38 protein-coding genes and 1 pseudogene (1 of these 39 running past the window's edge) are annotated in these 57671 nt (G+C 49.7%); 16 read left to right on the forward strand and 23 right to left on the reverse strand.

Annotated elements, in window-relative coordinates; genetic code table 11:
* The 7 genes and pseudogenes from ACAN56_RS24145 to ACAN56_RS24175 form a co-directional block, all read right to left on the reverse strand.
* Positions 1–488: pseudogene (locus ACAN56_RS24145) on the reverse strand (AMP-binding protein); the annotation flags it as partial.
* On the reverse strand, positions 374–2998 hold the full coding sequence (locus tag ACAN56_RS24150) for a non-ribosomal peptide synthetase (protein ID WP_379146028.1): 2625 nt from the start codon (positions 2996–2998) through the stop codon (positions 374–376). The gene ACAN56_RS24150 and the pseudogene ACAN56_RS24145, both read right to left, overlap by 115 nt.
* A gap of 156 nt (positions 2999–3154) precedes the next feature.
* A complete protein-coding gene (locus tag ACAN56_RS24155) occupies positions 3155–3853 on the reverse strand; it encodes a thioesterase II family protein (protein WP_038588501.1) in 699 nt (232 codons plus the stop codon).
* Positions 3854–4100: 247 nt separating this feature from the next.
* A complete protein-coding gene (locus tag ACAN56_RS24160) occupies positions 4101–6212 on the reverse strand; it encodes a methyl-accepting chemotaxis protein (protein ID WP_379146029.1) in 2112 nt (703 codons plus the stop codon).
* Between the two features lie 259 nt (positions 6213–6471).
* Positions 6472–7317, reverse strand: a complete 846-nt coding sequence (locus tag ACAN56_RS24165; protein ID WP_038588495.1) for a sugar ABC transporter permease — start codon at positions 7315–7317, stop codon at positions 6472–6474.
* Positions 7314–8630, reverse strand: a complete 1317-nt coding sequence (locus ACAN56_RS24170; protein ID WP_038588492.1) for a carbohydrate ABC transporter permease — start codon at positions 8628–8630, stop codon at positions 7314–7316. The genes ACAN56_RS24165 and ACAN56_RS24170 overlap by 4 nt, the downstream gene beginning before the upstream one ends.
* Before the next feature lie 106 nt (positions 8631–8736).
* Entirely contained in the window at positions 8737–10074 is a 1338-nt protein-coding gene (locus tag ACAN56_RS24175; RefSeq protein WP_038588489.1) for a sugar ABC transporter substrate-binding protein, read from the reverse strand.
* A 780-nt stretch (positions 10075–10854) separates the two neighbouring features.
* Between ACAN56_RS24175 and ACAN56_RS24180 the strand changes: the two genes are divergently transcribed.
* Positions 10855–12600: an alpha-glycosidase gene (locus ACAN56_RS24180; RefSeq protein WP_379146031.1), complete on the forward strand. Its 1746-nt coding sequence runs from the start codon at positions 10855–10857 to the stop codon at positions 12598–12600.
* Positions 12601–12694: 94 nt separating this feature from the next.
* Here ACAN56_RS24180 and ACAN56_RS24185 read toward each other — a convergent pair whose 3' ends face one another.
* Positions 12695–20287, reverse strand: a complete 7593-nt coding sequence (locus ACAN56_RS24185; RefSeq protein ID WP_379146033.1) for a pullulanase — start codon at positions 20285–20287, stop codon at positions 12695–12697.
* Positions 20288–20947: 660 nt separating this feature from the next.
* Here ACAN56_RS24185 and ACAN56_RS24190 point away from each other — a divergent pair.
* From ACAN56_RS24190 to ACAN56_RS24215, 6 genes are all read left to right on the forward strand, one after another.
* Positions 20948–21985, forward strand: coding sequence for a LacI family DNA-binding transcriptional regulator (locus ACAN56_RS24190; RefSeq protein WP_038588479.1), 1038 nt, complete (start codon positions 20948–20950; stop codon positions 21983–21985).
* Between the two features lie 194 nt (positions 21986–22179).
* Positions 22180–22842 (forward strand): beta-phosphoglucomutase, encoded by a 663-nt coding sequence (gene pgmB, locus ACAN56_RS24195; protein WP_379146035.1) that lies wholly within the window; start codon positions 22180–22182, stop codon positions 22840–22842.
* 295 nt (positions 22843–23137) lie between these two features.
* Positions 23138–25456: a glycoside hydrolase family 65 protein gene (locus tag ACAN56_RS24200; RefSeq protein ID WP_379146037.1), complete on the forward strand. Its 2319-nt coding sequence runs from the start codon at positions 23138–23140 to the stop codon at positions 25454–25456.
* A 316-nt stretch (positions 25457–25772) separates the two neighbouring features.
* Positions 25773–27461 carry a glycoside hydrolase family 13 protein gene (locus ACAN56_RS24205; RefSeq protein WP_038588471.1) on the forward strand — a complete coding sequence of 563 codons (1689 nt, stop codon included), beginning with the start codon at positions 25773–25775 and terminating at the stop codon, positions 27459–27461.
* A 100-nt stretch (positions 27462–27561) separates the two neighbouring features.
* A complete protein-coding gene (locus tag ACAN56_RS24210) occupies positions 27562–28422 on the forward strand; it encodes an AraC family transcriptional regulator (protein WP_379146039.1) in 861 nt (286 codons plus the stop codon).
* A gap of 202 nt (positions 28423–28624) precedes the next feature.
* Positions 28625–29470, forward strand: coding sequence for a DegV family protein (locus ACAN56_RS24215; RefSeq protein ID WP_038588465.1), 846 nt, complete (start codon positions 28625–28627; stop codon positions 29468–29470).
* 208 nt (positions 29471–29678) lie between these two features.
* Here ACAN56_RS24215 and ACAN56_RS24220 read toward each other — a convergent pair whose 3' ends face one another.
* From ACAN56_RS24220 to ACAN56_RS24240, 5 genes are all read right to left on the reverse strand, one after another.
* The gene (locus ACAN56_RS24220) at positions 29679–31358 is read right to left on the reverse strand and encodes an ATP-binding protein (RefSeq protein WP_379146041.1); all 1680 of its coding nucleotides are present in this window, start codon (positions 31356–31358) and stop codon (positions 29679–29681) included.
* A 282-nt stretch (positions 31359–31640) separates the two neighbouring features.
* Positions 31641–32342 (reverse strand): ABC transporter permease, encoded by a 702-nt coding sequence (locus ACAN56_RS24225; RefSeq protein ID WP_379146042.1) that lies wholly within the window; start codon positions 32340–32342, stop codon positions 31641–31643.
* Positions 32335–33252 carry an ABC transporter ATP-binding protein gene (locus ACAN56_RS24230; protein WP_038588459.1) on the reverse strand — a complete coding sequence of 306 codons (918 nt, stop codon included), beginning with the start codon at positions 33250–33252 and terminating at the stop codon, positions 32335–32337. The genes ACAN56_RS24225 and ACAN56_RS24230 overlap by 8 nt, the downstream gene beginning before the upstream one ends.
* Before the next feature lie 143 nt (positions 33253–33395).
* A complete protein-coding gene (locus ACAN56_RS24235) occupies positions 33396–34331 on the reverse strand; it encodes a sensor histidine kinase (protein ID WP_076113081.1) in 936 nt (311 codons plus the stop codon).
* The gene (locus ACAN56_RS24240; protein ID WP_038588453.1) at positions 34328–35056 is read right to left on the reverse strand and encodes a response regulator transcription factor; all 729 of its coding nucleotides are present in this window, start codon (positions 35054–35056) and stop codon (positions 34328–34330) included. The genes ACAN56_RS24235 and ACAN56_RS24240 overlap by 4 nt, the downstream gene beginning before the upstream one ends.
* Before the next feature lie 281 nt (positions 35057–35337).
* On the opposite strand from ACAN56_RS24240, the gene ACAN56_RS24245 reads away from it, so the two are divergent.
* From ACAN56_RS24245 to ACAN56_RS24270, 6 genes are all read left to right on the forward strand, one after another.
* Positions 35338–36309, forward strand: coding sequence for a phosphodiester glycosidase family protein (locus tag ACAN56_RS24245; protein ID WP_038588447.1), 972 nt, complete (start codon positions 35338–35340; stop codon positions 36307–36309).
* Positions 36306–37319 carry a glycosyltransferase gene (locus ACAN56_RS24250; RefSeq protein WP_379146043.1) on the forward strand — a complete coding sequence of 338 codons (1014 nt, stop codon included), beginning with the start codon at positions 36306–36308 and terminating at the stop codon, positions 37317–37319. The genes ACAN56_RS24245 and ACAN56_RS24250 overlap by 4 nt, the downstream gene beginning before the upstream one ends.
* Before the next feature lie 436 nt (positions 37320–37755).
* A complete protein-coding gene (locus ACAN56_RS24255; RefSeq protein WP_379146044.1) occupies positions 37756–38019 on the forward strand; it encodes a hypothetical protein in 264 nt (87 codons plus the stop codon).
* A 340-nt stretch (positions 38020–38359) separates the two neighbouring features.
* Positions 38360–38656, forward strand: coding sequence for a hypothetical protein (locus ACAN56_RS24260; RefSeq protein WP_038588438.1), 297 nt, complete (start codon positions 38360–38362; stop codon positions 38654–38656).
* Positions 38653–38976 carry a hypothetical protein gene (locus tag ACAN56_RS24265; RefSeq protein WP_379146045.1) on the forward strand — a complete coding sequence of 108 codons (324 nt, stop codon included), beginning with the start codon at positions 38653–38655 and terminating at the stop codon, positions 38974–38976. Before ACAN56_RS24260 ends, ACAN56_RS24265 begins: the two co-directional genes overlap by 4 nt.
* Positions 38977–39201: 225 nt before the next feature.
* The gene (locus ACAN56_RS24270) at positions 39202–40596 is read left to right on the forward strand and encodes a SpoVR family protein (RefSeq protein ID WP_038588433.1); all 1395 of its coding nucleotides are present in this window, start codon (positions 39202–39204) and stop codon (positions 40594–40596) included.
* Between the two features lie 344 nt (positions 40597–40940).
* On the opposite strand, the gene ACAN56_RS24275 is transcribed toward ACAN56_RS24270, so the two are convergent.
* The 3 genes from ACAN56_RS24275 to ACAN56_RS24285 form a co-directional block, all read right to left on the reverse strand.
* Entirely contained in the window at positions 40941–41828 is an 888-nt protein-coding gene (locus ACAN56_RS24275) for an AraC family transcriptional regulator (protein ID WP_379146046.1), read from the reverse strand.
* Between the two features lie 256 nt (positions 41829–42084).
* Positions 42085–46638 (reverse strand): S-layer homology domain-containing protein, encoded by a 4554-nt coding sequence (locus ACAN56_RS24280; RefSeq protein WP_379146124.1) that lies wholly within the window; start codon positions 46636–46638, stop codon positions 42085–42087.
* A gap of 445 nt (positions 46639–47083) precedes the next feature.
* Entirely contained in the window at positions 47084–48979 is a 1896-nt protein-coding gene (locus ACAN56_RS24285) for a PrkA family serine protein kinase (RefSeq protein WP_379146047.1), read from the reverse strand.
* A gap of 248 nt (positions 48980–49227) precedes the next feature.
* Here ACAN56_RS24285 and ACAN56_RS24290 point away from each other — a divergent pair, with 248 nt between their 5' ends.
* On the forward strand, positions 49228–50079 hold the full coding sequence (locus ACAN56_RS24290) for a DUF2161 family putative PD-(D/E)XK-type phosphodiesterase (protein WP_379146048.1): 852 nt from the start codon (positions 49228–49230) through the stop codon (positions 50077–50079).
* A gap of 3 nt (positions 50080–50082) precedes the next feature.
* Here the strand turns inward: ACAN56_RS24290 and ACAN56_RS24295 are convergent, their stop codons facing one another.
* The 5 genes from ACAN56_RS24295 to ACAN56_RS24315 all read right to left on the reverse strand — a co-directional run bounded on the left by ACAN56_RS24295 (position 50083) and on the right by ACAN56_RS24315 (position 54926).
* On the reverse strand, positions 50083–50856 hold the full coding sequence (locus tag ACAN56_RS24295) for a hypothetical protein (RefSeq protein ID WP_379146049.1): 774 nt from the start codon (positions 50854–50856) through the stop codon (positions 50083–50085).
* A gap of 24 nt (positions 50857–50880) precedes the next feature.
* Positions 50881–51573: an ABC transporter ATP-binding protein gene (locus tag ACAN56_RS24300; protein WP_379146050.1), complete on the reverse strand. Its 693-nt coding sequence runs from the start codon at positions 51571–51573 to the stop codon at positions 50881–50883.
* 202 nt (positions 51574–51775) lie between these two features.
* Positions 51776–52438, reverse strand: coding sequence for an HAD family hydrolase (locus ACAN56_RS24305; protein WP_379146052.1), 663 nt, complete (start codon positions 52436–52438; stop codon positions 51776–51778).
* A 547-nt stretch (positions 52439–52985) separates the two neighbouring features.
* Positions 52986–54203 carry an aminotransferase-like domain-containing protein gene (locus ACAN56_RS24310; RefSeq protein WP_379146054.1) on the reverse strand — a complete coding sequence of 406 codons (1218 nt, stop codon included), beginning with the start codon at positions 54201–54203 and terminating at the stop codon, positions 52986–52988.
* A 66-nt stretch (positions 54204–54269) separates the two neighbouring features.
* Positions 54270–54926: a response regulator transcription factor gene (locus ACAN56_RS24315; RefSeq protein WP_038588414.1), complete on the reverse strand. Its 657-nt coding sequence runs from the start codon at positions 54924–54926 to the stop codon at positions 54270–54272.
* A gap of 281 nt (positions 54927–55207) precedes the next feature.
* Here ACAN56_RS24315 and ACAN56_RS24320 point away from each other — a divergent pair, with 281 nt between their 5' ends.
* Both ACAN56_RS24320 and ACAN56_RS24325 read left to right on the forward strand, forming a co-directional pair.
* Positions 55208–55615, forward strand: a complete 408-nt coding sequence (locus ACAN56_RS24320) for a hypothetical protein (RefSeq protein ID WP_038588412.1) — start codon at positions 55208–55210, stop codon at positions 55613–55615.
* Positions 55612–56679, forward strand: coding sequence for a phosphodiester glycosidase family protein (locus tag ACAN56_RS24325; RefSeq protein ID WP_379146055.1), 1068 nt, complete (start codon positions 55612–55614; stop codon positions 56677–56679). Before ACAN56_RS24320 ends, ACAN56_RS24325 begins: the two co-directional genes overlap by 4 nt.
* Before the next feature lie 365 nt (positions 56680–57044).
* Here ACAN56_RS24325 and ACAN56_RS24330 read toward each other — a convergent pair whose 3' ends face one another.
* Positions 57045–57299 (reverse strand): AbrB/MazE/SpoVT family DNA-binding domain-containing protein, encoded by a 255-nt coding sequence (locus ACAN56_RS24330; protein ID WP_379146057.1) that lies wholly within the window; start codon positions 57297–57299, stop codon positions 57045–57047.
* Between the two features lie 124 nt (positions 57300–57423).
* On the reverse strand, positions 57424–57671 hold the 3' portion of the coding sequence (trmL, locus tag ACAN56_RS24335; RefSeq protein ID WP_038588402.1) for a tRNA (uridine(34)/cytosine(34)/5-carboxymethylaminomethyluridine(34)-2'-O)-methyltransferase TrmL. It continues 217 nt past the right edge of the window; only the last 248 of its 465 coding nucleotides appear in the window; the start codon falls outside the window, past its right edge; it ends in the stop codon at positions 57424–57426.

Below are 57671 nucleotides of genomic sequence, written 5' to 3' on the forward strand. Positions count from 1 at the left end.
GACGGGATCATGTAATCCGGCAGCTGTGTTGCCAGTTGCGCCCGCAGCTCCGGTACCGGAACCGCTTCTTCACTTACGAGATACGCGCACAAGTACGCCTGTCCTTGCTCATCCTCGCGGGCCATGACCACCGCTTCGCGGATCTGCGCATGCGCCATAAGCTGTGCTTCGATCTCCCCGCACTCGATCCGGTAGCCGCGGATCTTCACTTGGTGGTCGATCCGGCCCAGGTACTCCACGTTGCCGTCCGGCAGCCATCTCGCCAAATCCCCGGTCCGGTACATCCGCGTCCCTGGCTCGAACGGGTTGTCTACGAATTTCTCCGCCGTCAATTCCGGCCGGTTCAGATAGCCCCGGGCCAGACCGTCGCCCGCTATACATAGTTCACCCGCGACGCCCATCGGCTGCAGTTGCTGCCCTTCGCCCAGAATATAGGCCCGCAGCGTCGGGAGCGGCTTGCCGATGTTGCTGATGCCGCTTGTGATCTCCNCGGCTCGAACGGGTTGTCCACGAATTTCTCCGCCGTCAGGTCCGGCCGATTGAAGTAACCCCTCGCCAGACCGTCCCCCGCGATGTACAGCTCACCAGCGGTGCCCATCGGCTTCAGCTGCAAGTCGTCATCTACAATGTACAGCTGCGTATTGGCAAGCGGCTTGCCAATCGGCACCGCCGCTTCCGCGATGAGTGGCATGCAATCAAAATAGGAAACCTCAGCTGCTTCCGTCGGCCCGTACAGGTTGTGAAGCGTGGCTCCGCTCCCTTCCATTAACTTGTAGAACCCGGCCACATGCTGCGGCTTCAACGCTTCTCCGCTGGCAAATACCCGGCGCAAGCTGCCGAGCTTCTCCGGGCTAAATGCTTGCCCGGCCTGCTCCAGGAAGACGCTCAGCATCGACGGCACAAAGTGCATCACCGTGACCCCGTGACGCTCGATGGTTTCGGCCAGCACCGCTGGATCTTTCTCTCCCTGAGGAGAAAGCATGCAGACCCGGGACCCGGTCATTCCCCACCAGAACAGCTCCGACACCGAAACGTCGAACGTTATCGGCGTCTTCTGCAGAATGACATCCTCTTCTCCGATGCGGTACCAATTCTGCATCCACTGCAGGCGGTTAATGACCGCGCGATGCTCCATCATGACCCCTTTGGGGTTGCCTGTGGTCCCCGAGGTATACATCACATACGCCAAATGCCGGGAATCCAGCTCTAGCGGCGGGTTAGCCACGGATTGTGCATGCCTTCTGGAAGTCAACTCGATGACTGCGCCCTCAAATCCGCATGGATCAAGGCCAGCGTCAATCAGCAGCGCTTCCGCGCCGCTGTCCCCGAGCATGTATTGGATGCGCTCTTTCGGGTATGCCGGATCGATCGGCAAGTACGCCCCGCCGGCCTTCAGGATGCCATAGATCCCTACAATCAGTTCCAGCGAGCGTTCCGCCATGATCGCCACAATACGGTCCGGCCCCACACCTTGCCCGCGCAGCGTCCACGCCAGCTGATTCGCCCGCGCATTCAGCTCCGTATAGGTGAGCTGCTGTTCCCCGTAAACAACCGCTACCGCATCCGGCGTCTTCTCCACCTGCTCCTCGAACAGACCGTGGATTGTCGCTTCCCGCGGATACTCCGCCGCCGTGTCGTTGAATCCAACTGTAAGTTGACGGGTCCCCTCTTCATCTAATAGACGGATATCTTGCATCATGAGACTAGGCTCCCCAAGGATATCCTGAAGCATGACATTAAAAGAGTTAAATATCTGTTCTACAATTCCATCCGAATGGTCAGCTTTGTAATCAAAAGCCAATTCGAGTTCACCAGTCAGAGACCAGTCTTTAATCATAAGCTGAAATGGATAAAATTGATGCCCATTGTAAACCTCGTTCGCTTTTACAGTCAGGTTTGCCAAATTCGTCACAAGTCTGGTGCCAAGATTATTTACAACAACAGAAAATAGCTGATCTATTCCCCTTTTGCGCAGTTCTAATTCTTGCACCAGATTATCGTAAGGATATTTTTGATGAAAGTAACATGACATCAATTCCCGCTGTACTTCCCTGCTAAACGAGTCGAAGCTCTGCATAGCATTGATCTGAACCCGAAGCGGCATTGTACTTACAAACATACCTATTGCAAATTTTTCTTTCGCTCCGGAACGATTCAGGACTGGAGTCCCAATTACTAAATCGCTTTGCCCTGTCGTCCGATACAAATAGGCGAGCATTAACGAGACAAACCAGGCGTTTAGTGAAACCCGGTTCTCATCAAGTCTTTCTCTGATCCGGTCAGAGAGCTCTTTGTTCAGCTGGAATGATTTCCGTGTTCCGGCCGAATCGCTGGTGACAACTCTGGAAGTTCCCATAATCGTGGGGGACTCATAGTCCTGATAACGGTTTAACCAAAACTGCTTGTCTTTTATGTACCGGTTAGACGTTAAATAATTTTCTTCATGATCTGCAAAATCAAGAAAATTGCTGGACCTGCCAACCGGATTGTTTTCACCTTTCGCCAGCTTTTCATAAATTGCCAGTGTATCTTGAAGCCATGCTTGCCCTGACCATCCATCAGCAATGATGTGATGTGCCTTGATTAAATATCCGAACTCATCGTCACTGATTTTGAAGAGGGCTACGTAATATAATGGGTTATTCTCGAATTGGAAGGGGATTGCCGCTTGCTGCTGCGTCCAAAGCTCAAGCGCCTCATTAGGGTTATTTGAAGTACTGAAATCGATTAGTGGGAACGGGGTTTTATGATGGGGCACATAATATTGATAGGGCTCACCGTCCTGGTTGCGGGAGATTCGCAATCCAAAGCCTGCGTGGTTGCTAAGATTATAGTGGATGGCTGCTTCAATCCAATCTAAATTCGCTTCTCCTTTAAAAATAAAATACAGCGTTATATTATTGAGCGAAGTGTCAGGATAATGCTGCTCCATCATCCAAATTCTCTTCTGTGCGTGCGTTAATGGAAATGCAGATTTGCTCCCGCTTAACGGTCTCATACAAGTAAGTCCCCCTCATTAATTATGCTGACTCTGAATGAACTGCATGCTTCTGAAGGCAACCGCAAACCAATCTGAGAAAGTGAGGTCGAATTAGGCAGTATGATGATTGGCCTGGATTATAGGTTCTTGTTGTAAAAACACATCTTGCTGCGATTAGCGGAAATTGAGAGCCTTCATAAGAGCCTCTATAACCAATTGCGAATGACTATGAATAAAAAAATGATCTCCATCAAAACCAACATACTTGCAAGCGTTGTCAGAAACTTGGTCCCACTCTTCTATATCTCCTGACAGGGTGTCATCCTTGTAACCGAAGAATATGTAGACGTCACACCCAAGTTTACTGTTTCTTTCTTTGAACATATGAGTCTCTGACAACCGGAAATCCGACCTGATAATAGGCAAAAAAAGATCCATCAATTCCGTATTATCAAAAAACTGCGGCGGCGTTCCGCCTAATTCCATTAAGTGCCGCTTAAACTCTTCATCCGGGAGCGTGTGAACGATGGTTTCATCCTTGTCTGGTATATGCGGAGCAGATCTTCCTGAGAAAAAAACGGCATCAGGCTCCTTATACCCCCTACTTTTCAGTTGATGAATCGTTTCATAGGCAAGAATTGCCCCCAAGCTATGCCCGAAAATCCCATAGGGATCTCCACTTAATTGCGGCACAATAATCGATGTAATATCTTCAACTGCTTCTTCAAAAGATCGATAAAACGGCTCGTGCACTCTCCTGCCTCTGCCAGCTAACTCCACAGGAATAATCTCAGCGATTCCGTTTAAATGGCTTGACCATTGACTGTAGAAGAAGGCCGAACCACCTGCATAAGGTATACAGAATAATTTCATAGTCCATCTCTTTCATGTTTTTTTTAATATTTGAAAGAAAATCCCAATTAACTGATTAGAATAAAATAACCAGGGTAGTTCGAAGTAATACTTACTAAACTTAGAATGAGGATATCCAGACTAGACCCCTCCAGCCCGCATCAGCGGGGTTAGAGGAATCTTGATGTAAGGCAACATGCTGAAATTCTGCTATCCGCTGCCTGCCTGGAAAGATACACAACTAATTTTGAGGTTCTTCGGAACAACTCTACTGCAATTGTTCCGGACTGTCCGCTTCCGGATTTTCAGCTTGCCCGTGAAAAGATATCAGCGATTGCTTCAAGCTCTCTGCCAGTTCCTCCAGCTGCTTGGACAGCGCCACCAGTTCGCTGCTTACCGTCAATTGCCGGGAAGACATCGCCGCCACTTCTTCCGTAGATGCACTGGTCTGCTGCACCACGGAACGGACACTGCCCATCGACTCGCCAAGGCGTGCCTGGAAAATAGTCAACTCAGAAACCGCAGCCGAGGATTGACCCAGGTATTCAATGAAGTCTTCCATTTCCTTGCGTACAGCCGCGAAAATCTGGGACGATTCCCGCACCGAGCCGATCTGCTCGCTGAACAGCGGCACGGCCTCGCCCACCACCTTGACGGTGTCCTCGATACTCCGCCCGATCTCCTCCGTAATTTGCGAGACGGAGGTAATCGATTGGCTGGACTGGCCGGCCAGGGCACGGATCTCGTCGGCGATAACAATAAAGCCTCTGCCGGCCGCTCCGGCACGGACTGCTTCAATGGAAGCATTAAGCGCCAGAATATTGGTCTGCTTGTTCATGGCAATCATTGGCGCCAGAATATTGCGGATCAAATGAGTGCTTTCCTGCAGCTTGGCCGAATTCTCTTCAATCAGCCGCATCATCTCCACCGTCGACTCACTTTGTGCAACCAGTGTCTTCATCAGCGCCGCTCCCTGCTCGCTGACTGCGATCACTTTCTCGGCTGCCGCATCCATTACCCGGTTAATCTGGTCCACCTCATGCATCTTGCCGCCCATCAGCTCCACATCATGGTTGCTGCTCTCGGCTTCCGCCGCCAGACTGGCAGCACCTTGGGCAATTTCATCCGTGGCTACCGCCAGCTCACGGGCGTGGTCCGAGATCGTTGCCGAAGCATGAACCAGCTGTTCGGATGTCGCCAGAACCTCTGTCGCCGAAGCGCCGCTCTGGCCGGCCAGCCGGGAAATCTGCTCCATCATTTGGTTGAAGCTATGTCCAAGCCGGCCGATTTCATCGCGGCCCTTGAAGTTGGTACGAACATTAAGGTTGCCTCGCTCCCCTTCCTCCATCAGCAGGGCCAGCTTACCGAGCGGCCGGCCAATCAGACGGACCAGCACATAGCCGATCAAGAGAGCAATCAGCGCCGCCGCGAATACTACGAGCATTGTAATGTACAACAGGCGGTCGGCCGACTTGGTGAAATCACTGACCGGCGCATAGCCAAGCAGTGTCCAACCACCTGTGGTCAGCGGCTGGTACACCGCCAGTTGCTCTGTTCCGGCTTCATCGTCTGCCATAAAGGAACGATCCAATTCTTGGCCCGGCTGCGGCTCGACCTCTGCCCTCGAGGGCTTGATGAATGAGGTCTGCTCCAGCAGAGCATCATCCTTCGCATACACAACCTCTCGGTCAGCATCAAGGATGCGCAGCTCACCGTCTTCTCCGATGCGCAGATTCGCTAACATGTCGTTGAGAGAGCTTCGCTTGATCTCAATCAGCATATAATATTCCGCTTGCGGATTTTGCATATTACGCAGAAGCCGTCCCATCGTGAGAGAAGCTTCCGAGTATGTATCGAAGAAACCCGTCGGCCGGACCGGGAACCACACTGGATTGCCCTTGGCCTCGTCAATCTGCTTGAATCTCGCCAGGATCCCTTCATCGGTGCGGATCCCCGTAACGCCCGAGGTTTTATAAGATTCAACTTCGGCGAGGCTGCGGGAAACAAGCCGGATGCCCAATAGACGCTCATCGGAGCTTTTGACTGCATCCAGCTTGCTGCTGATACGCCCTTCGGCGGCAACCTTAGCCACGATCCCGATACCGGGATCATTTACCGCCTCCAGATCTGCCTTGAGCGCCTGATCTACGGCAAATTGCCGCGAGAGCGCTTCATACTCGACAAAGAGGAAATCCAGTTTATCAGCGGCCTGGACAATCGCTTGCGATGAAGCAGCAGCTACTTCATCGGTAATAATACCTTTGGCGGCGTAATAAGAAGTCAAACCAAGCACGGAGGACAACAACAGAATGGTACTGAACAGGATTACAAATAATTTGACGCCAACCGATTGCAGATGCAGGCTTCGCTGCCGTTTCATAAGTCTACTCTCCCATAGAATAAAATAACGCCACATTAGTGGGTTTTATCCTTGAAGCCTAATCAGGTGCCCAGCTGAAGGCCCTGAATAACTCCACAAAGTGGTGATTTGCCTGGATGCCGGTTCAGATCCTTTGCAAGGGCCCCGCTATTAAACCCCTAAATTAAATAAAAATACATAAGACAAGGTACACCCTTCGCAGTCAAATGAAGGCTGTACCTTGTTTTCGTTAAATCGTGCAAAGTGGCAAAGGGCCAGATTACCCCTTGCTCGCCCCAGCCGTCAACCCTTCGACGAGCAATTTTTGCAGGAAGCCAAAGAGAATCATGATCGGAATAGAGATCAGTACAGCGCCTGCAGCAAAAGTCGTGAAATTGGAGTTCTGATTCGAGTCCACCATGTCCCACATACCGACGGCAACGGTCCATTTATCCTTGGTCCGCAGAATGAGTCTTGCAAAGATAAAGTCAACCCACGGTCCGACAAATTGGGTAAGCGCCATGTAGGTAATCATCGGTCTCGACAGAGGCAGAATAATTCTCCAGAAGATTCCAAAGTTACTTGTTCCGTCAATGCGGGCAGCTTCGTCCAGCGAACGCGGTATCGTATCGAGGAACCCTTTCGCGATTAGGGTCCCGCCTAGCGGAGCACCGGCTGCATATACGATAATCAGAGCCAGATGTTTATCCAGCAGATCAAACTCTTTCAGCAGCAAATAGATGGCAATCATACTCATGAAGCCTGGAAACATTCCAAGCACCAGCAGTCCGGACATGGTGGTCTTGCGCGCCTTGAATCTGAACCGGGAAACTGCATAGCTTGTAAGCAATGTCAAGAAAACGCCCAGGATCATTGAGAACAAGGCAATCTTAAACGTATTAAGCCACCAGGTAGGGAACAGCAGGGTGTTATCATAGAATAGCGCCCGGTAATGTTCAAGCGTAAACGTTTCAGGAATCAGTGTTTTACTGTAAAGGGATTTGCCCGGCCGCAGCGACGATAACAGAATCCAAATGGCAGGATAGAGTGCTGCAACAGACAGAATCAGCAACATCAAATAACTTAATCCGAGCCGTATTTTTGTTTTAATTTTTGCTCCGCTCATTGGATCATGTCCTCCTCCTGGAATGATTTCGACCGCCGGTAATTGTAAAGCGAGAAGCTGGCTACGATCAAGAAGATAATGATTCCGACCGCAGATGCCATGTTATATTTGTTCTGGTCAAGCGTGAGCTTGTAAAGCCACGTCACGAGCAAGTCGGTGGAACCGGCGTACTGATAATCCCCGTTTGGGGGATTACCGGCTGTTAACAGGAAGATCGCATTAAAGTTATTGATGTTGCCTGCAAACTGGGCAATCAGTGTAGGCGCCGTCGAGAACAGCACCATAGGCAATGTTATGATGCGGAATTTCTGGTAGTTGGTCGCCCCATCCACTTCGGCCGCTTCATACATATCGCGCGGAATCGTTGTCAGAACCCCCATAATCAGCAGCATGGATACCGGAATACCGACCCACAAGTTAACCACGATAACCGTTACTTTGGCCCAGAATGGATCCGTTAACCAAGGAAGGCCACCGAGCCCGAAAAATTTTAGATATTGGTTAATCGGACCAAACTGGCCGTTGAACAGGTTACGCATGAGCAGAAGGGAGATCATCTGCGGAATAGCATATGGAACAATCAGAATGGCTCTCCAGAAGCCCTTGAAACGAATGCCTTGCTGACTGACCAGCATCGCGACCAGCATGCCGCCGAAATAGGTAGTAACCGTGGACAAGATCGCCCAGATAATAGTCCAAGTAAGTACCCCGTAAAAGGTCTGGCTCCATGATTTAAGTACCACCAGATTACGGAATGTTTCAAAGCCAACCCAATCCACCAGCTTGGCCGGAGGCATATGGTTAGGCGCAGCATAGTTCGTAAATGCCAGCATGATCATGAAGATGATCGGCATTACTGTAAATAGCAGAATACCTACAGACGGCAGAATAAGAAATGTCTGCGCAAACTTGTAATCGAGGATATAACGGATGCTCTGTTTAAATGTAGCCGGAGTTTGGCCTGCGTCTCGCGCAGCTCCAGTCTTTCGGGCATCTTTAATGTTCATATACCACGCAAGCAGAAACAGAACAAAGAATATAATTGTAATCAAACTCTGAATTAGAATAAATATAGAATGATCACCTTTGACCAACTTGGCAATCCCTTTGACCTTCTCAAAATGTTGGGAGGTTGTACCCAAGGTAACGATACCCCAGAACGCCCGTCCCAGCTTCTCAATAAAGTAAGTTAAGCTTAATGCCTCTACAATCAAAAAAATAAAACCTTTGATAAATTGGCGGTTATATATTTGTCCCAATCCCATAAACAATGTAGACAGTATCGTTGCTGTTCTAGTATGGTGTCGCTGCATTTCCCTTCCGTTCTCCTCTCCTGGGAAATCAGAGAATCGCCCGCCGCTACCAGGCGGCGGGTGATTTGATTTCATAAATATTCTGTTGGAATAGACCTGCAGATGTTTACTTCGAAGCGCCGTTGTTCAGATCTTTGATCTGTTGGGCTGCTTTGTCCATTGCAGTCTTAGGGTCTACGCCTTTGTCCCAGATTTCCGGCAGGGCTGCATTTACAGGACTCCACACATTGCCCATTTCAGGAATGGAAGGCATTGGCTGGGAGTTGTTAGCCTGTTCAGCAAAAACGGATACATAAGGGTCATCCTTGATTTGCGGGTCTTCCAGAGCCTCCAAGTTGGTTGGAATCGATCCGACCAGTTTGTTCAGCTTAAGCTGGGCATCCTTGCTGGAAGCGAACTCAGCATAGAGCTTGGCGGCATTTGGATATTGCGTATACGCGTTAACCGCGAAGATCTTGAAGCCGGCCAAGGAGATGGCAGTTTTTCCACCGACAGTCGGCAGCGGTGCCAGTCCCAGATTGTCGCCCAGAGCCTTTTTGTATCCGGCCAGTTCCCAAGGTCCGTTGATATCCATTGCGACATCGCCGGAGTTGAAGAGACTGCGCTTAATATCCGGGTTAATATCGCCACTGTTGATTGGCAGAATTTCTTTCAGTTTCTTAAATTCACTCAAGCCTTGGATTGCGCCGTCGGTATTGATCCCGATATCGTCTTTGTTCGTGCCGTTATCCCCGAAGAGATAACCGCCGTTGGAAGCGATGAACGGATAGTCGAAATACATGTTGCCGACTTCCCACATGATTCCATACCGGTTTTTGGATTTGTCGGTGAAGGTTTTGCCGAAGGTGAGTACATCATCAAAGCTCTTAGGCGCTTCAGTAACAAGAGACTTATTGTAGTACAAAGCATAAGTTTCAGCTGCACGCGGGTAGCCGTACAGGAGACCGTCATAGCTGGCACCGGTAATCGAGGATTCTGTATTGTTCTTTACTGTTTCTTGCTCGAACACATCGTTTGGAAGCAAAAGCTGTGCGCTTGCTGCTCTGCCCAGGTTGTCATGCGGAATCAGAATAACGTCGGCAGCCAAACCGGAAGGACCGTCTTGGGACAGCTTGGTAACTTGCTGTACCGGTGACAACTCTTCAATTTTTACCGGAACATTGTATTTTTCAGTGAATTCCTTCGCGATTGCGTCTGTAAAGGCTCTTTCTTCCTTACTTTCCCATACGGTCAGGGTCGCGCCATCTTCTGGGGTGATTTGTGTGGTTTCGGCGCCAGTGTTGTCTGTGCCTGCGTTTCCGGCCGGAGCCGTGCTTTCTGATGGTGCGTTCGTTGCGGTTGAGTTGCTGCCCCCGTTATTTCCGTTGTTGTTAGATCCGCAGGCAGTAACAGAAAGTGCCATAGACGCTGCGGCGGTAAGAACCATAAGCTTTTTCAACTTCATGCTTTAACCCCTCCTAATTTGTGTACGCTTGCCAACAATGATACTGCAGAACTTGCGCAAACGATTTCAGAAGATCCAAAAAAAATGTCTGTTTTATTCTTTCAACCTTCTGTATCCGCTTTAGTCAAGTTCTAGAAAGCGCTTCATTACTTAATTTATAATACAACAGGAATCTTAATTGTTAAAACGTTTGCACATGGTGTATTCGTCCATTTTCGGCTATTTATCCATGATCATAATACAATATATCCCTTATTCGCAAGATTACTCTTATTTTCTTTTGTTTTCTTCAATCTCAAGTCAATCATTTGTTTTTATTAACAATTTATAGCCACACTTATCTCCTCTAATGAATTTCTTGAAAATTGGGTCACCGTAAAAGCGCCTGATCGCAAGTGAATAATTGTGCAATGGTTTGAACAATAGTATTGAACGGCTATTTATTCCGTGCTATAATCCAAACCATTATGAGCAGCTTGATCTGTTGGAAGCAGCAGAAGCATCCGCCCTTTGTTCTTTTATAACTAAAAGGCAATGTTACTTGACACAGGTACAACCTCGGAACTATCTCTTCGGCGGCGGTTGTGCCTCTTTGCTATGGGCGAATGTAAGGGCGATATTGTGCAATCGTGGCACAATGTTTGCGCACTGCGGGCACATGTCCGTATATCACCCCTTAAGTTCCTTATATATCCACTTCATGCAAATTGCGCATAATGCACCGTCTTAGTTCTGCATTGGGATTCCACAACACAAACCAACTTTTTAGGAGGAATTATCATGTTATTGGAAGCTGTATACCACCGTCCGCGCTTGAATTGGTCTTATGCCTATGACCGCCAAACCATCCATCTTCGTCTACGTGCCAAAAAGGGAGATTTGACAGAGGTGTTCGCCTGGGCCGGCGATAAATATGCCTGGGATGCTACTAAAGAATTGATTCCGATGAAGCTTTTCACTTCAGATGCGATGTTTGATTATTGGGAATGCGAGTCGGTTCCCCTGTACCGCAGGCTGAAATACGGTTTCCTGCTGCAAAAAGGTCATGAGCGAATCTGGATGACGGAAAGCGACTTTCAGACAGAACGTCCGGCGAATCCGAACCGGCTGTTTGAATTTCCGTACATAAACCCTGTAGATGTGTTCGCACCACCGGCATGGGTGAAGGACGCTGTCTTCTATCAGATCTTTCCGGAGCGCTTTGCGAACGGTGATCCCAGTCTGAATCCCGAGAATGTGCAGCCTTGGGGCGGTACGCCTACACCGGAAAATTTCTTTGGCGGAGATCTTCAAGGAGTCATTGACCATCTGGATCATTTGACCGAGCTTGGCATTACCGGCATCTATTTCACTCCTATCTTCGCGGCTACTACCAACCATAAGTATGATACAGAGGACTATATGAAGGTTGATCCGCATTTCGGTGATGTGAAGACACTCAAAAAACTCGTCGATGCCTGCCATGAACGCGGCATTCGCGTGCTGCTGGACGCCGTGTTCAATCATTCGGGCAGAACCTTTGCCCCATTCGTTGATGTGCTGGAGAACGGTGAAAACTCCCGCTACAAGGACTGGTTCCATGTCCGTGAATTCCCGCTGCAAGTGGTGGACAACATCCCGAATTATGATTCCTTTGCCTTCGAACCGCTGATGCCAAAGCTGAATACAGAGAATCCTGAAGTTAAAGAATATTTGCTGAATGTAGCTGAATACTGGATTCGTGAGGTAGGCCTTGACGGCTGGCGTCTGGACGTTGCCAATGAGGTCGATCATGAATTCTGGCGCGACTTCCGCAAAGTAGTAAAACGCGCAAATCCCGAAGCTTATATTTTGGGTGAAATCTGGCATGAATCTGCCCCTTGGCTGGAAGGTGATAAATTCGATGCGGTAATGAACTATCCGTTCACCGATGCCGTAATTGATTTCTTCGTCTCCGGCACGCTTGACGCCGAAGGTTTTGCCAATGCCATCGGCAAGCAGCTGTCGCGTTATCCGCTGCAGGCCAGTGAAGTGGCCTTCAATCTGCTGGACAGCCATGATACACCGCGCCTCTTGACCTTGGCCGGAGGAGACAAGAACAAGCTGAAACTGGCCACATTGTTCCAGTTCACCTTTATGGGCACGCCGTGCATCTACTACGGCGCTGAAATTGGCATGGATGGCGAAGGCGATCCGGGATGCCGCAAATGCATGGAGTGGGATCCCGAGAAGCAGGACCGCGAGCTGTTCAGCTTTTTCCGCAAGCTGATTGAGATCCGCAGCAGCCATCCTGCACTCCGCACCGGCGCTCTCACCTTCCTGGAGGCGGCCCCGCAGGGCAGCAAGCTTGCTTATGAACGCAGTCTTGGCGATGATATTATCATCGTACTGATGAACACAGAAGGGACAGGCCAGACTTTCCACATTGGCGTAGAAGAACGTCAATGGGAGAACCTGTTCACCGGCGAATCCTTGCGCGCTGAGCGCGGCAAGCTGTCCGTTAAGCTGCCAGCATACGGCTATACCGTCATTAAGGCGGTAGTATAACAAGCTCCATCAATTCAATCCAGACCTGATATCATTCATAAATAAAAAACGGCACTCTTCGCGATGAAGAGTGCCGTTTTCGTTATGTGGCTATTTATTTGCCAAGCAGATTGTAGATCACTTGTGCGCTTTCAGCGCGGGTCATCAGCTCTTTGGGAGCAAACTTATGATCGGCTTTTCCTTGCACTAACCCCAGCTCTGCAGCGGCATTTACATAAGAGCCCGCCCAGGCACTGATGCCGGAAGCATCTGCAAACCGGGTTGTCCCGGAGGCCACCTCAACCTTCTTACCTTGTTTGACTTCCAACGCACGAATAACCATAACGGCCATTTCCTCGCGGCTGATGGCAGCATTTGGCGCAAAGCTCTCTTGGCTTCGTCCGGTCACAATTCCCCGGCTTACTGCTGTTGCCACGTACGAAGAGTACCAGGCATCAGGCTTCACATCAGTGAATGCAGCCTGACCTTCCGCAGTCACACCAAGCGCACGAACCAGCAGTGCGGTAAATTCCGCGCGGCTGACATTGCTCTTTGGTTTGAATTCGGAAGAGGTAACACCCGTAACGATTTGTTTGGCGCTAAGCGATTTAATTGCCGCTGCCGCCCAATTGGCTGCCGGAACATCCTTAAAGGTCTTGTCGAGCTCAAGTGCCGCATATTTGCTGAAATGCGTAACTTGTGCCGTAATGACATTCCCGTTCAAGGTTCCCCCCGCATATGCCACACTTCCGCTATCGCCCAGAACATAGATACCGAGCAGATCTTTATCCGGATTGCCGGTAATCTTGAAAGCAAGCGTAACCGGCGCTTTAAAGGTCGTAACCGGAATACGGGTGCCGTCTTTTTTGACAATATGCAGTGTAAACTCATATACATCCGATGCAGCGGTCACTCTGGTATCCTGAAGCTTCAGCCCGGCCAGGAAGGTGTCTGCCGCATTGCCTTGAAGCGGACTGGTTGCGAACAGAATGTGCGCACCTTCCCCCTCAGTCCCGGACAAGCTTCCTTGAATCCCGCTCAGCACTGCACTAGGCAGGGTTACAGAAATGCCGCCCATATGAAGCACCAAATCATTTGTTCCGAGGACGCCCGCTGCCTGAATCGGTATGAGCACTGATTGCTTGCCTGCAGCAACCCGCACTTCCACCTTGCCATCCTTGCCGTTTTTCAAACTGTCTACCCCAATGCTTTGCGGATCTGCAGTTGTTGTTGGCGTTGGTGCTGGTGTCGGTGTCGGAGTGGGTGCGGGTCCCGGCGTACCCTCAGATACCACCGCCAGAATAACTGTTCCTCCCTCATCTCTTCCCGGGAGCTCAAGCGTTACTTTCCGGTCGGCCGATACGGCATATGTTCTGCCGCTATACTCATCTTGGACAGAAGCAAATGCTGTGAACGGCACCGGAATACTTACAGTTACAGCCTTGGTGCTGGTGTTGATGAGCGTCACAACATTCTGGGAACCATACTGCTTGTCAAAAGCTAAATATCCCAGTTCATCCGAACCTGCCAGCTTCGTACGTATACCTTTGGAATATACCGCAGAGTATTTGGCACGGATATTCAGCAGCTTCTGATAGTGATCGTGAAGACCCTGCTCTGCAGTAAGCTGATCCCACGGCATATCCGAACGGTTCTCGCTGAATTCTCCCTTCGACATGTCTCCGGCATTTCTGCCCGAACGTCCAAGTTCTTCCCCGTAATAAATGACAGGCTGTCCTTTAGCCGTGATCTGCAGGGCGGCAGCGATCTTAAGCTTGCCTTTGTCCCCGCCTACATAGTCGGACAGGAAGCCGTTCTCATCATGGCTGCTCAGGAACTGAGCCATCATCCGGGTATTGTCAATCTTCGATTCACGGTCCTGCAGGTAAGCATCCACATCACTGATTTTGCCGTTCGTGAAATCTCTTGCCGCATTCTTGAAGCCGAAATCCAGCAAGCCGTCCATTTGCCCGGTTTGCAGCATGCCGCCATCGCTGTCAATGGTGCCTCCGTAGTATTCACCGACCAGTTTGAAGTCGGGATCAATCGCCGTCAGCGCATTTTTGAATGCTTTCCATGTCGTATCTTCCACATGCTTAACGGTATCCACACGGAAATAGTCGATGGTATCGCCACGCGCTGTCCGTGCGTTGTCCAGCCAGCCCGTTTGCCACTCAATAATTTTCGCACGAACTGCAGGATCTTCCGTTTTGAAGTCCGGCAAGCCGGCAAGTTCTCCCTTGATCGGGTCAGTATCGGCCGATATACCGTCCGTACGGAGCATGCCGTCAAAGCGCGCTTTATCCTCTGCGGTAACGGTCGGATAGTTATCCTCTGCTTTCAAACCGTAGCCTGCATGATTCAGCACAACGTCTACCATGATTTTTATACCCTTGTCATGTGCCTTCTCAATCAGTTCGCGGAAGGTCGCCATATCGCCAAGATGTTCATCCAGCTGGGTGAAATCCTTGGCCCAGTATCCATGGTAAGCATGCTGGGTACCGCCGAAATCAACCCCCTTATTGAAATCAATGTTGTCGACAATCGGCGTGATCCAGAGCGTGTTGATCCCCAGCTGTTGAAGGTAATCCAGACTGTTGATCATCCCGCGGAAGTCTCCGCCGTGGTAGGCTTCAAGATGTGTTTTATCGACGTTCTCATTGTTGGTGAGGTCACCATCCTTGAAGCGGTCGGTCAGGGCAAAATAGATCCGTGCCTCATCCCAATCGAAATCCAGCTTGGCTCCCGTATAGGTTCTGGCTTTCACTTCAATGGAGGTGCTGCCTTTATGCGTATTTCCGTACTGGTCAATAAGCGTGACCGGAATGGTTTTGATGCCCGCGGCTACGGTATCCTTCACCGCAATGGTCTGTTTCATGAGCCCGGTATCGAGCTTCACTTCGCTTGGACCCCCAATGGCAGTCAGATCCATGAATCCATGCGTATAGGTTACAGCTTCTTCGGAGGCTGCACTGACCGTCACAATTGCATTTTCACTCGATGTGACAGCTTCCGGTTGAACTTTTGCACTGACTGTAACGTCTGGACGGTGATATACGGCAACCGATTCACCGTTCACCGTATTTTTCGGATCGGTGAGTTCTTCAGTAACTCCATCCTTAGTGATCAGGAAGGTATACTTATACGTTCCTTCCTCCACGCCAGTCAGTTGATAACTGAACCACTCACTCGACGGATCATACACCATCGGGTATTCTTTGCCGTTTACTTTCACTTTGGCCTCGCTGATAGATTCCAGGTTGCCGCCGCGGAAAAGCTCGTCATCACGGTACTTGAAGGTAATCGTTCCGTCCTTCATGACCGGACCGCTAATAACCGGCTTGATGTCAAGCTCCTTCACCATACTGGTCACAATGACCTTTGTGAAATTTTCACCCGGGGTAAGCGGAATAACACGGTCATCCGGGTAGTCTTGTTTGCCCGTATTCCAGTCCGTTCCTTTGCGCAGTACGAAGCCCACGCTTGTGGCATTTGGCGCCACCTCAATCAGAACACTGGCTTTACCATCCTTAAACGTTGTGAAATCAATTTGATCATTTTTAACTCCAGTGTTCCATATCCAGAGATTCCAATCCGTATAATCCTTGTCGTCACGGACATAGGTCAATTGGACATAACGTTTGCTATCCACCGGCTCTTTCGTTACCTTCACGGTTACCTTCGTTGTTTTTCCGCCATAGGTAATGGTAAGATTGGCTGTTCCAGCCTTGAGCCCCTTTACGAGACCTTTGCTTGTAACGGCAGCCACTTCCGGTTTATCGGAAATATAGGTGGCAGTATTCGTAACCGACCGTTTGCTGCCGTCATCATATTTGGCATATACAACCGATTGATGTGTGCTGCCAATTTGCAGTGAGTAGCTGCTGCTGTCCGTTTCCAGAGAACTCAGCACAGCTGCTGCGGCATCCATCTTGATAATTACAGCAGTCAACGGCTGCAGTTCAATGGACGTAGCCGTTAATGCAAAACCGGACTGGGCTGCAGCAGGGATAACTTCAGTACCCGCTTCGTCATCATCAACCAGTACGCTGCCGCCTGTTAAATCCTCGGAAAGTGTCAGCGTTCGTGATACATTGTCGCCATTCATGAACACATAATAGATGCCGGTGCCATCAGTGGCCTTGTTCTTGTACCCGATCACAAGACCGGTCTCCTTCATTTCCGGCGCCGGAATCAGGCTGACATTAGAATCCACCAGACTCATGTCGCCCAGACGGAATGCATCTGTAGACTTTCTCAGCTTAATGAGGCCTGAGGTATAATCTTTGGTCATGTTCTGCACCGGGAAGTTCACTTCATCGGTTACCTTGGACCAATCGAACATGTTGACCGCATCCGATGAATCATAGGAATCATGAATGAAATACCCGAATGAATTATTGTTTGCGTCCTTTAGCTCTGTAGCTTTTTGCTCAGGAATAGTATTTGCCTTCCACTGCTTGGTGCGTCCATACTCCTGGCCTGCCTGCAGGAAGGAGGTACCCTGGGAAGTGAATACCAGCATGTTTCCGAGCCTGATCCGCTTCTGTATTTCCAGCTCGTTCCCGGGAATTGCCGGATCCTTCTTGATGGACTGCGCAATTACATCATGCAGTGTCAGATTGTCATGGGCTTCAATGTACGGCACGATATCCCCCGGATCATCCGCCGGGATATTGGACGGCTGGCCTTTAATATTGTCCAGAATCGTCTCAATGGAACGTGCCCCGCCCGTAATAAACCTTGGTTCACCTTCCGAACCATAACCTGATTTCAATTCATTGCGGAATTCATCGGAGAATACGCCGACACTATCCGTCTTATTCATCCAATCCTGATCCGCGCCTTTACCTGCAAGAGAAGGATCGGAAGCGGCTCCGCCGAACGTTTTCCAGCCCTCGCCGATGAACAGCGCCTGCGGGTTAATGGCTGCTGCTGCATCATAGGCAGCCTGCACAGCATCTGCCGTGGCATCGCCCATCATGTCCCAGCGCATGCCGTCGATTTTGTATTCACTGAACCAGTATTTGACGGAATCCACCATCAGCTTCTCCGCCATCTTATGGTTTGTCGCCAGGTTGTTGCCGAAACCGCCGATAAAGTTGCCGTTTGCATCCTGGAACGCATAATAATTAGGCACGACATCGTTCAAGAATTCCTTCTTCGCCATATGGGTATAGACAACATCCAGAACGACGCCCATCCCGGCCTCATGCACTGCGTCGATAAGCCCTTTAAGTTCCTTGATCCGCAGTTCTGGATCGGCAGGATTCTGTGAATATGCGCCATCCGGGGAGAAGTAGCTATGCGGATCATATCCCCAGTTGTACTGATTATTTTGCGCTGAATATTCACTTTCTCTTTGCCCCATCTTCGTCTCGTCGCCGTAATACCATGCCATTACAGGCATCAGCTGAATATGGGTTACGCCCAAAGATTTAATATAATCCAGCTTCTTCTCAAAAGCGGCATAGGAGCCCCAGCGTTCGCCTCCGAGACTGCTTTCGATTGAAATATCCGACGTGAAATCACGGACATGGACTTCATAAATGACGGCATCCTCGCGTTGTTCATAACCGGCGATATCTGCCTCATGGAAGTTAGCCGGATTGGTCCGGCTCAGGTCAACGATGGCTGCTTTACCCACTGTATCTCCGCCAGCGCCCGCAGCACCTGTGGTATCCACAGTGAACACGGCCATGGACTTGGCGTACGGATCAAGCACCTGCTTCATAACCCCGTCATTGGTAACTTCATATTGATAATAGTATCCGCTTACATCTGACTCCCCGGGAGCGCCGGTTAAATCAGACGCCTTCAGCTTCGCAGACCAAACGCCTTGTTCGCCCTTAGTCAGACTGATATGGCCGACAAGTTTGGTAGCATCACTCTTATCGTACACATTTGCTACAACAGAACTGGCCACAGGAGCCCATAACTTGAGCGTGGCCGACTTCTCAGCCGCATTATACTCAGCCCCAAGGTCGTCCCCTGTATAATTGTACATTTCATCGATCATTCTCCAGCCGCCGGAAGCGGACACCGTTTTGCCAGAAAAAGATACACTCAACGGCGTTTTACCCAGATCAAAAGCTGCTGTATCCACCTCAATGGAAGTCGGGCTCTTAATGGTTACTGCATTTACCGGGACAGCTGTACCTTCTTTGTCCTTGACGGTAATTCCAGCTTTTAATGCAGCAGCATCTAAACCGTCGGTTAAGGTGAAGCCCAGAAGGATTTTGCTGGTCGATAGTACTTCAGCCGACACGAGTCCTACCGGTTGTTCCCCGAACGGAGAAACATAGACATTGTTATCCCCTTCCTTTACCCACAGCTGATTGTAACGGTCCAGCAGGCTGAAAGCTTTATCGCCGCCGTCCTTGTCCTCGTTTGTCGGGTTAACGATAAGGAAGCCAATTTTCTTGGCATTTTCTTTCAGCGGAATATCGATATACGCACCGAAGCGGTCCACATTCTCAGGGAGAAACGGAGCAGCATCCGACGGCCAGTTAACCGGTGCTGTTGCGACATCATCCCACAGCCATAAACCGTACTGGCTTTGATGATTGTCGCCTCTCATGTAATGAATCCGGACGGTATTCGCAGGAATTACTGCCGGCTCATACGGCGTCACCTGATCCGAACCTTCCTTGATCCAGATTTCATTAGCTTGCGGAGTATTGATTGTGAACAGCTTGTCGCCGCCGTCTTTGGCCTCATTGTTGCGGTTGACGACTAAGAAGGAGACTTTTTTGGCTCCTGCCTTAAGCGGCACGTCGGTATACGCCCCATAAGAATCAGTTTGACCTTCAGGGAATGGCGTGGCACCCGCCGGCCATCCGGAGGAAGGTACAGCTACATCATCCCAGAGCCATAAACCCTGATCCGCATAATCACCGGCTGTACGTTGGTAGTGAACCCGCATATGCCCATCGGGTACAGGGGCATTGTTACCCGGAACAACCGGAGCCGTAAATTTGGCACTGACAGCATGATCCGCCGCGTTGTATTTGAAGGTGACCGGCAGATCCGCCGGCAGATTCAAGGCCTGTTCATGCTCAGGATAAGACTTATCCTCCTGCGGGGTTGCTCCCGGCACAAAGACGCTGTACGAATAGTCGCCTTTAGAAAGATCAGCCGTCCGCTCATATACATTGTCAAAGTTCGGATCGGACAATGTCGTCTTCGCGTCGGCTGGCGAGGAATCGCCCGCATCGCCAAGCTCACTTTGCAGAGTACCCACCAGCCGCGGCAGTCTGTTGTCTGCGATTGGCGAGTAATACGTCGAGTCGGCAATTTTTTTGGTAATCTCGTTGAAATAGAAGGTAACCGTTGTTTCAGCAGCCAACGTAATCACGATGTTGCCGCCGTCATCGGTTCCTTCAGTATGGGTATAACTGCTGTATCCATAGCTTTCGTCCCAGGTGCCGTTAAGGGCTACCTTGTACTTATAGGTCCCTGCCGGCAGCGTGCCTGTAAAGACATAAGTACCATTGTTTGTGTAGGTCATCTGAGTGACTGTTGCATCTGGTGACCAGTCATCCACTTGCCCTGAACCAGCAGACAGTTCTGACTGGAGGTCGCCTACAAGCACGACTTTGGATGTGGCTGCATCCACTTTTGCCGTGTACCCTGTAAAGTAAGAGCACACAAGAATAAGGATCATACTAATGGCAAAAGCCTTTTTACCCCATAAAGCCAATCTCATTCCTTCAATCCCCCCATATTTGCATTCGATTCCTGAACAGAGAAAACACTGATTTCTTATTCCTTGATCCAACATTTCATGCTTCTAAAGCCTGATGGAATGACACCCCCTTATAGATTTCAATTTTGAATTCATTGCGCAAACGTTTGCAAAAATAACAACCCTACACATTCACTGCAAACTTTATTTTGTGCAGCAGACATGGTGCACAAAATAAGCACTTGTAAGCGCTTTTATACCTTGTTTAACATACTAATCTTAGTCTCAACTTGTTGTCAACCAAAAAAATAAATTGCTAAACCACCCGTCAGCCGGGACAGAGAGTTCATACTAATGGGTCTGCAGTAATGCCATTTTTTGCACAGATTTGCATCATCAATAAAATAAACATATGTAGCGTAAGAGTTTTAAAGAAAAACCGTTTGCGCATTTTATGACTTTACATTTCAGCTTACCCGGCAGCATTTTTACATCAAAATACAAATATTTCTTATATTTTTCCATTTCATTTGTGGAAATGTGCAAATTTTAAGCGAAGGTTCTAGCCCTTATTCCCAAATCGGCTCTAAAGGGCCTTTAGAAAGACTTTGTCTATTTACAATTTACAGCACTTCGATTAATATTACTTTGTAAAGCAAACGGTTCCATGAGGAGGTTTCTATGACAGTTACCATCAAGGACGTGGCTAAGAAAGCGGGAGTTTCTCCCTCCACTGTATCCCGGGTGTTGTCAGGTCATCCCAGAATCAGCCTAGAAACTTCCCGCAAGGTCAAAGTGATTATGGAGGAAATGGGCTACACTCCGAATATGATGGCTAAAAGCCTCGTTTCGAAGACCACTAACAGTATTTGCATCATCTTACCGAAACCAGCTGAGGAGCTGTTCTCCAATCTGTTTTTTATGGAATTAATCAGAGGGATTGTGACTCAATCGAGCCGATCCGGTTATGATGTGTTGATTAGCTCCGGAGCGAACGAAAAGGAAGAGCTTGAGGCTGTTTCCCGCCTGTTGAAGGGCCGCCGTGTTGATGGCGTTATTCTGCTGTATTCACGCAAAGATGATGCGGTTATTGATTTTCTGGAATCAGGCGGCTACCCCTTCGTGCTTGTTGGGCGAAGCGACCGCTATGAGGATATTTTATCCGTGGATAATGATAATGTCATGGCCGCTTACGACGCTACAAACCACCTAATCTCCATGGGACATGAACGCATTGGTTTTGTCAGCGGACCGCCTAACCTCATCGTTTCACGCGACCGCCTCGAAGGATACCGCAAAGCCATGCTGAACAGTGGCCTGGAGATGCGTACAGAGTGGATTGTAGAGGGCGAGTTTCTGCAGGACAGCGGATATAGGGCGATGTCATTTTTCATGAATCTCCCGAACCGTCCAACGGCACTTGTTGCAGTGGACGATATGGTCTCTTTCGGAGTATTGCGCGGACTGAATGAACTGAAATACAAGGTTCCGGAAGATTTGGCGATTGTCAGCTTTAACAACATCCCACTATCGGAACTGTCCAGCCCGCCGATCAGCAGCATCGACATCGGAATTTATCATCTTGGCTATACGGCCTCCCAAGTGCTGATCCAAAGCATCAAGAAGCCGGATATTCAGGCAGGATATACGAACCGTTTTGTCATTCCCCACCGCTTGATCGTTAGAGAGTCATCTATGTATGCTCCAGGGAAGAAATGACCAAGTCACAAGAATAAATGAAGCGAAAGTGCTTCATTTATTTTTTCGAACTTTGTTCAAACGTTTGCGCTACTTATAAACCGCAATATATCCGTCAAAATAGCTTACAAAACTTAAGTTTATGCTTTCGAAGTGAGTTTTGTACGAAGTCGATTCAAGGAAGCTATGCTTACAAAACTTTTAGGAGGATCAACATGTCAGAAATTAAAGCCTGCCTGTTCGATTTGGACGGTGTAATCGTCGACACTGCCAAATATCATTTTATCGCCTGGAGAGAACTCGCGGAAAACCTTGGGTTTGAATTCACCGAACAGGATAACGAACGCCTTAAGGGTGTCAGCCGCGCCGCTTCACTGGATATTCTGCTGGAAATCGGCGGACTTTCGCTGGACGAGGCGGAAAAAGCCCGGCTGGCCGAGCAAAAAAACAACCGCTATGTCGAATACATCGCCAAGATGGACAGCTCGGAGATTCTGCCCGGTGCCCTGGACTTTCTGAAGGAATGCCGGGAATCCGGTATCAAAGTCGCCCTTGGCTCCGCCAGCAAAAACGCGATGACCATCTTGAATAACACCGGTCTGACACCGTATTTCGATGCGATCATCGACGGCACACATACCAGCGCGGCCAAACCTGATCCTGAAGTGTTCCTGCTGGGGGCCCAGGCACTCGCCGTATCCCCTGAGCACTGCGTGGTCTTTGAGGACGCCGAGGCCGGAATCCTCGCTGCCACCCGCGCCGGTATGCGCAGCGTAGGCATCGGTTCTCCTACAACACTGGGGGCAGCGAACATCGTTGTGTCTTCTCTCCAGCAGATCGCGCTAGCGGAATTGCGGGAATCTTTTGCAACGGTTTGACGAACATTAACATCTATCAGCAACCCTGTGAATTTTCTTTTGCCCTACTCTATTTACCTGAACTATATGTGAGAACAAAGTTACGCTGAGCAGCAGTGAAGGCGGACGGACCTTCGAAGAAGACCCTACGTTCGTCTTTGTCCCCGGATGCTTGCCCAATAACCCCATTTCCGAGCATCCGGGGACAACAGCGATCGTAACATCCATTCGCCCGAGGGGCAGCCAGCACGTAACCTGTATAGTCGAACTCATAGTTCCATTTATATCATCCCCACCTAAAAAGGAGCCGGTAATAATGAAGCAATATCTAAAAATTGATGAATGGTCAATCATTGAAGAATCCTTCGATCCCCAGACCCAAGAAATTTCTGAGAGCGTATTTAGCATCGGAAACGGATATATGGGCGGAAGAGCCAACTTTGAAGAGCAATACAGCGGACACAGCCTGCAAGGCAGCTACATGGCCGGTGTGTATTATCCGGACAAAACCCGGGTCGGCTGGTGGAAAAACGGCTATCCGGAGTATTTTGCCAAAGTGCTGAACAGCACCAACTGGATTGGTATTAACATCGACATCGACGGCACACCGCTGGATTTGGCTACCTGCACCGTTACTGAGTTCCGCCGGGTGCTCAACATGAAGGAAGGTACACTTTCCCGCAGCTTCACCGCCACTCTTGAGGACGGCAAGGAAGTTAAGGTGGAAAGTATCCGCATCGTCAGCATGGCCCGCCGTGAGATCGGCGCGATCCGCTACTCGATCATTCCGGTGAATTTTGCCGGAAAGCTTACCGTTTCCCCTTACCTTGACGGCGACATCAAGAACAAGGATGCCAACTATGACGAGAAATTCTGGAACGAAGTGGAGAAGAAAGGCGAGCCGGACGGCGGATACCTGACCCTGAAGACGAAAAAACTTGATTTTCACGTCACCTCGGCATTTACCTTTGATATTCTGGTCAACGGCGAAAAGCTTACTGCAGAAGCTGAAGTCACCGAGGATGAGAAATATGTGGGCAGTACGGTAACTCTCCCCGTGCAAACCGGCGATCAGGTTGTCATCTATAAATATGCTGCCAATGTCACTTCCCGCAATTACGGCCTGGGACAACTGGTTGATGCTGCGCAGACGGCACTGCAAAGCGCCCGGGAAGCCGGATTCGTTGCACTTTTGACCGAACAGGCTACTGCGTGGGGCGATAAATGGAAGGAAAGCGACATTATCATTGAAGGTGATGTATCGGCACAGCAGGCGATCCGCTTTAACATTTTCCAGCTTAACCAGACCTACACCGGTGAAGATGACCGTCTGAACATCGGACCCAAAGGCTTTACCGGGGAAAAATACGGCGGCAGCACCTATTGGGATACAGAAGCTTACTGTGTGCCGTTCTACTTAAGTACAGCGGATTCCTCAATCGCCCGTAACCTGCTGATTTACCGTTATAAACATCTGGAAAAAGCCAAAGAAAATGCGCTTAAGCTTGGTTATAAAAAAGGTGCACTGTACCCGATGGTAACGATGAACGGTGAAGAATGCCACAATGAGTGGGAAATCACGTTCGAAGAAATTCACCGTAACGGTGCGATTGCCTATGCGATTTACAACTACGTTAATTATACCGGGGACAAAGCTTATCTCGGCCAATATGGTCTTGAAGTGCTTGTGGAAATCTCCCGCTTCTGGGAAGAACGCGTTCACTACGTGGCCCACAAGGACAAATATGTGATGCTCGGCGTAACCGGACCTAATGAATACGAGAATAACGTCAACAACAACTGGTATACAAACCGGATTGCTGCCTGGACGATGGAATACACGCTGGAAGCCTTGGCATATCTGCAGGAGAACGAGGCTTCCCGGTACGCAGAGCTTGCCGATAAGCTGGAGCTGCAGGACAGCGAAACCACACAATGGAATGAAATCATCGCCAAAATGTACTATCCGGCCGATGAAGAACGCGGCATCTTCCTGCAGCAGGACGGCTTCCTCGATAAAGAGATCATTCAGGTGAAGGATGTTCTGCCAGAGAATCTGCCGCTGAATCAAAAATGGTCCTGGGACCGCATTCTGCGTTCCTGCTTCATTAAACAGGCCGATGTGCTGCAAGGTTTATATTTCCTTGGCGACCGTTACGATCTGGACACCAAGAAACGGAATTTCGACTTCTACGAGCCGATTACCGTTCATGAATCCTCCCTCTCCCCATGTATCCATGCAATTCTTGCCTGTGAGCTGGGGTATAAGGATAAGGCTTATGAAATGTACCTGCGGACTTCGAGACTGGATCTCGACAATTACAACAATGACACGGAAGACGGCTGCCATACTACAAGCATGGCGGGAACCTGGATGTCGATTGTACATGGCTTCGGCGGACTGCGCGTTCAGGAAGACCGCTTGATCCTTAAGCCTTCCAACCCGGGACACTGGACTTCGTATTCCTTCAAGATCATGTTCCGCGGTTCGCGGCTTAAAGTCATTGTTACCGATGTACAGGTTACGGTTGTTAATGAAACCGATATTCCGGCATCCATCACGATTCACGGCAAGGAGTATACTGTGAACGGACTCAGCAGCGTCACTGCTGAAGGCTCCACCGTCACGGCATAATTCCGGCTAATTGGCCCCGGAGGCTTCAATCTCCTTCGGGGTTGTTTTTTATAGGTTAAACTCAAAAATCTGCAGAATGGGCTTACGCCGTATCTCCGGGGAATGTTTGGACTTCCGGCCGCTGTTATGTTTGGATTTCTTGATTGTTGCCGCAATTTGCGGATGAAATCCAAACATAAAGGCGGACGCTAAAGCTCCTACAGTTCCAAACTTCCCCTCCGTTACTGCTGCCCACTAAGATCTTTTTAAGTTCATCCTATATCTTTTATTATTCATTATGGTTTCATTATAAAATCACTCAAAGGAGTCGTTTAAAATGAAAAGAGCCTTTTGGAAAGAAGCCGTAGTCTATCAAATCTACCCTCGCAGCTTCCAGGACAGCAACGGAGACGGAATCGGGGATCTGCAAGGGATTATCTCCCGCCTCGATTATTTGCAGAAGCTCGGTGTCGATGTCGTCTGGCTGTCCCCGGTCTATAAATCCCCCAACGACGACAATGGTTATGATATTAGCGATTACGAGGATATTATGGATGAGTTCGGCACTTTGAAGGACTGGGAGGAGCTTCTGGCCGGACTGCATGAACGCGGCATCAAGCTGATGATGGACCTTGTGATCAACCATTCCTCGGATGAACACGCATGGTTTGCCGAATCCCGTTCCTCCCTGGACAATCCTTACCGCGATTATTATATTTGGCGGCCCGGCGGACCGAATGGCGAACGGCCCAACAATTGGAGCTCCGTCTTCAGCGGTCCGGCCTGGGAGCTGGATGAAGCTACCGGAGAATATTATCTTCATCTGTTCTCCCGCAAGCAGCCGGATCTCAACTGGGAGAATCCGCAGCTTCGCGAAGCCCTCTACAAAATGATCGCGTTCTGGCTCGACAAAGGCGTCGATGGCTTACGGATGGACGTCATTAATATGATCTCCAAGGTGGAAGGCCTGCCTTCCGCTCACAGAGAGGGGCTGGCTCCGGGAGAGCTGGCCGGTGGCGGCGAATATTTTATGAACGGCCCGCGGGTCCATGAATATTTGCAGGAAATGAACCGTGAGGTCCTCTCCAAATATGAGGTGATGACGGTTGGTGAAACTCCGGGGGCCAGTGTAGAGGATGCGATTCTGTATACAGCCGAAGACCGGCAGGAGCTGCAGATGGTGTTCCAATTTGAACATATGGATGTGGACTCCGGTCCCGGCGGCAAATGGGATGTCACCCCTTGGAGCCTCCAAGGCTTGCGCGACATTCTGCATAAATGGCAGGTTGGCTTAGCCGAACGCGGCTGGAACAGTCTGTACCTGAATAATCATGACCAGCCGCGGATGGTCTCCCGGTTCGGCAATGATGGTGAATACCGTGTTCTGTCAGCCAAAATGCTGGCTACACTGCTGCATACGCTGAAAGGCACGCCCTACATCTATCAAGGCGAAGAAATCGGCATGACGAATGTGAAATTCCCTGTGCTGGAAGATTATAAGGATATCGAGATCCTGAATATGTACCGGGAAAAGGTCACGGAAGGCGGCGCGGAGCATGAGACGATTCTACAGGCCATCCACACGAAAGGCCGGGACAATGCCCGTACTCCAATGCAGTGGGATGCCTCCGCAAATGCAGGTTTCACTCAAGGCGCGCCATGGCTGAAGCTTAACCCGAACTACCCAGATATCAATGTAGAGCAGGCGCTGGCTGATCCGGATTCCGTGTTTTATTATTACCAGAAGCTGATTAGCTTGCGTAAAGAACATCAGATTATGGCTTACGGCGAATATAAACTGCTGCTGACGGAGCATGAATACATTTATGCCTATACCCGGACGTTAGACGATGAACAGTGGCTTATTCTGCTGAATTTCAGCGCTGACCCGCAGCCGGTTGATCTCCCTGCTGAGCTGGCGGCTGTAACCAGCATCATTATCGGCAATTATCCGGGAGAGCCGGATGCTGCCAGCCTTGCAACCTTGCGGCCTTATGAAGCCCGGGTCTATCAAATTCGTCTATAGCATACACCCGATTTGTGTTAACCTGTCATTAATGAGCAGAGAATAACAGGCTTGGTTGACTGGCTCATGATAGTATAAATGCAAAAGGGAGATGGCAAACGTGGAATGGCTGATCCGAATGAAAAATGCCTTGGATTATATGGAGAGCAAGATGACCGAACCCCTGCGCATAGAAGAAGTGGCTAAGGTGGCTCATGTCTCCCCTTTTCATTTCCAGCGCATGTTCGGCATGCTGACAGGGGTAACGGTGGCAGACTATATCCGCAAGCGCAGATTGACTTTGGCCGCCCAGGAGCTGGCCATTTCCAAAATCAAGGTGCTGGATGTAGCGCTGAAATATGGATATGACTCCCCGGAAGCCTTCGCCAAAGCGTTCCGCAAAGCGCATGGACTCACCCCCTCCGCCGCGCGTGAACCGGGTGTACAGCTCAAGGCATTCCCCCGCCTCTCCTTCCATCTATCATTGAAGGGAGATCAGGAAATGGAATACAGAATCGTGGAGAAAGACGCATTTACCGTCATCGGCAAATCAATGGAGGTTACGACCAGGGAGGGAGAGAATTTCCGCAGAATCCCTGAGTTTTGGAATGAATGCAATGCGGACGGCACTTCGGATAAGCTGATTGAAATCGGCACAGGCAAAGATTGGCTTGGCATCTGTATGAGTATGGACATGGAGAAAGAGCTGCTGTCCTACTGGATCGGAGTGGAAGGTACGCCGGAGACGGATCCCCAAGGCTATGAAACCGCGGTGGTTCCAGCTGCAAGCTGGGCCGTATTCACCTCAGCCGGCCCCATGCCGCATGCGATTCAAAATGTGTGGCAGCGGATTTTCCAGGAGTGGTTCCCGGGTACCGGCTATGAGCATGCAGGTGGTCCGGAATTCGAGCTTTATCCACCAGGCGACCCGGATGCAGAGGATTATGTCTGTGAAGTGTGGATTCCGGTGATGAAGAAATAAGCAACTGGGCTACCCGATTAGGGTAGTCCTTTTTGTTTAAACCTTGCCGGAAGCAGCCGCGTAAAGAGACTGGCATATTTCCCAGCTCCTTCTCTATTAATTTTCATTTTGAGAATTGGCAATAGCTTGGTATAATAAACAGATTATATGGCTTATTCTATTATGTCATATTGTCATCCGAGATTCGGTGAAGGAGAATTTCATGTCTATCGTAAAAATCTTTTCAGACAGCACTTCCGATTTGCCGCAAGGCTGGAAGGAAACGTATGATATTGGCATCGTCCCGCTGTATGTAGTATTTCAAGACGGTACCTACAAGGATGGTGTAGATATTACACCTGAGGAAGTGTATCGTCGTGTCGCCGCAAATGGAGCACTGCCGAAGACCGCTGCACCTTCGCCCGCCGACTTCATGGCCGCTTTTGGGCCGGTCATCAGCAGCGGAGGAGACGTCGTCTATATCAGTCTTTCCTCTTCTTTATCCTCTACATATCAGAATGCCCTGCTGGCTGCAGGGGAGTTTCCTGAAGGACGCGTTCAAGTGGTTGATTCCCAGACGTTATGCGGAGGGATTGCGCTCCTAGTGATGAAAGCGGTTCGCGCCGCAGCCAAAGGCCACAGCAGCAGGGAAATTGCCGCTATGCTGAAGCAATGCCGCGACCGAGTGGAGACAGAATTTGTTGTGGATACACTGGATTACTTATATATGGGTGGACGTTGTTCAGGTATGCAGAATTTTATCGGCAGCCTGTTGAAGATCCGGCCTGTGCTGCGGCTGATTGACGGTGCGATTGTACCTGTGAGCAAAGTTCGCGGCAAGAAGGAGAAAGCTGTGGAACAAATGCTCCAGCATGCCCTTGCCAATGCCGGGGAAATGGATAAGGAGCTGCTCATCGTGGCCCACACACTGGGTGAAGAGGATGCCAACTTTTTGGTGGCGGCGCTGCGTGAACAGACCGATGTTGAAGAGATTGCCGTCATTCATGCCGGCTGTGTCATTGGCAGCCACTGCGGACCCGCTACAGTAGGCCTCATGTATATGCACTAACTATTGAACAGCCAAGTGGAAACGGCTTCGCCGTCCTCAAAAGGACGGTATCCGTTTCAGCGAGAAATAGAAGGATAATTTAAAGTGCGAAGCATATAAATTCTTATATTTTCAAAAAAACCAGCAATGCCCCGATAACCGGAGCTTGCTGGTTTTTGTTATGGCTATGTTTAATCCAGTTCGAACATTCAATACAAAGAAGGCTTGTTCACAGGTAGGGTGTGATTCCCGCTTCTGCTTCTGATTCAGCTTCTTCATGGACGAATGGCAGCATAAAGCGGAAGGTCGAACCCCGTTCTTCTTCACTCTCCACAAAAATCGTTCCGCCCATCAGCTCGACGAGCTGCTTGCAGATGGCCAGTCCCAGTCCCGTTCCGCCATATTTGCGGTTAATGAACGGATGCAGCTGCGAGAAGGATTGAAAGAGCAGATTCAGCTTGCTGTCGGCAATTCCCACTCCTGTATCACGGACAGAAAATTCCAGCAGGTATTCCGGTGAACCCGGCAGCGGAATGTTCTTCACAGACAAGGTTACGCTTCCACGTTCCGTGAATTTAAGCGCATTACCGACCAAATTGACGATGATTTGGCGCAGGCGGCTGGGATCGGTCTTCACTATGGCCGGAACGCTTGTATCCGCCCACCAGCGCAGCGCCAGCTTTTTCTCTTCAGCTTTGGGGGTGAATAAATCTATAATGCTCTCCAGCATTTCGCGCAGATCAAATTTCTCCGACAGCAGCGGCATTTTGCCGGCTTCCATTTTACTGAAATCGAGAATGTCATTTAGAATTTGCAGCAGACTGTAGCTGCTGCTGCGCAGAATCTCGGCGTAGCCGCGCTGCTCTTCTTCCAGCTCTGTTTCCAGCAGGAGGTCGGCCATGCCGATCATCCCGTTCATCGGGGTACGGATCTCATGGCTCATCATCGCCAGGAAATCGGACTTAGCCTGAGCCGCCTGCTCTGCTGATTCCTTGGCCCGGAGAATCTCCCGTTCATTGGTAATATCACTGAAAGAACCCACAACACCACAGATGATTCCTTTATGCAGAAGCGGTGCAATCCGGTAGCTGACAAAAAAGCTGGTGCCATCCTTCCGCCAGAAGATTTCATCCCCTCTACTGCGGGTGACACCATCCTGCAGGGTCTGCCAGATCGGACATTCATGCTGCTGGTACCTTGACCCGTCTCCACGGATATGATGGATCACATCCATCAACGGCAGCCCCCTCAGCTCGTAGGGCTCATAACCCAGCATATCTGCTCCCTCACGGTTGATAAAGAAGGTCCGGCCCAACGTGTCGAGCCCGAAGATTCCGGCTGCAATAGAGTTGAATATCAGGCTAAGATGCCTGTCCTCTGACATCTCCAGCACCAGCTCTGCCTTCTGCTGCTCCTCCACCATAGCCAGTTCTATAAGCTCCTCTTCACGCCCCGGTGTCCGCTCATCCGTCCATTCCATGGGAGAAACTTCCCCAGTCAGGAGCCTGCCGAACCATTCCTGAAGCAGAAGAGGAAGAACACGGCTCTGGTCATATCGGATAATGGCGAACACGCCTGCGATACCTTCTTCAGCTTTTACCGGCACATACGTAACCGCAGCCGGGCTGCTTCCGCGGCCCTCATCCGCCTCCAGTTCAAAGCCGGAACCGATACCCCCGAGCGCTGCAGCAAAATGTTCTTCTCCGGGAGGGTGTAGCCGCAAACCAGACAATGGCTCATGAAGCTCCGGATCTGCGCCAGCGGCAACTTCAAAAGCACGGTTGCTGTCCACATAATATCCCTGCCTGTCCAGCACAATTATCAGGTCGGGGTGATGATCGTATAACGCTTTATAAGCACCTTCTTCCGAAAGCACCCGATCCAGAATAAAAGACCATTGTTTAGTCATAGCCCACCTCCTCTGCTGCTTCAATCCTGTATCTTCCTCTATTCATTAACTGCGGATAAACTGTAGACATAACTTCAATCTGTACTCCGCTCGAAAATTGCTGAATTAAGAACTATTATAGCAAAAAAACCGCAGTTGGTCGCCATCAAAACATTGATGCCAAGCGGTTTTACAGCAAAAAAGTCCCTCCGGCAGATAAGCAAGAACGGTTGGACCATCCTTAACCTCACCGCAGAGGAACTTAGGAAATGAAAACACTCAAAGCTGTACTTCCGGTTACCTTCAGGCAATATCCTTCTGTTCAATATTCCGGATCGACAGGTAAGCAATGGCTACGCCAAGCAGACTGAGGAAGATGGAGAACCCTACCAGATTACCCGGCTGGAAATTACCAAAATCGGAGGCACTCACGCTGACAAGCAACACTGCAGCAACTATGGTGGCTGGTACGGATTTCTTGCGCATTCCGATATATAAAGGAATTAGTCCAATCCCTGCCGCATATGCCGCATCTGCACCTATCCGGATCATCTCTCCAGGAATCACAGCCAAATCCAGCTGTCCCGGAATCGCATGGGTGAAGGAGTTAAGTCCGATCAGAAGAGCGCTAATCAGAACATCCGATACAAAAATACTGATCAGTGTAAAGAGGAATACGATGATAATTTTGGCACCTAAGAGCTTTTTACGGGAGATAGGGTACATAAAGAGCAAAGTAATGGTATTGTTCTTATACTCATCAATAACCAGCTTGCTCAGTACAACTGAAGCAAACACCACAAAGGTCGCCTTGACAAGAACATACAAGCCGTCAAACATCTCTGCATAAGACTTGAATTCCCCGCCGCCGCTGCCGCTGCCTTCAGAATCAACGTAAGTAAGCAGCAGCATAAAGACAAAAATTGCGAGGTTGGCGATGGCAACGCCTTTGAGCATACCTGCCAGTTTGTTTTTACGGATTTCCAGTTGTATCAGCTTAAGCAATGCCCTCACCCCCCATCAGTTCCACAAAATGATCTTCCAGCGAATGATTCTTTTTACTCAGGCTTTCCAGCTCCACACCCGCTTCTACCAGTGCTTTATTCAGTTCAAGCTGCTGTATGGCATCGTAAATGCGGATCGTCCGCGGGTCGAGCACCTTGAAGTTGGTGAGGCCCAGCTTGTGCTCCAGAACATACACCGCTTTGCTGCTCTCTCCGGTAATCAGTTCGATGTATTGCGTGTTCTGGCTGCGTATCGTATCCATCGCCACTTCCTCCAGCAGAATTCCGTCACGGATCATGCCGATGGTGTCGGCGACCTGTTCAACTTCACCCAGAATATGGCTGGAGATCAGCAGTGTCATTCCGTATTCGCGGCTCAGCATGCGGAACACCTCACGCAGCTCCTTGATGCCCATGGGGTCCAGCCCGTTGATCGGCTCATCCAGAATGAGCAGCTCCGGTTTCGTCATGACTGCCCGGGCAATGCCCAGCCGCTGTTTCATCCCCAGGGAAAACTGCTTGACCGGCTTTTTGTCCACACCCTTCAGCTTCACCAGCTCCAGCGCTTCTTCCATGGCCTTGGCATCGTAGTAACCCATATACTCCCCGTGCAGCTGGAGATTTTCTCTTGCCGTCAGCTTGTCGTAGAATACCGGATATTCAATAATGCAGCCCATACGTTTCAGCATTTCATAGGAACGGTTTGTCATAAACTCGCCAAAAAATTCAATTTCTCCTGCCGTCGGCTTCACCAGATTAGTGATCATTTTCATCACCGTAGTTTTGCCCGCACCGTTAGGTCCCAGGAACCCGTAAATTTCGCCTTGCTTGATATTCATATTCACGCCTTTGACAGCCTCTTTGCCTTGATACTCCTTGGTTAAATCCCAAGTACGCAGTATGGTGGTCATTTCCGTTATCCCCTTTGGCTTCTTCGTTTGTCTTCCTGGTTCTTATTGTACACAGCGGAATTTTCTTTTTTATTACCTGATTCTTACGAAAATCTTAAGCTGCAGCCGTAAGTGCAGGTTAAGCCGCCGGACCAGTATAGTTTTTAGAAGGTCAGCCTGCGAAAAGAGAGCGTAAATACCGTTTTGACGTAAGGTTTGCTGCGTAAGGTAATGCTGCCGTTCATCTGTTCCGTCAACCGTTTGGTGATGGTCAGCCCAAGGCCGCTCCCCTGATAGTCACGGTTGCGGGAATCCTCCAGCGTGTAGAGCCGTTCGAAGACTTTATCCTGATGCCCTTCGGTGACGCCTTTGCCCCGGTCCCATACGTCTATGCACACCTGGTCTCCGGCGCTGTAGAGGGTGAGTCCAAGCACACCTCCGGCATCCCCGTAATTGATCGCATTGGACAACAGATTGGACAGCACCCGGTCCAGCGCCTCCTCGTTGCCCATCATGTACATCGCCTCATCCGGAATCCCAATCTCCACCTCACTGCCCTTGGCATTCAGGATATCGTAAAAGGAAAGTATGTTCCGCCGGCAGACCTCGCCCAGCTCCACCCGCGACAGCGCGATCTGCTTATCCCCGGACTCCAGCTTGGCCAGATCAAAAAAGCTGTTCATCAGCCGGATCACCTCTTCTGCCTTGGCATGAATCATCCGCAGAATATGCGCCTGCTCCTCTTCCGTTATATTCCCGTCATGGAGAATCGTTTCAATATAGCCGAGCACCACCGTCAGCGGAGTCTTCAGATCATGGGAGATGTTTGCCAGCATGCTGCGCATAGACTTCTCCAGCTTGGCCAGTTCGACCGCTCCCTTGTGATTGACGTCCAGCAGCCTGTTGAGATCAGTCAGCAGCGTTTGCAGATGAGGGTTGCTATTGAACAGAAGCAGCCTTTCGTGCGAGCCCCGGTCAACAATGCTCGTAAGTTTGGTGTGGATATAATCGAGGTGGCGGGAATGCTCCCGCAGACGCAGGTACTGCCAGAGGATCACGATCAGCAGCAGCAGGATAGCCACACTCAAAAAAGCGATCATTCCAGCACATCCCCCAGCTTGTAGCCAATGCCCCATAACGTTTTGATGTATTCCGGCTTTGACGGGTCATCTTCAATTTTTTCACGCAGTCTGCGCATATGTACATTAATGACATTCTCATCCCCGTAATAATCGTCTTCCCAGACGACGCTGTAAATCTGCGCTTTGGTGTACACCCGGCCGGGGCTGCTCACGAACAGCTTAAGAATCTGGAACTCCTTGGCCGTCAGCTTGACCTCTTCCCCGTTCTTCAGCGCCGAGAAATTATCGAGATCGACGGTGAGTCCACGCAGTGCTATCGTGTTGGCGCGCTCCTGAACGGCAGCTGTTTCCTGAACAGGACTTCCAGCAGCGGCATACCCTGCCCGCCGGATCGCCGCCTTCACCCGTGCCGCCAGCTCGATCATCGAGAACGGCTTCGTAATATAATCATCCGCGCCGAAGCCAAGACCCAGCGCCTTGTCCACATCACTGTCCTTAGCCGACATGATCAGCACAGGCACCAGACTGTCCCGGCGAATCGTCTGCAGCACATCGTTGCCGCTTCGTTTCGGAAGCATCAGATCCAGCAGAACCAGATCATAGGCGCCGCCGCGATGAAAAAGCTTTTCCGCTGCCTCACCATCAAATGCAGTCTCCACCTCATAGCCCTCTTTTACCAAATAAGAAAATACCATTCTACTAATATCTTCATCGTCCTCAACCAGCAGTATACGATGCGTCATGACTGAACCTCCCAGCAGCTCTAATAACCGTCTTGTTGTTAAAGTATAGCAATAGATTCCTTGATACAAAAGCTAAAATCAGCGGTTCCCTCAATCGCATCATCGTTTATTTATAACCGCAACGGACTGGATTCATAGCCTTTACCCTCCTTATCAATGCTGGAAATGGCCGGATCTCTGTTAAAGTATACCAATTGTCCGGTGCGGTTACTATTTCAGTTTCACTAAAGGTAGCCCCGGTATGATGACCTTAACAACTTACATGATGAGGTGATGGTTCAATGATGAACATAAGAAAAAAACAACCCTGGAGTTTCAAACGCAAACTTCTGATCGTGATGATCGTGGTCCTCCTGAGTCTCGGCACGGTGATCTATAGCCTGGCAGACCGTTACTTGATCGAACATGTCGAAGTCGTCGTAGCGGATGACACAGCCACAGCCGGCGTAAGCACAGCAGCAGCCACAGTTGCAGCCGAGGTTAACGCGACTTCCGACGACTGGAGTTATTCCAGTGACGATATCCAGATCCAGATCGACCAGGTACAGACCGGGTCCGGTTCAGACCAGATCACTTATTTTGTCGCTGATGTCGTGCTTAAGGAGGCAAGCAGCCTGCGCTCTGCTTTTGCCGAAAGCAGCTTTGGCACGAACATCATAGAGGACACCTCAGAGATTGCCTCCAGCAACAACGCGGTCTTTGCAATCAACGGCGATTACTATGGCTTCCGCGAGGATGGGGTCATTATCCGCAATGGAACAGTGTACCGGGATGATCCCGTGCGGGATGCGATGGCGCTGTTCGATGACGGGACCATGAAGACGTATGACGAGGAAGAGATTTCTTCGTCCGATCTGCTGGCCCAGGGAGCCACCAATACCCTCTCCTTCGGGCCGATTCTGATTCAGGACGGCAACATCGTCAGTGATTTCAGCAGTGTCAAAATCGACAGAAATTTCGGCAACCGTTCCATCCAGAATGCGAATCCCCGGACCGCGATTGGCATGATCGCACCAAACCATTATGTGTTCGTTGTTGTGGACGGGCGCAGCGAAGGCTACAGCCGGGGCATGACCCTCGCCGAGCTTGCTGCTGTGATGTCGGATCTCGGAGCCACCGAAGCCTACAATCTGGACGGCGGCGGTTCATCCACAATGTATTTCATGGGACGGGTTGTGAATAATCCGCTGGGCAAAAATCAGGAACGCGGCGTCAGCGACATTCTTTATATCAAGGAGGGAGTAACCTCATGACGATCCTTATTCCGGCCTATGAGCCAGATAAACGACTGCTGGAATTAATTGTGCAGCTGCAAGAGTATCAGCTTGGACCGATCGTCCTTGTAGATGACGGGAGCGGCCCGGCTTACCGCGGAATCTTCGACATGGCCGAAGCCTTCGGCTGCACCGTCCTGACGCATGAGGCCAACCTGGGAAAAGGACGCGCTCTGAAGACAGGCTTCCGGTATATCCAGGAGACCGGACTGTCCGGCTATGTAGTCTGCGCGGATAGTGACGGCCAGCATCTGCCTCATGACATTAAGCGGATTGTCGAGGTGCTCCAGAACCAGACCACTCCCGGAATTGTGCTGGGCAGCCGCCGGTTCAGCGGCACCATTCCCCTGCGCAGCCGTTTCGGCAACTCGGTGACACGGGCAGTCTTTTCCCTCACTACAGGCACCAAAATCTATGATACACAAACCGGCCTGCGCGGCTTCTCCTTCCCGATGCTTGACTGGCTCTGCCAGATTCCCGGGGAACGGTTTGAGTATGAAATGAACATGCTGCTGACTGCCCATAGAGAGGGGTATACCCTTATCGAGGAATATATTGATACCGTGTATCTGGAAGATAATAAATCGTCCCATTTCCGGCCTCTGGTGGATTCCTTCCGGATTTATCTGCCGATTCTAATGTTCAGCACTTCATCGCTGCTGTCGGCCCTGCTCGACTTTACGCTGTTGTTCCTGTTCCAGAGTCTCAGCCACAACCTGTTCCTGTCAGTCGCCGCCGCGAGATTGTGCAGCTCCATCTTCAACTATTCCATGAACCGGAAATATGTGTTCACCGGCGGCAAGGCGTCCAGGCTCCAGGAGTCGCTGCCCAAATACTTCGCGCTGGTCATTCTCGTGCTGCTGTTCAATTACGGGCTGCTCTATTTCTACAATGAAAAGCTGATCATCCCGCTTGTCGCCGCCAAGCTGTTGACCGAGGTTTCGATCTTCCTGTTCAGCTACTGGGCGCAGAGGAGGTTTGTGTACTGAGGTAGGAAGCATTAAGAGGCTGTGAGGCTTAAAGGCTATAAGACTGTAAGAATGTAAGGCTATACCTTTCGGGTTCGGCCGTGACTGCGGGGAATGTTTGGACTTCCGGCCGCTGTTATGGACCAATTTCCTGATTACAAACCGCTGATCGCGGTAGAAATTGGTCCATAAAGGCGGACGCGTTCGCTCCTCCAGTTCCAAACTTCCCCTCCGTCACTTTCCCTTTTGGTCGGGTTTCAGATCTAAATCAAAATCAAAATTCAAGTTCAAGCTCAAAGTTCAGAGCTCAAGTTCAATTTCAAGCCCAAAGTCTGCGAGTCATATCGTCGGGTATTCAAATAAGCTCTCCACGAACGAAATGCATCGTTTATGGAGAGCTTTTTAATTGCCCATTATCTGATACAATTAAAGGACAACCTAACTGGAGGTGCCAGCAATGCAATGGGAAGAAGTTCGTAAGATTTATCCCGATCAATACGTCAAGCTGCAAATCCTTGCATCTCATACCGAAGGTAGCACCAAGTTTGTTGAAGAAGTCGCGCTGATTCGTGCCATTCAAGACCCGAAAGAAGCGACCAAAGAACTGCTTCAATCTAAGGATGGCATGATCGTGTCTCATACTGCAAACGAAGAACTGAAGGTTGAGATTCGTTCACTTCGTGGCTTACTTGCATATGTTAAAGAACTTTGTTTGCTATAATCAAGAAATAATCCCCTTACATTATTTACATAAAAGTGCGACCTAAGTAGATTAGGGCCTATGTGGGTACCAACTCGAACGATCCGATCTGCCTCATGCCGTATTCCCCCGTTTCAAAGAGCAAATAGACCCTATTTCTGGGGATCAGGTCGTCCTCGAAGGGAAAATGATGCCGAGTCATTTTATTGACGGTCCCATGTAAGTCATAACAGTGTTGGCTCATACAGATTGGCCCCTTTAGATCTAGAAAATCATGATATTCATGTGTTAATAAATGTAATCTTAACACAATAAGATTGCTATTGGTTTGTGATATAATTACACAAAGGCGGTGAGCAGAATGTCCATTTCCAAGGAACAATTAGAACAGAGCTTTCAGGGAAAATCTTACGTTGACCTTAAAGATTTGGTCCAGCTAATCGAAGAAAACTTTGGATTCAACGTTACGCTGCAAAGGAAAGATGAACAGCCTATATTTACAGAGGAACAGAAGAAGCGAATGACTTCGGTCATTTTTAAAGATGAAGGGGTTTTGTCCCAACTGCAACAAGCTCAGAAGGATCGCAAGGATGGAGTTTCCACATACAGTGATAGCGAAGAGGAGTTTACACAATTACTGAAAGAGGCCCAAGAATGAAATCTGACCGATTCAAGGTTCTCTGGACCACTTACGCTCGGGTAGCTCTTGCCCGAATGAAGGAATTTAAAGTAGATTCCATGAATGTCTTTAGACGTTCAAAATCTGTATTGGCCGATGAACCCAAATATAAAGCTGATGGAGTTTCTGACTTCCCTGGCTTTGAGTTTAATGGATACTTTTGGGTGTTAATCGGCAATGTGATTATTATTTACAGGATTGACGAGGATCTTCGGGAAGTGTATGTAGATGCTTGTTACTTTGCAAATACTGGACTGTCTCATTATATATTTTGGGGAATTGACCCTGATGAAGAATAGCTTAACAATAAACTGACTGTTTATTGTTAAGCTATTTTTTTAACTCTTCGATTACATACTCCAATTTACATGAAGTCTATTTATCCAACTCCCGATTCACGGCATCATACTCCCTCCCCTCCTCCCATATACATTAAGAAGAACAGTACCGATCTAACGGAACCTCTGCGGTCTAGCCGGAATAGGTTGCAGCAAACACAGCAAGCTGGAAGGAGCGATGGATTCATGCCCGGGGATGAGATTAAAGCGCTGGAGCGGGCGATTGCCGAGATCACGGAGATTGCGACCGGATTTGGGCTGGATTTTTACCCGATGCGTTATGAAATATGTCCTGCCGATATTATTTACACGTTCGGAGCCTATGGAATGCCTACCCGATTTGGACACTGGAGCTTCGGAAAAACATTTCACAAAATGAAATCGCAATACGATTTCGGACTAAGCAAAATCTATGAGCTCGTCATTAACTCCAATCCCTGTTATGCCTTCCTGCTGGACGGAAACTCGCTGATCCAGAACAAGCTGATTGTCGCGCATGTGCTGGCGCATTGCGATTTCTTCAAGAACAACATGCGCTTCTCCATGTCCAACCGGGATATGGTCGAGAGTATGTCAGCCACAGCCGACCGGATTGCCGGCTACTCGGTGACCTACGGAACGGATGCTGTGGAGAGCTTCATCGACTCTGTGCTGGCAATACAGGAGCATATTGACCCCAGTCTGATCCAGCCGCGCAAGCTGGGCAAAACCCATCTGCTGGAAGCCAAGATGAAGGAACGCAAGGATGCCCCAGCCGGCGGTACCGCTGCGCCAAGTCCTTATAGTGAGCTATGGAATCTGGATACGGCTTCAGCAGAGCCGCAGGCAGCGGAAACCGCAGGAAAACGGGCCTTCCCGCCTGAGCCGGAGAAGGATATCGTCTGGTTCATCCAGCAGTATTCGACCGTGCTGGAGGACTGGCAGCGCGACATTATGACGATGCTGCGTGACGAAATGCTCTATTTCTGGCCGCAGATGGAGACCAAGATCATGAACGAAGGCTGGGCCTCCTATTGGCATCAGCGGATCATGCGCGAGCTGGACCTGACTCCTGAGGAGACAATTGAATACTCGAAGCTCAATTCCTCAGTCGTGCAGCCTTCGCGCCAGAGCCTGAACCCTTACTATCTGGGGCTCAAAATCTTTGAAGACATCGAACGCCGCTGGGACCGTGACAAAATGTTTGAGGTACGTGAACTGGATTCGGACATTTCATTTATCCGCAGCTACCTGTCCAAAGAGCTGGTTAATGACCTCGACCTCTATGTCTTTGAGAAAAAAGGCCCGGAATGGAAAATCACCGACAAGGCCTGGGAAAATGTACGTGACCAGCTTGTGCTTGCCCGGGTCAACGGCGGCTCTCCCTACCTTGTTGTTCAGGATGCCGATTACGAGCGCAATGGCGAACTGTTGATCGCCCACCGCTACGAGAGTATTGAGCTTGACCTGAAATATCTGGAACGCACGCTCCCGCACATCTATGCCCTCTGGGGCCGGACCGTGCACCTCCAAACCGTAGTAGAAGACAAAAAAGCCCTTTTTACCTATGACGGTAAAAAGGTGCAACGCAAGTTTGTGTAATAGATTGGTAGTAGCTTTGGTTTCTTGTTGTAAGATTACCTGAACATAGCTGCAGGCGATCCTAAAAATAAAGGCCCGCAAGCACATATTTTGTGCGAGCGGGCTTTTATTAAGGTCGCTACCCACAGCGACCTTAACAATAGGAAAACAGGCAAAGGCTGTGGAGGTGAGCGTAACGGAGAGAATTTTGGAACTGCAGGAGCGATAGCGTCCGCCTTTAAAGTTGGATTTCCACCGCTGCACAGCGGCTCAAATCAAGAAATCCAACCTTAACAGCGGCCGGAAGTCCAAATATTCGCGCAGTGAAGCTCATTCACCGGCAGCCTTTGCCCATCTTTCAAATGTTAAAGTCGCACCCTCACCGGAACATAAATCTCCATCACCGTATCCACCCTGGAATGGCAGCGTTCGTCGTAGAACTCGTAATCTAGCTTGCCTTCGTCATAGACATACCCGCTGTCCTTGAACCATTCCTCAAAAATATACTTCCAGGTGCTCTTAATCACCTGAACAAAATCCCCCTGATCCTTCTCTTCCGCAGTATCCACGGGTGGTGTGGTGAATACCGCGTAGTCTGCCTCAGGCACCTCAACTGTCAGCATCTCATCGGTCACCTGGCTAAAATCGTCAACGATCACGCCAAGCAGATAAGTGGCGTTTCCGCTCTCAGCGGCCGGAACACATAAGCCGACTTCTCCGTGCCTTGGGGGTGCGAGAATTTCATACATCTTTGATTCCAGGTTCTCTCCATCATAATGGCTCCAGAAAGAAGCGATATCCTTGGTATAATTGCCTTCGGCCACATTGGTTTCAATACCGTAACCAGCGACCTTAAAGGCCGGTTTATGCATAATAACTGGATTCATTAAATAACCTCCGATTTTGACAACAGAACCGCCCTGAAGATAACCGTCCATACGGGACGCATACTGCGATGGGCTATAGCCATAGGCCTTGCGAAACGCCTTGGTAAATCCGCCTGGCGTCTCAAAGCCATACTCCAGCGCAATATCAATAATTCTCCGTCCGCTGAACAATTCGACCGCTGCCAGTGACAGCTTCCGGCTCCGTACATATTCCATTACAGACATCTCCTTGCACAGACTGAATACCCGGCTAAAATGATATAGCGAATATCCGGCCTCGGCGGCAATCTTCTCAGCAGTCAGGTTGTCTTTGATATTTTCCTCAATATAATCGATACATCTCTCAATATCCTTGCTGTAATTCAATGAGTCACCCAGCCTTTCCCCGTACGGTGATTTCATTATAACAAGCAGTTTGCAAGCAGGCTGTTCCTCGTTTGCTAAGAAGCAATTTAAGCGGCATATACAATCAATGAAGGAGTAAACCGGCTTACCGGAAGATAGGAAGACAACTGTTCGGCAGCACACGCTAAAAAAAACAGGCAAGTCCCGTATACCGGAGGCTTGCCTGTTGTATATATGATACTTTTCAACATATTGTGTTGCTGTGCAAGAGATCTGCTTAAGGAATCGTAATGGTCAGAGAGCCCCCGGGATCTATGACCCCGGCTGCGGCTTTGAACTTCAGATCGAGCGTATAATCCTTAAAGTTATTCATGTCATTGACCCTATCGAGCTGGTAGTTTCCGTCAGGCAAGAGTACGGTGAATTCCCCGTCTTTTATTTGTCCTGAATACGAGTTCTTGTTGTCAGTATCATGCAAGTATAGAACAACGCCAGTCATAGGTTTACCGCCTTTAGTAACTGTACCGGAATACTCCACAGGCACGGTAATCACAAGCGGATTGGGCACTGACTGTCCAGCTGCAACACTAAAGGAATAGTAGATTTTAATGTCCTTCTGACTGGCTTCGTCAATAAATTTATCCACTGTGTAATCAGCCTCCGGGAGATACAAGGAGAACTGTCCATCTTTGATTACAGCAGAGTATGCCTTGTATTCGCTGCCCCCGACACTGTGGAGATGAATTGTTCCATTGGCAACTGGAGTTCCATCTGCACTAATGATTGAGCCCGAAACTTTTGGAGGAAGCTTCAGAATATACGGCTGCGGGTTAAGATGTCCATCAGTTACAGTGATGCCAGTATATAATGGAATATTCTCCCTGGTATCATTAACGGTTACACTATATATCTTATACTTTCCATCGGGAAGATAAAGACTGAATACGCCATCTTGTGAAGAAGTACCGTAGCTCGTATATGTCCCTCCATCAGTGCTGATATTTAAGTAGCTCCTACCAAGTGCTGTACCATCAGCATAGGTTACCTTAATCTCGCTCTTGAAAGGGATGGTAATATCCAGGGTTTTCATTTGCTTATCAACAATTTCGAACGAGTAGGCCGGAATAGCTGAATCATTGTAACTGTACACATCATATTTACCCGGCGCCAAGGTAAGTGTAAATTGTCCTTTAGCCACAGAAGTTCTGGCTCCTGCCGTCTGACCTCTGACTGACAATATGCCATCGGGAACCATTGATCCGTCCGGATATTTAAGTGTACCCGTTACATTATAATTGGGGACTTTAATATCCAGCAGAGCCGGGACCGGTTTCCCTCCGGCTACCGTAAAGTTGTAGGTGAGATACATATTCTCCTGTGAGCCTGTGACGTTGTATCTGTCCACTTTATACTTGCCGTCAGGCAGATAAGAGCTAAACTTCCCGTCCTTCACTTGAATCGTTACATAGGCTTGGGTGGTCTCTTCTGTAATGGACAGAAACCCATCCTTTATTGTTGAACCATCCTCGAATTGCAACGTCCCCGTTAAGTTCTTGAGCTGCACGACTACAGACAACGGATCAGGTAAGCTTTTGTTATTCACAACTTTGAAGGTATAAGAGACCTGTTGCGATTCATTGTTGTCTTCGCTATAGTAGCTGCTAATCTTATAATCTCCATCCGGCAGATAGACGCTGAAAGAGCCGTTTTTCACTTTGGCACCGACAGAAGTAGGATTTGAGGGATCTTGATCAAAAATGTAGACCGTTCCATTCTCAACCACTCTGCCATCCGAATATTTCACAGTCCCCGTCACATTTTTCGAAGGAATAATTAGATTTAAATTGCTTGGAACGGTTTGTCCGTCTAGCACTGTAAATGAATAGCTGAGTGGGGTCATGTTGTTTTGGCTGTCATAATACGTATATACCTGATATGAGCCATCAGGGAGATACAGGGTGAACCTGCTGTCTTTGATAGCTGTAGCATATTCGATTACTGGAGTAGTTGTGGTACGTACATACAGCCTGCCGGAGTTCACTGGCTGGTTTTCACTATCCACAACAGTTCCCGTAAGCTTCTTGGGAACGACAACCTTAATGGGATCCGGAGCTGGCTGACCGTCAGCTATAGTGAAGCTGTAGTTCAGCGATATTCTTTCAGAGTTATCATAATTATTGAATTCGGTCAACTTATACGTGCCGTCTGGCAAGTAGACGCTAAATTGGCCATCTATTACCTCGGAAGAATAGCTGATATAACCGTTTCCGTTCGTTGTGTTCAGCAGGAACACTGAACCTTTGCCGACAGAGCTTCCATCCGAATAGCTTAACTTTCCTGTAAACAGCTTCGGCAGCTTTATTTCAAGCGGGTTCGGACTCGTCTTGCCGCCGGACACGCTGAATGACTGGTAGAAACCAATCATCTGTTCCTCGGGAGTGTTAAGATTGTAGGTACGGTAATTTCCGTCCGGCAAGTAGAGGGTGAACTCTCCATCCTTAATTTCGGCAAAATAGGTTGAGTAAGTACCGGAATCTGTCCGGTTCACATACAGCCTTCCGGAAGCAACCGGTGTTCCGTCGGAATTGCTGATTGTTCCTGTAACAGCTGCAGGAAGCGTAATGCTTAGCGGAGTCGGTGAAGATTGTCCTCCTGTAATGGTGAACATATAGTTCACTGAAATGCTCTCTTGGCTATCGTGTTTATATAAACTGCTGACCTGATAATTGCCATCAGGCAGGTACAGATTGAAGTCCCCATTCCGGACCACAACACTGTAATTGGAAGAAGGATTGGTATTGACGCTGTTGATGCTCAGACTTCCATTGCTGATTGTGCTGCCATCGGCAAATTGAAAGGTTCCTGACAATTTCGGAGACAAGGTCAGCTGCAGCGTCCCGGAATCCAGCTTACCGTCAGCGACAGTAAATTGACGGGACAAAGCAATAACCTCTTGATTCCCTCCGGTATAAAGCTGGTTCAAGTAATACTTGCCGTCCGGCAGCTCTATTCCGAACCATCCGTTCTTCAGCTCTGCTTCATAGGTGATTCCGACTCCATTCTTCAGCCTGTATAGATACAGGGTTCCATCTTCAACCATCGATCCGTCTGCATACGTAAAACTCCCCTTAACATTGCCGCTTAACGCTGGCGGCGGGGTCGCTGTTGGTTTTGCGGTTGGCTTGGCTGTGGCTGTCGCCACAGGTGTTGCTGTCGCCACTGGTGTTGCTGTCGACGCTGGTGTTGCTGTCGCCACTGGCGTTGCTGTCGCCACTGGCGTTGCTGTCGCCACTGGTGTTGCTGTCGACGCTGGTGTTGCTGTCGCCACTGGCGTTGCTGTCGCCACTGGCGTTGCTGTCACCACTGGCGTTGCTGTCGACGCTGGAGTTGCTGTCGCCACAGGAGTTGCGGTTGCGGCTGGTGTTGCTGTCGCCGCTGGGGTTGGGGTTGCCGTTGTCGGCGGTACAGCCGGATTAGTGTTTCCCGCCGCTGTTGGTGATGGCGTCACAGCCGATTTGTCAACACCGCCAATCTTGACCTTAACATCGGAGCCGCTGTCTTTACCAGCTTCCAGCTTGACTGGCGAAGTTTCCATCGTAATGCCTACGGCATTGATGACCGCAGTGTCAATTTTACCTTTTCCTGTAACATCCAGGCCAGTATTGATATTCATCCTTGTGATGCTGGCTTCATTCTTCAGTTTATTGCCTGTGGCTTCTTTAGCCACGTTTAGACTCTGAATCGTGCCTTCAGGAATATCTACAGCAATATTATGTGCTTGAATGTTGACTTCCTTAAAGCTGCCTTTCAAGCTTATCTTGGCGTTTGCCGGCAGCTCTTTCGATAAGGTTACTACACCTACAGCTGCCCCCGTGATCGATTCAATCGCCGCTTCCGATTGAACCTGCAGATTGGCAACCGTCGTCGTTCCTTCTGCCACAATTCTTACACTGCCATTCTTTTTGTCGATGATGACCGTGCCAAGAATGCTCTTGTCAAAATGAATGCTGTGAGCACCGCCGCCGGAGACGGTAGTCGTTCCCTTGACAGTCACATTCTCAAGGACCGCTTCGCCTTCTGCTATACCTTCTCCTAAGAGTAAATTTCCGCTGATCGTCGTATTCCGGAGTTTTATATCCGGCGAGTTGATGATAACATTCTGAAGGATGGCGGCATTCCCTGCTTCAGGGCCATAGGTCCCTGGTGTACTGTATGTTACGCTTACTGCTGAATTATGTATGTCCAGAGCTCTATCCAGAATAACTACAGCCTCGGCGCGGGTCGCCCGATCACCCGGATGAAAGCTGTTGTCTGCAAAGCCCTGCATAATCCCCTTCTCCTGCACTGCACTGATAGCGTCTTTGCACCACGCCGGACTATCCGCTGTATCGCTGAAGTTGGCATCTGCTGATGCAGTCAACCCGAGCAGTTTGCTGACAATGACCGCTAATTCCTGCCGGGTAACCTTGTTGCCCGGTCCAAAAGAGCCGTTGCCGTATCCGCTAATGTATCCAGCAGCATTTGCTTTTAACAACTCCGGATACACCCAGCTTGAAGCTGCCACATCCTTGAACTCCACGGACTTGCTCTCCACAAATCCAAAGGATTTGTTAACTAATGAAACCAGTTCGGCTCTGGTGATGGGATTAGCCGGTTTAAAGCGGCCATCCGGATATCCGGAGATGAAGCCTTTTTCCATCCACTTGCTAATTTGCGGTTCGGCCCAATTCCCGGAAATATCCGAAGCCGTTCCGGCGAATACGGAAGCGTAGGGAGATATCGTGAAACAAATCACAAGTAATAAGGCAAAACCTTTCTTCACAATCTTCATCTTCGACAACGTTCTTCCCTCCAATGATAAAAAAAATGAATCCGCTATTAAATTACACGATCTCCTAAATTTCGACTATAAGAAAAAACTGATATTCCTATGAAAATGTCGACTTTTGTATGTATTTTTGGTGGCTATTTCTCCATATTCGCTATATTTAACGGTATTTGCAGCATCACAAGGACTATACGGTCCGTGAATCTGGGTATATGAGCTCAAAGTACATAAGTCAGTGCTGTACGCTCCGTTGCCCCTTTGGCAAGTTCAGCATGTATCGTGCACCAGCTTTCTGCTTCAGCGTTTTGCATGGGCGTTCAGCAGTACATTTTACTTAAAAGAACACCACAAAAAGGACCGCCTCATGGCAGTCCGCAGTGTTGCAGTTACATACAAAAGTATGCAGCTTGCAGATTTCTTTATTGGAGAATGTGCCTAATGAATACGGTCACCGGTTCAGCAAACTTCCGACATATTTCAGCAGCTCGTTGGCGCAGATCGGGCAGTAGTTATGCTCGTCGATCAGGCGTCTGGATACCTCGTTGATCCGTTTGAGCTGGCTTTCATCCGGCGTTTTGGAGGAGGTGGTAATCTTGACGATATCCTTGAGATCGGTAAACAGCTTCTTCTCGATCGCTTCCCGCAGCCGGTCGTGGTTGTTGTACTCGAACTTTTTGCCTTTGCGGGAATAGGCGGAAATGCGGATCAGGATTTCTTCACGGAAAGCTTTTTTCGCATTTTCGGAAATGCCGATCTGCTCTTCAATGGAGCGCATCAGCCGCTCATCCGGCTCCATCTCCTCATCCGTCAGAGGATCACGAATCTTTGCCCAGTTGCAGAAGGCTTCGATATTATCGAGATAATTTTCGAACAGCGTTTTGGCGGACTCTTCAAAAGAGTAAACGAACGCCTTCTGCACTTCGCTTTTGGCCAGAATATCGTATTCCTTGCGGGCGATGGAAATGAAATTCAGATACCGTTCCCGCTCCTCCTTGGTAATCGAAGGGTGCTGATCCAAGCCATCCTTGATCGCCCGCAGCACATCCAGTGCGTTCATGCACTGCAGGTCGCCTTTGATCAGGGCGCTGGAAATCCGGTTGATGACATAACGCGGGTCGATGCCAGACATGCCTTCATCCAAATATTCGGTCTGCATCTCCTTGAGGTCGGCTTCCTTGTAGCCTTCAACCTCTTCGCCGTCATACATGCGCAGCTTTTTGATCAGGTCCATCCCCTGCTTCTTGCTCTCCTTCAGGCGGGTCAGGATTGAGAAAATCGCAGCGGCGCGCAGCGCGTGGGGCGCAATATGCACATGCTTCATGTCGCTTTGGGCGATCAGCTTGGCGTAGATTTTTTCCTCCTCCGACACTCTCAGGTTGTACGGCACAGGCATGACGATCATGCGGGACTGAAGCGCTTCATTCTTTTTGTTGGAGATAAAAGATTTGTACTCCGTTTCATTCGTGTGGGCGATGATCATCTCGTCCGCCGATATCAATGCGAAGCGCCCGGCCTTAAAGTTGCCTTCCTGGGTCAGCGACAGCAGGTTCCACAGAAACTTCTCATCGCATTTGAGCATTTCCTGGAACTCCATCACTCCGCGGTTCGCTTTGTTCAGTTCCCCGTCGAAGCGGTAGGCGCGCGGATCGGATTCCGAACCGAATTCGGTAATCGTGGAAAAGTCGATGCTGCCTGTGAGGTCAGCGATATCCTGCGACTTCGGATCGGACGGACTGAAGGTCCCGATGCCCACCCGCTCCTCCTCCGACAGCAACACCCGTACAACCTTCACCTGCTCGATGTCGCCATAGTATTCATTCTTCAGCCGCATTTGGCAGGAAGGGCAAAGATTGCCCTCGATCCGCACACCCAGTTCTCTCTCGATCTCCGGGCGCAGCTCCAGCGGAATCAAATGAAGCGGGTCCTCATGCATCGGGCAGCCTTCAATGGCATACACCGCTCCTGCATCCGTACGCGAATACTGCTCAAGGCCACGTTTCAGCAGCGTAACCAATGTCGATTTCCCTCCACTGACCGGTCCCATAAGCAGCAATATCCGTTTGCGTACGTCTAGACGCCGGGCTGCGGAATGAAAATATTCCTCCACCAGCTTCTCCACCGCCCGGTCGAGTCCAAAAATCTCCTGTTCAAAAAATTTATACCGCTTGCGTCCATTAATGTCCTCTACGCCGTGTGACTTGATCATGTCGTATACGCGGGAATGAGCTGTTTTAGCGGGAGAGGGGTCTTTTCTCAGCAGTTCTATATAGTCCTTGAAGGTGCCGCTCCACGCCAAACGGTCGTTCTCAGCCCGATACGAAGCTATACGCTCAAAAATATCCATTGCTCGCTACCTCCTCTTGCGCTCCTACTTGCTCCACAGCTTTAAAAGTGTATTACATACCTATGCGGCGAGCCCGGAATAGTTTACCTCTTTTTTGCTGTGCTATAATAGAGAATCATGATTTCCCTTATAAAATACCGGCACAAAGTGCGGGCTTGTCCTCCAAGCTTATTCAGACACTTTGCCATTCAACCGTAAACCTGTAGATTCAGCCGGGGACGCAACATTAGGACACAGGAGTGACAAATATGGCCGTAAAGCATGAAACGGAGCTATATGCTCCTTTGAAGAGTTTTTTTGAGAGACAAGGCTATGACATCAAAGGCGAGGTGCGGACCTGTGATTTGGTTGGCCTGCGTGAAGATGAGGAGCAGCCGCTGATCGTGGAGATGAAAAAATCGTTCAACCTCGCCCTGCTGCTGCAGGGGGTTGAACGATTGCGGTTAAGTCCCAACGTTTATCTCGCCGTGGAGCGCGTGCGTGACAAAAAAGGCGCGGTGAACCAGCGCTGGGGCGAACTCAGCGGGCTATGCCGCCGACTCGGCCTTGGGCTGATCACTGTCGTCTTCTACAAGACCAAGGCACCGCTGGTCGAGGTGCTCGCGGAGCCGGGCGACGCGCCGCCCCAGCCCCGCAGCCGCACACGGCGGCGCGAGCGGCTGCTCTACGAGTTCCGCGAGCGCAGCGGTGACTACAACACCGGCGGCAGCACGCGCGTCAAGCTCGTGACGGCCTACCGCGAGAAGGCGCTGCGCGTGGCGCTCGCGCTGCAGGCCGCTGAGGCCGAAGCCGCCCTTGCGGCGGCCGGCCTCGCCGCGAAGCGCGCCGGACGCGGCGGCGCGCCAGGGGCAGAGACAGCAGCGGACGCCGCTGCTGTCTCTGCCTTAGGCCCGGCGGCTGCGGACAGCCGGGCGAAAGCTCCGCTCGGCGTCACACCCGCCGAGCTGCGCAAGAGAAGCGGCGTGCCGGGCGCCGCCGCATTCCTGCAGAAGAACTACTATGGGTGGTTCTTCCGGGTGGGGCGCGGCCGCTACACGCTCACGGCCGCCGGAACAGCGGCGCTGATCGAATATGCGAATATCACCGGAAGCCGAGCCTAAGCTTTATTTTCCATACAGCTCATATTTCCGTCCGTTCAGCAGAAGGGCTGCCCCGCTGCCTGCAACGCAGGCGACCAGCAGATTCATGCCAATAGACTGCCAACTGATCGTATCGTTAATATTGGCCGCCTGCTCCTGATAGATGGGACTGACCGTCAGCAGATTGGCGTATTGCTTGAAGGACTCATTAGCCGACGTTCCTAAGCTCCAGTGCGAGCTGTCCTGGATAACCAGAGCGAACTGGACAGCAACAACCGCAACAATCAGGACAGCAATGCAGAGATGGCTTATCAACGGTTTGCGTTGTCTTTTGCCTGCAGCCAGCGCCAGTCCTATTAAGGCCAGTCCGGCAGGAATACTGCACAGCTTGGACAACAACAGATACAGGATTCCTAGCGCCGGACTGGCCGAATCAGCAATCCTCGCCTGATATAAGCCATCAGGATTTAAAAACACCTCCAGCAATGTCGTCGACCATACCGCCGTGGTGCCGAGCATAAAAACAGCCGATTTCACCAGAAACAGCGATGAAGTCTTGACAGGCAGCATATGATTAACCGGCATCGTACCCGTGAAGAATTCCCTGTAATAATCCACATAGATGTACACCGGGATCAGAATACCGATGACCATGTTTACGGTGAGAATCAGAAATGCCAGATCTTGGCCTGAGCTGAACAGGAAATACAGGTTGATTAAGCAGCTTAATCCGGTTAACGAGGCGAACATTGCAAAATGTCTTTTGCACTCCAGTTTAAATTGATGGACTAGAATCACGTAACTACTCCCCTTCTCAAATGGTTAAACGATGCTTTTAAACAAATCTTCAATGGGCAGGCCATACTCCCGTTTCAATTCCTCCACGCTCCCCTGCAGCTGCACTCTTCCTTCGTCCACAATCGCTATATGCGTAAACAGGCTTTCGACATCGCGAATCAGGTGGGTGCTGATCAGAATGGAGCTGTCAGGGTCAAAATTATCCAGGATAATCTGCATGATTTTATCACGCGTTGATGGATCGACAGCCGCTAATGGTTCATCAAGTACGAATAATTGGGCCCGGCGTGCAAACGTAAGTGATAAGCTCACACGCTCCTGCATTCCTTTGGACAGGGACTTCACCTTATCTTTAAGATTCAATCCGAGCATCTCTATCATTCCGCAGGCCTTGTCCCGCTGAAAATCGGCAAAAGCGTGATGATAAAAATCAATACACTCCTCAATACTCATCCATGAATACAGAAATTCTCTGTCCGGCAGATAGGATACAATCTTTTTCGTTTCCACACCGGGATGTTGCCCACCGACTGTAATCGTCCCTTTATAATTCCGCAGCAAAGCCACGATCAGCTTCATAAGCGTCGTTTTCCCCGCCCCGTTCGGCCCCAACAGCCCTACTATACTTCCCTTGGGAACTGTTAAATTCAGTCCGTTTAAAGCAGCCTTTTTTCCATACATTTTCGTCAGATTCGCACATTCCAGTACATTTCCCACATTGCCCCTCCTCTTCATTCGGTCTTTCTTATATCCATATATATACATTCCAAATCATTAGACTCCTGTACTCGAAACATCCCTGCAAGCTGCGCTGAAATGCCATGTATTTGCATAAACAAAAAGCAAGCCCCCCATACCGGAAGACTTGCCTTTTTCACCAATACCAGCCTGCACACTGCCAATATCCAACGATTTGTTATTAATCGATTATTACATACTGAACTAATTCCTTAAGATCTTCAAATATTACATCCGCCTCTACATCCGTAGAAAACTGTGTACTTTGTTTCCATGCTGCTCTGAGACCTGCGGCACGGCTCGCCCGGATATCATTGTCCGGGTGGTCGCCGACAAACAGCGTTTCCTCCGCCGTAACCCCTAGCTTAGTCAATGCCCGAAGGAAAATCGCCGGATCCGGCTTGCGCAGACCTTCCCACTCTGAAATCAACACCTCATCAAACAAAGGGCTGATCCCCAGAGCTTGAAAATTATCATATTGGAATTGTCCATAGCCGTTGGATACCAGCGCGAGTTTGATTCCGTTTGCCTTAAAGGTTGTAAGCATACTCATCATATTAGGAAATCCGATGCAATGTCCTTGGAAACCATGCAGATAATCATTCAAAAGTTCTGCCCAGCTTAGCTCCCGGATAGAAAAGTCCTCAAGTAGCTGCTGATACACTTTATCTTTCCAGACATAACCGTGCTGATCCAGCTCGACAAACCGCTGCAGAAATTTTTCTTTGGGAACAGACTGAAATTGTGGATATCGTTCATACTGATCACGGACAAAAGAGACCAGAGAGGACTCGCGGTCCAATAACGTTCCATCCAGATCGAAGAGCACCGCTTTAATTTCCATCTTCCTGCCCTTCCACACGTAAGCGCGTTGATTATTGAGATTATCGGCCGCTGACTCCCGCCAACCTCTTGATTGTTGTTTGCTGCGGATGAACTCTGGTTTAGGTTGCTTGCTCCGAGTTCAGATAAGTGTATTTGGTGCAGCTATTCGGGAGCAATATAGTTGTTTCAAAGATATAGTTGTATGCTCTGCAATTAAAAATGGCGAATCCTTTCGTTTTGCCCGAATGACATCTATTTAGTTGTACGAAGTGCAGCTATCTCCTCATTCGCCCATCCATATGGAGTTTTAGATGTATAAAGTGCAATTATCGCGTAATTCGCTCATAGGGTAGAGATCACGACCCCATGTTCACCCAAAAAGCCCATTCTCGCCCAATTCTCCTGCACAGAATGCAACAGAATCCTATCAGACTGCCAAAAACAGGGAATCTATTGTACTAAATACAGCAGACGCTACTCATAGCCTCTCATATGTCACAAACTACAACCTCTAACTTCTAAACTCTAACCAATCAACCCAGCTGTCATCAATAACCCTATTCCCCTTAGCTCCGGGCCGTAAACTCCGTCACGGCCTCGCTCATCAGGTTCATGCCCAGCAGCAGCTCATCCCGGCCGGGATGGCTGAAGTTGAGGCGGATGCGGTTGCCGCCGCCGCTGACACAACACAACGGGCCGGGCAGGAAAGCTACGCCTTTAACCAGCGAGGCCTTAAGCAGTGCCATAGCGTCCAGCCCAGCCGGCAGCGATACCCACAGGAACATGCCGCCTTCCGGCAGACTATAGGTGCTGCTCTTCCAGGCCGGACGCTTCAGCAGTTCAGCCATTAGCTTGAGGCGGGTATTGTATTCCCGGTTCAAGAGGGAAATATGCTCGCGCAGATCAAAAGAGGTGACATCCAGCAGATGATGCAGCAGCCGCTGATTTAGGGAGCTGGACTGCCAGTCGGCCATCTGCTTTGCGGCAGCCATCATACCGATAAGCTCCCGGCTGCCTGCCGCCCAGCCCGTCCGCAGAGCGGGCGCGACCGTTTTGCTGAAAGAACCGATGTAGAGCACATGTCCACCCTCGCTTACATTCTCCAGCGCATAAAGCGACGGATATTTTACGGACGGATGCTGGCCATAACGCTGAAAATGCAGATCACCATAGGAATCGTCTTCGACAATCAGCACGTTATGGCCGGTACACAGCTCCAGCACCTCCTTGCGTCTTGCCAGGCTCCAGAGAATACCGCTTGGATTCGTAAAGCTCGGTGTTGCAAACAGCATCTTAGGCCGGTGCTGCCGGATTTGGGCACGCAGATGCTCCGGCAGCAGGCCGTCCCTGTCTCCCTGCACGGGAATAATCACCGCACCCTGCATACGGAGCGCCTGCAGAATGCCTGGTGAGGTGGGATTCTCTACAAGAACCCGGTCTCCGGGATCTATGTATACCCTGGACAGCAAATCGATGGCTTGTTGACTTCCCGTTGTCAGAAGAACTCCGCCCTCGGCAACAGCCACACCTTTGGCTTTCAGCCAATCCCCGGTAAGCCACTCCCGCAGCGGGCCGTACCCTTCCGGATCACCGTACTGCAGTGCCCCGGCATCTGCGGAGATGACTGTAGACGCGGTTTCGGCAAGCAAGGACAACGGGAACAATTCTTCCGCCGGAAGCTCTTCCGCCAGTGAAATCAACGTGCCCCGGCGCGTCTTGGTGCGGATACTCAACAGCGGTGAAGACAGCAAGGTATGTGCGCGGGCAGAAAACTCATATCTCATATGTTCCCCCCTCCCCTGGTACCAAGAATATTCCAGCCCAGCCGGCAATATGTCGTTAGGGTGATCCTATGCGTAGATTTGCTTGTTCTGCCTTGAGAAAAGAGCAAACTTCTCGATAGCCTGCGCTCTCGTCGACACTTCAAGCTTCACATAAATTTTGCGCAAATAATTGTCAATGGAACGCCGGCTCACCTCTATTTCAAGGGCAATTTTATCATAAGTGATTCCCTGCACAATACGCTCCATAATGAACATCTCAGTCTGGGTCAGCTGCATGACACCATCCAGCCCCTGTGACGATGGTGCCAGCCGAAATCCTTTTTCAATCCAGTCAAACGGTATAGAGAGGAAACCTTCCCGCAATCCGTCGATCATCAGCAGCAACTGGCGGGGAGAAGCTCCCTTGGAGAGTATTCCGCTTGCCCCAAGCTCAAGCAGCGGCTGAAATAAAGTCTTGTCCTCTTCTTCCGTCATGATGATGAAATGAGAATTTGGCGAACTGCTCTTCATCTCCGGCAGAATGCTCTCCACATTTCCTTCCGGCATCTGATAATCCGCCAGCACCAGATCCGGCTGACTTTCACGCACATTGTAAACGCCTTCGTTCCAAGTCGAATACATCCCGAGAATTTCCAGCTCCCCCCCTTCCTCCAAAATCAGTTTTGTTCCAAGCATACTTGTGGGATGACATCCCACGATGATCCCCCGCCACACCTTCATCATTAACTCCCTGACCTCCTGCTATCTATATAATTTACCCAGAGTGAAAAACGCCTCGGGGTTTTACGGTTATTACGTATGCAAGGATGGTTGCATTTTTATCCTTTCTTCCTTCTTTTACCTTGTATACGCCCATCAGATATTCCAATCTATAGAAATTGTATCGCAGTAGTTTAATAGGATGCAATTACTTTTTCACGTTTTCAGACTCTCTTTCACTTTTGCGAAAACTCAAAAAGTCTGATAGAATGGGGACTTGAAAAAAAACAGCCTGAGGTGATGTAATGCAACCGCTAGCGGAATCGACCCCGGTACACTCGCGCCGTACTGCAGCGAGAAGCGGCCCTTCCGTAAAATGGTTTTTACTGTTCTGGATTTTGATGATCGGGCTCGGCTTCTATGCCGTGTACAGCTATACCAACCATCTAAAGCAGCAGGTGCTGAGCGAACTTGGCACTCAAAGCCAGCAGCAGCTTACCGTTTTGAAGACCGATTATGAATCGCGAATTGCCGTTCTCTCTGAAGAGGTGAAGGAACTGCAGAGCACTGTTCAGAGCTTTAATGAACTGCTCACCTTTACCAAAGACAATGCAAGCAGCAAGACAGACAACAGCAACAAGCTGTATACCCAGTTAAACGAGGTCCGCAAGCAACTCGATGCCCTGAAGAAAGAGATGGATCTGCTGAAATGAGAACCCCTGTCCAACGAGTCAACCGGTTCTTTATGCTGCTGACTGCTCCCTTCTTCGGGTTATTGCTCTGTCTGTGGTGGTATCAGCCGCCGCTTGACCTGAAGCTGAACACAGAACAGTTCGCTGCAGCCCCGGGGCCGCTTGAATTAACAACCTCTTTGAAGAATGATTTGAAGCTGGCCGAGACCTCTGCTTCCTATACCATAGATTCAATAGGTGCCAGTGCACAGCTCTACAAACAAACAACAATCGCGATGAATGCCATTGTTAATACCGCCAAAACCCAGGCATCCCGCCCGGAACAAATCTATAACCGGAGAATTTCAGCCAGGCTGGGAATTCCTGCCGATATTGTAAACAGCGATCGCATTACCATCGAACTTTACCGCTTAAATCCCGGCAACTATACAGCCTATGCCCTAAAAATCAAGCTGAAGGATGCTTCGGCCATGAAAATGAGCCTGGCCGGAGACGGCTCCGGCGGAGCTGAAACTACCATGCGCGCCGTCAACCGTTACGGTGCAACAGCCGGCATCAATGCCGGAGGATTTGCCGATAAGGGCGGTAAACGTTATCCCTTGTCCACAACCGTTGTAGGCGGCCAATATTTGTACGGATTCGAGCCGAGTTACAAGGATCTCAGCTTCGTTGGCCTGAATAAATCAGGACAGCTGATCGGCGGCAAATTCTTCAGCCGGACACAACTCGACCAGTTGGAGCCGGTGTTCGGCGCCACCTTTGTCCCGGTCCTGCTGAAGAACAACACCAAGATGGTGATCCCGGATAAGTGGAAGACGAGTCCCAAACGTGCCCCGCGCACCGTAATCGGCAAGTACAAGGATGATCAGCTTCTCGTGCTCGTGGCGGACGGTTACAACGAAAACGGCAACTCCGGTGCCACACTGGAGGAAATCCAGAACAAGCTGTACAACATGGGTGTGATCGATGCCTACAATCTGGATGGCGGGGGATCTTCGTCCCTGATCTTTAGAGGAAAGGTTATTAACAATCCATCGGACGGGAATCTCCGCCAGGTGCCAACCAGTTTCCTGTTTTTCAAATAACTTTTTCCAGTTGTCTATGCGGCATCTCACATTTTTCTTTTGTTTTTGATATAGACCAGGTTATAATCAGGATAACGAATACAGATCCTTATGGAGGTGTCCAGCATGTCGTTTTCCTTGACCTTTTGGATCATAACCCTGGTATTTCTGCTGTTCCTGACCGGAATTCTAACCTCCTCCTACAACGACGATAAGACCAAGGGCTTATAAAAGCCTGGATGGACCCAAGCATTCGCTGCTTCAAAAAAAGAGCACCGCACATCTGTGCGGTGCTTTTTTTTAGTAATAGAGGCGGCAGACACCCTGCTGCGGCCATACTATGTACAATTAAATTTGCTTGCTTTCAGCAGGAGAAAGCGTAATTTCTAGGCGTGTCTTGAAAGTTGAGTCATTTCCCCAAGACATCCAGCACAAATATAACGATCTTTATATTCACTTACACCCTCAATTGATCCGCAGAATACACATTTGGGGCGGTAACGCTCCAGAATGATATGGTCGCCCTGTACCAGAATTTCTACCGGGTCACCTTCATTCATTTGATACCTTTTACGCAGGGACTTAGGCAGAACAATTCTACCCAGCTGATCTACTTTCCGAACAACGCCAGCAGGTTTCATATCTAACTTACACCTCTCCTGTTCAACTAATAATTAGTAACTACTACTTTTTTCGGCACTATTCAACTATTTCGTTAATCAATTGTCGAATCCTGCTGAAATAAATAAAAATTCATGTCCGTTTTTAGAAAAGTTGTGGAAAGTCTAGCTGGCGCAGCGCTTCATAGACAATAATGGCCGCCGAGTTTGACAAATTAAGCGATCTGACAGCTTCGCTCATCGGCATGCGCATTCTCGTTTCTTTCCCGGCTTCCAGAATATCGGCTGGCAGACCCTTGGTTTCCTTGCCGAAAACGAAGAAATCCTCATCCTGAAAGGCAAAATCGGTATAGCGCTTCTCGGCCTTGGTTGTAGCATAGAAAAACCGGCCTT

It is taken from the genome of Paenibacillus paludis (assembly GCF_042610515.1).
GTDB lineage: Bacteria > Bacillota > Bacilli > Paenibacillales > Paenibacillaceae > Paenibacillus_AQ.

Excerpts from the sequence above, each read along its gene's own strand:
- ACAN56_RS24155 (WP_038588501.1), bottom strand. The coding sequence starts at position 3,853 with ATGAAATTATTCTGTATACCTTATGCAGGTGGTTCGGCCTTCTTCTAC.
- ACAN56_RS24160 (WP_379146029.1), bottom strand. The coding sequence starts at position 6,212 with ATGAAACGGCAGCGAAGCCTGCATCTGCAATCGGTTGGCGTCAAATTA.
- ACAN56_RS24165 (WP_038588495.1), bottom strand. The coding sequence starts at position 7,317 with ATGAGCGGAGCAAAAATTAAAACAAAAATACGGCTCGGATTAAGTTAT.
- ACAN56_RS24170 (WP_038588492.1), bottom strand. The coding sequence starts at position 8,630 with ATGCAGCGACACCATACTAGAACAGCAACGATACTGTCTACATTGTTT.
- ACAN56_RS24175 (WP_038588489.1), bottom strand. The coding sequence starts at position 10,074 with ATGAAGTTGAAAAAGCTTATGGTTCTTACCGCCGCAGCGTCTATGGCA.
- ACAN56_RS24180 (WP_379146031.1), top strand. The coding sequence starts at position 10,855 with ATGTTATTGGAAGCTGTATACCACCGTCCGCGCTTGAATTGGTCTTAT.
- ACAN56_RS24185 (WP_379146033.1), bottom strand. The coding sequence starts at position 20,287 with ATGAGATTGGCTTTATGGGGTAAAAAGGCTTTTGCCATTAGTATGATC.
- ACAN56_RS24190 (WP_038588479.1), top strand. The coding sequence starts at position 20,948 with ATGACAGTTACCATCAAGGACGTGGCTAAGAAAGCGGGAGTTTCTCCC.
- pgmB (WP_379146035.1), top strand. The coding sequence starts at position 22,180 with ATGTCAGAAATTAAAGCCTGCCTGTTCGATTTGGACGGTGTAATCGTC.
- ACAN56_RS24200 (WP_379146037.1), top strand. The coding sequence starts at position 23,138 with ATGAAGCAATATCTAAAAATTGATGAATGGTCAATCATTGAAGAATCC.
- ACAN56_RS24205 (WP_038588471.1), top strand. The coding sequence starts at position 25,773 with ATGAAAAGAGCCTTTTGGAAAGAAGCCGTAGTCTATCAAATCTACCCT.
- ACAN56_RS24215 (WP_038588465.1), top strand. The coding sequence starts at position 28,625 with ATGTCTATCGTAAAAATCTTTTCAGACAGCACTTCCGATTTGCCGCAA.
- ACAN56_RS24220 (WP_379146041.1), bottom strand. The coding sequence starts at position 31,358 with ATGACTAAACAATGGTCTTTTATTCTGGATCGGGTGCTTTCGGAAGAA.
- ACAN56_RS24230 (WP_038588459.1), bottom strand. The coding sequence starts at position 33,252 with ATGACCACCATACTGCGTACTTGGGATTTAACCAAGGAGTATCAAGGC.
- ACAN56_RS24235 (WP_076113081.1), bottom strand. The coding sequence starts at position 34,331 with ATGATCGCTTTTTTGAGTGTGGCTATCCTGCTGCTGCTGATCGTGATC.
- ACAN56_RS24240 (WP_038588453.1), bottom strand. The coding sequence starts at position 35,056 with ATGACGCATCGTATACTGCTGGTTGAGGACGATGAAGATATTAGTAGA.
- ACAN56_RS24245 (WP_038588447.1), top strand. The coding sequence starts at position 35,338 with ATGATGAACATAAGAAAAAAACAACCCTGGAGTTTCAAACGCAAACTT.
- ACAN56_RS24250 (WP_379146043.1), top strand. The coding sequence starts at position 36,306 with ATGACGATCCTTATTCCGGCCTATGAGCCAGATAAACGACTGCTGGAA.
- ACAN56_RS24255 (WP_379146044.1), top strand. The coding sequence starts at position 37,756 with ATGCAATGGGAAGAAGTTCGTAAGATTTATCCCGATCAATACGTCAAG.
- ACAN56_RS24260 (WP_038588438.1), top strand. The coding sequence starts at position 38,360 with ATGTCCATTTCCAAGGAACAATTAGAACAGAGCTTTCAGGGAAAATCT.
- ACAN56_RS24265 (WP_379146045.1), top strand. The coding sequence starts at position 38,653 with ATGAAATCTGACCGATTCAAGGTTCTCTGGACCACTTACGCTCGGGTA.
- ACAN56_RS24270 (WP_038588433.1), top strand. The coding sequence starts at position 39,202 with ATGCCCGGGGATGAGATTAAAGCGCTGGAGCGGGCGATTGCCGAGATC.
- ACAN56_RS24280 (WP_379146124.1), bottom strand. The coding sequence starts at position 46,638 with ATGAAGATTGTGAAGAAAGGTTTTGCCTTATTACTTGTGATTTGTTTC.
- ACAN56_RS24285 (WP_379146047.1), bottom strand. The coding sequence starts at position 48,979 with ATGGATATTTTTGAGCGTATAGCTTCGTATCGGGCTGAGAACGACCGT.
- ACAN56_RS24290 (WP_379146048.1), top strand. The coding sequence starts at position 49,228 with ATGGCCGTAAAGCATGAAACGGAGCTATATGCTCCTTTGAAGAGTTTT.
- ACAN56_RS24305 (WP_379146052.1), bottom strand. The coding sequence starts at position 52,438 with ATGGAAATTAAAGCGGTGCTCTTCGATCTGGATGGAACGTTATTGGAC.
- ACAN56_RS24310 (WP_379146054.1), bottom strand. The coding sequence starts at position 54,203 with ATGAGATATGAGTTTTCTGCCCGCGCACATACCTTGCTGTCTTCACCG.
- ACAN56_RS24315 (WP_038588414.1), bottom strand. The coding sequence starts at position 54,926 with ATGATGAAGGTGTGGCGGGGGATCATCGTGGGATGTCATCCCACAAGT.
- ACAN56_RS24320 (WP_038588412.1), top strand. The coding sequence starts at position 55,208 with ATGCAACCGCTAGCGGAATCGACCCCGGTACACTCGCGCCGTACTGCA.
- ACAN56_RS24325 (WP_379146055.1), top strand. The coding sequence starts at position 55,612 with ATGAGAACCCCTGTCCAACGAGTCAACCGGTTCTTTATGCTGCTGACT.
- ACAN56_RS24330 (WP_379146057.1), bottom strand. The coding sequence starts at position 57,299 with ATGAAACCTGCTGGCGTTGTTCGGAAAGTAGATCAGCTGGGTAGAATT.